Here is a 56,462-nt window from a genome sequence, read left to right as displayed (position 1 = left end):
GGCTGACCATCGTCCCCGGTCACCACGCCCGAGATCGTGCCGGGAAGGCCGAACTGGTGGTCGATGCCGACCGCCGCGCCGTCCGCGACCTCGACCGGAGTCGCCGCGGCCAACGTCGTGGCGGCCTCGTGGTACTCGTACACGTAGGCACCGCCGACGTCGCCGGAGAAGCCGACGCGGTAGGTGCCGGGAAGCACGTTCACGGAGTAGCTGCCGTCGTCGCCGACCGACGCACCCGCGACCTGGGCGCCGCTCTCGTCGTAGACCGCGACCCAGACGTCGGTGGCCGGGTCGCCCTCGCCGTCGGTGACCGTGCCGAAGATCCTTCCGCCCGTGCCCAGCACGGCATCGGCGGTGAGCGACGCCCCCGAGGTCACGGTGAGCGTGGCGGCGTCGGCGTAGGACTGGACGTTGTCGTAGTACTCCCGCAGGTACTCCGTGCCGTAGGGCGGCGTGAACTCGAGCGTGTAGTCGCTCGGGGCGAGTCCGCCGATCGAGTAGCGGCCCTCGGCGTCGGTGCTGGTGCCCCTCGACGTGCCGGACGCGATCGGATACGCGTACACGTCCACGCCACCCAGGGGCGTGCCCTCGTCGTCGGTGACCGTGCCGGAGATGGATCCGCCGAGTGCCAGCTGCTGGTCGGCGGCGGTGGCCTCTCCGACGACCACGGCCAGCGTCGTCGACTGGTAGAGGTCGGTCGTGCCGCCGAAGTAGGCGGCGTAGTGGACGCCGTCGACCGGCTGGAACTCGAGACGGTAGGTGCCTGCCCGCAGTCCACTCACCGTGTACTCACCGGAGTCGTCGCTCACGGTCCACCGCTCGGTGGTCCACGACTGGTTCGAGCCGAGCCGGTAGGCGGTGACGCCGACACCGCTGAGCGCCTGCCCGTCCGCACCGGTGACGGTGCCGGTGATCGATCCACCGGTGCCGAGCACGGCGTCGGCGGTCGAGACCTCGTCTTGCACCGGGACGATCGTGGTGGCCGTATCCAGGCTCGCCGCGTCGTCGTAGTACTCGGAGACGGCGTTGCCGGCCTGCGGCTGGTACTGGACCCGGTAGGGGGTGCCGGGGGTGAGGTTGGCGAAGGCGTAGCTGCCGTCGGTGCCCGTGGTCCGCGAGTCGGCGAAGGACCAGTAGGAGTACGACCCGCTGGTGTACAGGTCGTAGAGGTTGACGCTCACGCCGCTCAACGGGGATCCGTCAGAGCCCGTGACGGCGCCCGCGATCCCGGTTCCCAGCGTGAAGGCCTCATCGGCCGTGAACGTCTCCCCCGCCTCCAGCACGATGTCGGTGGCGCTCTCCAGGGTCGCGGCGTCCTCGAACCAACGGATCAGCGTCGGGTAGGTGGAGTAGTCGGAGAACCGCACGCGATAGGTGCCCGGCGAGAGGCCGCCGACCGAGTAGGAGCCAGTCGCGTCGGTGGAGTCGTAGGAGTCGACGGCCCGCCAGGCGCCGTCCGTTCCCAGCTGGTAGACGTCGACCTCGGCCCAGCGCGCCGGTGACCCGGCGTAGTCGGTGACCGTGCCGGTGATCCGAGCCGCCGGCCCCAGCACGGCATCGATGCCGGCGACCGTGGCCGCATCGGCGACGGGGATGTCGGTGCCCAGCTCGACGAGCGCCGCGTCGTCGAAGAACTCCCTGGCGTAGCTGCCGCTGAAGTCGGAGAACCCCACCCGCCAGGTGCCGTCGTCGACCGGGAGCCGGTAGTGACCGTCGCCGTCGGTGTAGGTGGAGAAGGAGGCATCCCACTCCGAGTAGCTCTCGTCGGCGTATTCCTCGTAGGCGCCCACCCAGATGTCCTCGGCCGGTCGGCCCTGGGCATCGGTGACGGTTCCCTCGATCACGCCCCGCTCCGCGAGGACGGCGTCGATCCCGGAGGTCGCGACACCGTCCGCGACGCTCAGGGCCTGGCCGTCCTCCACCGTGGCGGCGTCGTCGTAGTACTCGGGCCGCCAGTCGTCGCCGAAGAAGCCGACCCGCCACTGCCCCGCATCCACGCCGAGGACGTAGTCCCCCTGCTCGTCGGTGAAGGTGCTGAAGGGGTCGTCCCAGTAGGAGTAGGTCTCCCCGTCGTACTCCTCCACATACTCCTGGTAGGCGCGCACGGCGACGCCTTCGAGGGGTGATCCGGCCGAGTCCTGCACGTGGCCGCGGATCGAGCCCCGGGGGCTGAGCGTGGCGTCGATCCCGGTGACGCTGCCGCCGGCGGCGAGGGTGAGGGTCTGCGCCTCCTGCACCGTGTCCGCGCCGTCGTAGAACAGGCTCTTCCACATGGGATGCGAGAAGCGGACCCGGACCTCACCGTCACCGGCATAGAGGTGGTACTCCCCGGCGGGCCCCGTGAACGCGGACTCGTCGCACTCCCAGTAGTGCTCGCCGTAGGAGCGGTAGGCGCAGACCTCGACGCCGCCGAGGGACTGCCCGCCCGCCGCGCGGACCGTTCCCGAGATGGCGCCTCGTCGGGTCAGCGCCGCGTCGATCCCGGCGGTCGTGCCCCCGGCCGTGACGGCGAAGGTGTCGCTCTCGTCGCTGTCATAGGGCCCGTTGCTGACATTGCCCTCCGCGTCGCGCCGGCTCGAGTCGAACCACACCCGGTAGGTCCCCGGCGCAACCGTCAGGGAGTAGCTGCCGTCGGAGCCGGTCGTGGTCCGGCCGGCGGCCTCGTCCGAGTCGTCGTCGCACCAGTCCCAGTAGGAGTACTCGTACTCGGTGCCCGCGTCCTCGACGTACTCGCACTCCAGGATCACCTGGATGCCAGCCACCGGGGCGCCCGTCCCGGCGTCGGTCACCGTGCCGGTGACGACGCCGACCGGGTCCGCAGCGACCGCCTCGGCGGTGGGCGCGACGACCAGCAGGCCCGCGGCCAGCGCGAGCGCGACGACCGCCTTGAGAGGCCGCAGGCTCCGGGCCGGCCCGATCACCCCGCCCGCCCCTCGGACGTCCCCTCGACCCGCACGCCCGCGCAGGCGCCGTCCTTCCCGTTGCTCATGCCGTCGACCAGCCAGGCACCGCCCTTCCTCTTCAGGCCGAGCTTGACCGGTGCGATCTCGCGCTCCTCGCGCTGCCGGTCGGTCTGGGACGCCTGGGACCACCCGCGCATCCACGCGCAGGCGTGGACCCAGGTCACGCCGTCACTCGACGGCTTGCTGATCTTGATGACCGTGATCGGGAGCGGGCCCGGGAAGTAGCGCCCCCAGTCCTGCCGGGTGTAGAAGCTCATCCGGTCCAACCCGTCACGCGTCATGACCTTCGCGGCCGCCGACTGCGTCTCGTCGCCCGCATTGACGATCTCCGCGTACGCCGCCGCCCACTCCTGGACGACGCGGGACTGGGGACGGGCACGAAGGCGCACCTCGTCAGGGACGGTGTCCGCGGAGCCGGGAGCGCCCCCGTCCGCCGCACTCGGCGTCGGCTCCCCCTCGTCCGGGGATCCCACGTCAGGTCCGTCCGAGGTAGGCACCGCAGTCGGCCGGCCGGGGTCAGGCTCCGCCTGACCGCAACCAGAGAACACGCCAAAGACCAGGCCGATCGAAAGGGCAGCGACAAGCCTCTGTACCCGCATGTCTGTATCCCCCATGTGTCTGCCCACGTGCGGGAGAGAGGCTTCCAGACGCGTCTCGACGACGGCAATAGTCACTTCGGAGCATATTCGCTGCATCCTCGGGCCCAAACCCGCTCCGCGCCCACCCCGCTCTGCCACGGAGGCGATGCCCTAGAATCCATCGCAGCAGGCCCGAGGAAGCCGGTGAAAGTCCGGCACAGTCGCGCTACTGTGACATCGCCTCCGACCAGGTGAGCGGTGGAGTCAGACCCGACGACCTGCCCCTCATCACTACGAACAGGGACGCAGAATCCCTCAGGAGGACACATGTCGCAGTCGCCTGCCGCTCCCCTCGCCCCGGCCGTCCCGCTCCCGACGGTCCCTCTCCTCCAGCTCGGCACCTGGGTCGTCTTCTACGGCCTGCTCGCGATGATCGTGATCTTCTTCGTGAGCGCCGACCAGGGCGCCATCTCGATCCCGGCCGGCAACGCCGTGCACGAGTGGGTCCACGACGCCCGGCACCTGCTCGGCTACCCCTGCCACTGAGCGGAGCGACCTGATGAGCACCGCCGCCCCCGGGGAGAAGTCCGTCCTGACCCCTGCCGCGTTCCTGATCCGCGGCCTGATCGCCGGCCTGATCGCGGGCCTGTTCACCTTCGGCGTGGCGTTCACCCTCGGTGAGCCCCACGTCGACGACGCCATCGCCCTCGAGGAGGCCAACGCCGCCGCCGAGCCGGCGCCGGCGGAGCCCGAGGAGGACGAGGCCGGCATGGTCGAGATCTCCCGCGACAACCAGAAGAGCTTCGGCCTGCTGACCGGCACGCTCGCCGTCGGCACGGCGCTCGGCGGGCTGACCGCGCTCGCCGCGGCCGCGGTTGCCGGACGCCTCGGCCGCCTGTCCCCCCGCGGCTCGACGGCGCTGGTGGCGCTGATCGGGTTCGTGGCCGTGGCCCTCGTGCCCTTCCTGAAGTACCCCGCGACGCCGCCGGCCGTCGGCGACCCGGACACGATCGGCAGCCGCACGACCGAGTACTTCGGCCTGCTGCTGATCTCCGTGCTCGCCGCCATCGCCGCCGTCGTGATCGCCCGGCGCCTGCTGGAGCGGTACGACGGCTTCACCGCCGTCGTGGCCGTGGGACTCGGCTATCTGGTCGTCGTCGTGGTCGCCGCCGCGCTGCTGCCGACGGTCGACGAGCTGGGCGACTTCCCGGCCGACACGCTGTGGTACTTCCGCCGCTCCTCGGTGCTCACCCTCGCCACCCTGTGGGGCGTGATCGGGGTCGTGCTGACCGGCCTCGTCGGCCGGCTCTACGACCGGGTCGCCGCCGACGACGAGCGGCGGGCGCTGGCCGCCAGCCTGTGACCACGCGGTGAGCAGGCCGCTCGGCCTCCTGCTCGGGTACGCCGCGGACCGGCTCCTCGCCGATCCGCGGCGTGGTCATCCGGTCGCCGGGTTCGGCCGGGTCGCGGGCGCGCTGGAGCGGCCGATGTGGCGCGACGCCCGACCCGCGGGGACGGCGTACGTCGTCGTGCTGGTCGGCGGCGCCGTGGCCCTCGGCATCGCGGCGGACCGCGTCGTCGCGGACCGGCCGCTCCCCCGCACCCTCGTCACGGCCGCCGCCACGTGGGCGGTGCTCGGCGGCACCTCGCTCGACCGCGAGGCCGCGGCGGTGGCCGGCCTGCTCGCCGCGGATCGCCTGCCCGAGGCGCGAGTCCGGCTGACCCACCTGGTCGGCCGGGACACCTCGCGGCTCGACGAGGCGGAGGTGGTCCGGGCGACCCTGGAGTCGCTGGCCGAGAACACCAGCGACGCGGTCGTCGCGCCGCTCGTGTGGGGCGCCGTCGCCGGCGTACCCGGGCTGCTCGGCTATCGCGCCGCCAACACCCTCGACGCGATGGTCGGGCACCGCAGCGCCCGCTACGAGCGGTTCGGCTGGGCGGCCGCACGGCTCGACGACCTGCTCAACCTGCCCGGCTCCCGGCTGACGGCGCTGCTCGCCGCCGCCCTCGGGCCGGCCCCCGGCCGGGCCTGGCGGACCTGGCGCCGCGACGCGGCCGGCCACCCGAGCCCGAACGCCGGCCCGGTCGAGGCGGCGTTCGCCGGCGCGCTGGGCATCCGGCTCGGCGGCACCAACGACTACGCCGGCCGCGTCGAGCACCGCGCGGTCCTGGGCGCCGGCCCCGCACCCGGCCGGGCCGACCTCGACCGCGCCCGGGTCCTCGCCCGGCGGATCGGCGCCGGCACCGTGCTCACGACGGCCGCGGTCGCCGCGCTCCCGAGGCTCAGCAGGCGGGCGCGCCGATGATGTCGTCGGCGTGGCGGCCCACCCAGCGCAGCAGGGGCACCATCACCTCGGCCAGCTCCTCCCCGAGCGGGGTCAGGCTGTAGTCGACGCGCGGCGGCATGACCGGCTTCTGGTCCCGGTGCACCAGGCCGTCGGCCTCCAGGGTGCGCAGCGTCTGGGCGAGCATCTTCTCGCTGACGCCCTCCGCGCGGCGGCGCAGGTCGCTCCAGCGCTGCGGTCCGTCGGTGAGGGACACCAGCACCAGCACGCCCCACTTGCTCGTGACGTGATCGAGCAGCACCCGGCTCGGGCAGCCCGCCGGGAACACGCCGCCGGGGAACACGCTCTCCATGCTTTCTCTCACGGAAGTACCTTACTTCAAAGTGCGTACTAACTCTGGGGAAGCAACTCCCCGGAGGACCGGTTGACGAGGACGACAGGCACCACCCCTCGAAAGGAACCACCATGTCCCTCGTCGTCACCGGCGCCACCGGCCAGCTCGGCCGCCTCGTCGTCAGCTCCCTGCTCGCGAAGGGCGTACCGGCCGACCAGATCGTCGCGCTGGGCCGCGACGAGGAGCGCCTCGCCGCGCTCGCGGCCCTCGGCGTCACCACCCGCCGGGTCGACTACGCCGACGCCGCCGGCCTGGCCGACGCGCTCGCCGGCGCGGACCGCGTCCTGCTCATCTCGGGCAGCGAGGTCGGCCGGCGCCTGGTCCAGCACCAGAATGTCGTCGACGCGGCGAAGGCCGCCGGCGTGGGCCTGCTCGCCTACACCAGCATCGCCAACGCCGACACCAGCGGGCTCGCCCTCGCCGCCGAGCACAGGGCCACCGAGGAGGCGATCGTCGCCTCCGGCCTACGCCACGCCTTCCTGCGCAACAGCTGGTACACCGACCTCTACACCGGCCAGGTCCCCACCTACGTCGAGCACGGCGCCGTCCTCGGCGCCGCGGGCGACGGGCGGGTCAGCGCCGCGACCCGCGCCGACCTCGCGGAGGCGGCGGCCGCCGTCCTCCTGCTCGAGGAGCCGAGGGCGGTCTACGAGCTCGGCGGCGCCGCGTTCACGCTGGCCGAGCTGGCCGCCGCCGTCGGCGAGGCGACGGGCACGGAGGTCGCCTACAGCGACCTCCCCGCCGAGGAGCTGACGACGGTGCTCGTGGGCGCCGGCCTGCCGGAGCAGTACGCCGCCGTCCTCGCCGACGCGGACCTCGGCCTGGGCCGCGGCGAGCTGTACGTCGACCCCGCCGACCTGCAGGTCCTGCTCGGCCGTCCCGCCACCACCCTCGCCGAGGCGCTGTCTGCCACGATCGGGGCATGACGATCGATGACGAGCACGTCCGGCCCGAGGGCGTCGACGACCTGACCGTCGAGGCGCTCGGCGAGATCTCCGAGGCGCTGGAGGCGGTCGAGGTGGCCCGCGGCCACCTCTACGCGTTCCACCGGCTCAGCGGCACCGCCGACCTCACCCTCGGCAAGGGCGTCGACCGCCTCCGCGAGGCCGGCCACCACGAGCTGGCCGACCGGATCGAGACCGAGCTCGTCGGCCGCAACGTGGTCCAGGGGCGGTGGACCTTCCAGATCGTCGAGGAGTACGACGACGGCTACTACGCCGACTTCAGGCGGCTCGAGCGCGCGGCCCGCGACGAGCTGGTCGCGGGCCGGCGGCACCTCTACGAGGCCGAGATGAAGGAGGACCGCCGTACCCACGGGCGACCCGGCCACGAGCGCGCGCCCGCGGCCGGGTCCTGAGCCTCGATCCGTGGATGGGCGCCGTAGCGAGCGGCACCGGAGGGGTGTGCTGGCAAAGGCCACTTCGTTCAGACCTGGCCGCGAGGGCGGTCTGGTTGCACCGTCGAGCGTCCGCAACGCCGCCAGCGCGCCGCTCCGGGGCCGCGCAGTAGGTGGCTATCCACGGATCGAGGCTGAGGGTCAGCCGACCACCAGCACGAGGTCGCCTCCCTCGACCGCCTGCGGCCCGGCGAGCGCGACGCGCTGGACGGTGCCGTCGACGGGCGAGGTGATGGCGGCCTCCATCTTCATCGCCTCGATGGTGGCGACGGTGTCGCCGGCGGCCACCTGGTCCCCCTCGGCGACCGCGACCGACACGACGCCCTGGAAGGGCGCGGCGACGTGGCCGGGCTGGGCGGGATCGGCCTTCTCGGCGGCGGCGACCTCGGCGGACACGGAGCGGTCGCGCACCGACACGGGACGGATCTGGCCGTTGAGGGTGCACATCACGGTGCGGTAGCCGCGCTCGTCGGGCTCGCTGACGGCCTGGACGCCGAGCAGCAGCTGCTTGCCCTCGGCGAGCTCCACGGCGTGCTCCTCACCCGACTGGAGTCCGTAGAGGAACTCCCGGGTCGGTACGACGGACAGGTCGCCCCACTGCGAGCGCGCCTCCTCGTACTCGCGGGTCGGGCCGGGGAACAGCAGCCGGTTGAGGGTGGCCTGCGGGTCGTCGGCCAGGCCGGCCTCGTCCTCGGCCGACAGCACCTCGGCGGCCGGCGTCCAGGACCGCCCGGCGATCGCCTTGCTCCGGAACGGCTCGGGCCAGCCGCCCGGCGGGTCGCCGAGCTCGCCGTGGAGGAACCCGATCACCGACGCCGGGATGTCGTACGACGCCGGGTCGTCGGCGAACGCCACGGGATCCGCGCCCGCCGCGACCAGCGCGAGCGCGAGGTCGCCGATCACCTTGCTCGACGGGGTGACCTTGGGGACCCGGCCGAGGATGTCGTTGGCCGCGGCGTACATGTCCTCGACCTGCTCGAACTTCTCCCCCAGTCCCAGCGCGATCGCCTGCTGGCGCAGGTTGGAGAGCTGGCCGCCCGGGATCTCGTGGCGGTAGACCCGGCCGGTCGGCGCGGGCAGTCCCGACTCGAAGGGGGCGTAGAGCCGGCGTACCGCCTCCCAGTAGGGCTCCAGCGCGTTCACCGCGGCCAGGTCCAGCCCGGTCTCGCGGGGACCGTGGTCGGTGGCCGCCACCAGGGACGACAGCGGCGGCTGGGAGGTGGTGCCGGCCATGGCCGCGGTGGCGGCGTCCACGGCGTCGACCCCGGCCGCGATCGCCGCGGTGAGGGTGGCGAGCTGGCCGCCGGCGGTGTCGTGGGTGTGCAGGTGGACCGGCAGGTCGAACCGCTCCCGCAGCGCCGTGACCAGGGTCGTCGCGGCCGGCGCCCGCAGCAGTCCGGCCATGTCCTTGATCGCCAGCACGTGCGCCCCCGCGTCGGCGATCCGCTCGGCCAGGCGCAGGTAGTAGTCGAGCGTGTAGAGGCTCTCCTCCGGCGAGGACAGGTCGCCGGTGTAGCACAGCGCCACCTCGGCCACGCTGGTGCCGGTGGCCCGCACCGCCTCGATCGCGGGCCGCATCTGCTCGACGTCGTTGAGGGCGTCGAAGATCCGGAACACGTCGATGCCGGTGCCGGCGGCCTCGGCCACGAAGGCGTTCGTCACGGAGGTCGGGTACGGCGTGTAGCCGACCGTGTTGCGCCCGCGCAGCAGCATCTGCAGGCAGATGTTCGGCACCGCCTCCCGCAGCCGGGCCAGCCGGTCCCACGGGTCCTCGGAGAGGAAGCGCAGGGCGACGTCGTAGGTCGCCCCGCCCCAGCACTCCAGCGACCACAGCTGCGGCGTGAGCCGGGCGACGTGGCCGGCGACGCCGAGCAGGTCGTGGGTGCGGACCCGGGTGGCGAGCAGCGACTGGTGGGCGTCGCGGAAGGTCGTGTCCGTGACGGCCACGCCGGAGCGGGCCCGCAGCTCGGCCGCGAACGCCTCCGGCCCGAGGGCGAGCAGCCGCTGGCGGGACCCGTCGGGCGGCGCGGCCGCGAGATCGGCGGCGGGCAGCTTGGCGACGGGCGCGATGCTCACCGGGACCGCGCCGTGCGGCTGGTTGACCGTCACATCGGCCAGATAGGTGAGCAGCCGGGTCCCGCGGTCGCCCGACGCGCGGGCGGTCAGCAGCTCGGGGTGGGTCTCGATGAAGCTCGTCGTGACCCGCCCGGCCGCGAAGTCCGGGTCGTCGAGGAGCGCCTGCAGGAAGGGGACGTTCGTCGCCACTCCCCGGATCCGGAACTCCGCGACCGCGCGCCGCGACCGGGCGACCGCGTCGGCGAAGGTGCGGCCGCGACAGGTCAGCTTGGCCAGCATCGAGTCGAAGTGCGGGCTGATCTCGGCGCCGGTGAAGGTCGTACCGCCGTCGATCCGGACGCCGGCGCCACCCGGCGAGCGGTACGCCGTGATGGTGCCCGTGTCGGGCCGGAACCCGTTCGCGGGGTCCTCGGTGGTGATCCGGCACTGCAGCGCCGCCCCGCGCAGCCGCACGGTGTCCTGCGAGAGACCGAGGTCGGCCAGCGTCTCGCCGGAGGCGATCCGCATCTGGGACTGGACCAGGTCGACGTCGGTGACCTCCTCGGTCACCGTGTGCTCGACCTGGATCCGCGGGTTCATCTCGATGAACACGTAGTTCCCGTCGGGATCGAGCAGGAACTCCACCGTGCCGGCGTTCTTGTAGCCGATCTCGCGGGCGAACCGCACGGCGTCCGCGCAGATGCGCTCGCGCAGCGCGGGGTCGAGGTTGGGCGCGGGCGCGATCTCGACCACCTTCTGGTGGCGGCGCTGGACCGAGCAGTCGCGCTCGAAGAGGTGGATGACATCGCCCTCCCCGTCGGCGAGGACCTGCACCTCGATGTGCCGCGGGTCGACGACCGCCTGCTCGATGAAGACGGTCGGGTCGCCGAAGGCGGCCTCGCCCTCGCGCATGCAGGTCTCGATCGCCTCCCGCAGCTGGGCGCGGTCGTCGACCCGCCGCATGCCGCGCCCCCCGCCGCCGGCGACGGCCTTGACGAACAGCGGCGCCGGGATCGCCTCGGCCTCGGCCAGCAGCGCGTCGACGTCGGTGGACGGGTCGACGCTCTGCAGGGTCGGCACGCCGGCGGCCTTGGCGGCCGCGATCGCGCGGGCCTTGTTGCCGGTCAGGGTGAGGACCTCGGCCGTGGGACCGATGAACGTGATGCCGGCCGCGGCGCACGCCTCGGCGAGGGCGGGGTTCTCCGAGAGGAACCCGTAGCCCGGATAGATCGCGTCGGCGCCGCACTGCACGGCGGCCGCGACGATCGCGTCCGGATCGAGGTAACTGCGGACCGGGTGCCCCCGCTCACCGATCTCGTAGGCCTCGTCGGCCTTGAGACGGTGCTCGGAACCCCGGTCCTCGTACGGGAAGACGGCCACGGTGGTGGCGCCCAGCTCGTACGCCGCGCGGAACGCTCGGATGGCGATCTCCCCGCGGTTGGCGACCAGAACCTTCGAGAACAACTGACGACTCCTCGCTCTGCTGATGGATGGTGGGTCCATCCCATCAGTCGTGAGGCAGGTCACGTCAGTGTGACCACGTGGTGGAGCGTGAGGCTACGCGAGTTCGTCGAGCCAGGCCATCGCGTCCGCGACGTCGTGGACCGTGGCGACGCCGGGCGGGGCGGGCGGGCGTCGTACGACGACGACGGGGAGGCCGAGCTCGGCGGCGGCCGCCAGCTTGGGCCAGGTGTGCTCGCCGCCGGAGTCCTTGGTGACGAGGACGTCCCGGCCGGCCAGCAGGTCCCGCTCGCCCTCGAGGGTGTAGGGCCCACGGGAGGTGAGCAGCTCCCAGTCGGGCGGGAGCGCGATGTCCGGCGGATCGACGACCCGCGCCAGCACCCGGCGCTCGGCCAGCGCCGGGACGAACCGGGCCAGCTCCTGCCGGCCGACGGTGAGGAACGGGCGGCTGCCGAGCTCGCCGGCGACGGTCGCGGCCTGCTCGTGGGTGTCGACCCAGATCCAGCTCTGCCGGGCGCGGTCGGCCCAGCCCGGGCGCTCCAGCCGCAGCAGCGGGATCTCCTCGGCGGCGCAGGCCGCGGCGGCGTTGCGGCTGATGCCCTGGGCGAACGGGTGGGTGGCGTCGACGACCGCGTCGAAGCCGGCGAGCGCCGCGCGGAAGCCGTCGACACCGCCGAAGCCGCCGATCCGCACCTCGCCCTCCGGGAGCCGGGGCGGGCGACCCGGCCGGCGAGGGAGGAGACCACCGGGATGCCCTCGGCGACGAGCCGGGCGGCGAGGTCGCGGGCCTCGCCGGTGCCGCCGAGCAGCAGCACCCTCGGCCCCGTCATCGGGTGAGCTCCAGCAGCGCGTCGAGGTCGAGGTGCTCCTCGACGAGGTCGCCGAGCAGGTCGAGCCGGGCGGCGCGGGCGGCGGGGAAGGACGCTGCGCTGGGGATGCCGAGGTGGTCCGCGAGGTAGGCCGCGCGGGTGCCGTCGTCCTCCAGGCTGCCGTGCACCATCGTCCCGGTGACCGTGCCCCGGGTGGTGGGGCCGGTGATCCGGCCGTGGTGGATCTCGTACCCGGCCGGCTCGTGGAGGACGAGCCGCTTCTCCGGGCCGAACGTCGTGGTGAGGTCGAGCAGGCCGAGCCCGTCGACCGCCGCGCCCGCCGTGCCCTCGACGCCCTCGGGGTCCTCGATCCGCGCGCCGAGCATCTGGCAGCCGCCGCAGATGCCGAGCACCGGCCGTCCGGCGCGCGCATGGCGGACGATGGCCGCGTCGAGGCCGCGCTCCCGCAGCCAGGCCAGGTCGGCGAGGGTCGCGCGGCTGCCGGGGAGCACGACCAGGTCCGCGTCGGCCAACCGCGCCGGGTCGGAGACGAACTCCACGTCCAGGCCCGGCTCCAGCCCGAGCGCGTCGACGTCGGTGAAGTTGCTGATCCGGGGCAGCCGGACCACGGCGACCCTCCGCGCCGCCCGCCCTGCGTCGGGCGCGGCGCGGCGGCCGGCGAGGTCGAGCGCGTCCTCGGAGTCCAGCCACAGGTCGGGGTGCCACGGCAGCACGCCGTAGGTCGGCCGGCCGGTGCGCTGCTGCAGGTCGGCGAGCCCCGGCCGCAGCAGCTCGACGTCGCCGCGGAACCTGTTGACGACGTACCCCTTGATCAGCGCCCGGTCCTCGGGCTCGAGCAGCATCAGGGTGCCGTACGCCGAGGCGAACCAGCCGCCGCGGTCGATGTCGCCGACCACGATCGTCGGCACGTCGCCGTGCCGGGCGAGACCCATGTTGACGTAGTCGCTCGCCCGCAGGTTGATCTCCGCCGGGCTCCCCGCCCCCTCGGCGACCACCAGGTCGAAGCGCGCGCGGAGGTCGTCGAACGCCTCGAACGCGGTCTCGGCCAGACGCTGCCGGCCGTCGTGCCAGTCGCGGGAGGAGACCTCCCCGTCCGGCCGCCCCATCCGCACCACATGGCTGCGGCGGTCGCTGCCGGGCTTGAGCAGGACGGGGTTCATCGCCACCTCGGGCTCGGCGTCGGCGGCGAGGGCCTGCACCCACTGCGCCCGGCCGATCTCGCCGGGCTCGCCACCGGGGCCGCGGACGACCATCGAGTTGTTGGACATGTTCTGCGCCTTGTACGGCGCCACCCGGATCCCCCGCCGCGCGAACGCCCGGCACAGCCCGGTCGTCACCACGCTCTTCCCCGCGTCCGACGTCATCCCGGCCACCAGGAGTGCTCCGGCGCGGCTCATCCGCGGCTCCGGCGGGCCGGCTGCATGAATCCCCGGACATCCGGGGATTCATGCGCTTGTCGGGGGTTGCAACACCTGACAAGCGCATGAACTGCCCGCCCGCTGTGACGCGTGAGGCTCAAGGGACTCATCCGCGCTTCCCCCGGAACACGTGCCGCTCCAGGACGGCCGGCACCGGGCCGCCGGCGCGCACCCACGCGACGACCGCCTCCGTGGCACCCGAGGAGAGCACTCCACCGAGCCAGAAGTCCTTCGGTCGCCGGCCGCCGGGGAACCACGTGAAGTCCCGGACCAGTACGACGTTCGACCGGTCGCACTCGTCGAGGCAGTCGACCACGCGCACCCTGACCCGCGGTCCGCGCCGTCCGGCCGGGTCGTCGAGCGCCTCGATCTCGTCGCGCTGGGCCCGGTGGTCGACGCCCGGGTGCTTCCCGGAGGTACCGCAGCAGCAGTCGCGGCACAGCAGCACGTCCCGCTCAGGCAGCGCCATCGACCGGTCCCCCGTCGACCGGTCCCCCGTCGACCGGTCCCCGCAGCAGGAACAGGTCCATCATCCAGCCGGCCTCGTCCCTGGCCGACTCCCGCTCCGCCGCGATCGCGCCGACCACGTCGCCGACCCGCCCGGAGACCAGCCGCTCCCCCACACCGCCGAGGTTCGCGCCCCACCAGACCCGCCAGTCCTCGAACCCGTCCAGGTCGACGCCCGAGGTCAGCATCACCACGACATTCCGCTGGCCTGTCGCCACGTCCGCCCGCAGCCGCCGCGCCGTCGTCACGTGCACCGGCGCGCCGACCTCGTGCAGCACGATCCCGTGCCGCGCGGCCAGCACCTGCGGAGCGCTGATGCCGGGCAGCACGTCGAAGGGCACGCCCAGCTCGCGCACGATCCGGATCGTCCCGTCGTACAGCGACGGGTCGCCCCAGACGAGGAAGGCGCACACGCCGCCCCGCGCCGAGAGCACCGACCGGTAGGCGGCCAGCCGGGCGGCGTACCAGTCGGCGACGGCGCCCTCGTAGCCCGCGCGGTCGAGGCCGGGCGAGCGGTCCCGCTCCGGATCGGGTACGACGACCAGCTCGACGCCGTGCGCCGCGCACACCGCGCGCCGCACCTCGAGCAGCGGGTCCGGCGAGCCCTTCTGCACGGCGAGGGCGTAGTCGCACTCCCCCAGCGCCGACGCCACCTCCGGCGTGACGTGCTGCGGCCCCATCCCGAAGCCGAGGACCCGGACCCGCTCAGCCACCAGCGCCCTCCTCCAGGTCTCCCTCGACCTCCAGGTACGCCGCCTGCAGCGCCGCCAGCACCTCGGGATCCGGCGACTCCCACAGCCCGCGGTCCTTCGCCTCGTGCAGCCGCTCGACGATGCTGCGCAGCGCCCACGGGTTCGACTTGCGGAGGAACTCCTGGTTGGTCTCGTCCAGCACGTAGGACTGGGCGAGCGACTCGTACATCCAGTCGTGCACCACACCGGCGGTGGCGTCGAACCCGAAGAGGTAGTCGACGGTCGCGGCCAGCTCGAAGGCGCCCTTGTAGCCGTGCCGCTGCATCGCGCCGATCCAGCGCGGGTTCACCACGCGCGCGCGGAAGACCCGGTTGGTCTCCTCCTGCAGGGTCCGGGTGCGCACCGCGTCCGGCGTGGTCGAGTCGCCGACATACGCCTTGGGCGAGGAGCCGGTCAGCGCGCGGATCGTCGCGACCATGCCGCCGTGGTACTGGAAGTAGTCGTCGCTGTCGGCGATGTCGTGCTCGCGGGTGTCGATGTTCTTCGCCGCGACCTTGATCCGCTTGTAGTTGGCGCGCATGTCGTCGGCGGCAGGTACGCCGTCGAGGTCGCGGCCGTACGCGAAGCCGCCCCACGCGGTGTAGACCTCGGCGAGGTCGGCGTCGTCGCGCCACGTGCCGGACTCGACCGCCTGCAGGATGCCGGCGCCGTAGGAGCCGGGCTTGGAGCCGAAGATCCGGGTGGTCGCCCGCCGCTGGTCACCGTGCGAGGCGAGATCGGCGGCGGCGTGGGCGCGGACGAAGTTCTGGTCCTCCGGCTCGTCCAGCTCGGCGACCAGCTGCACCGCGTCGTCCAGCATCGCCACGACGTGCGGGAAGGCGTCGCGGAAGAACCCGGAGATCCGCACGGTGACATCGATGCGCGGCCGCCCGAGCTCCTCCAGCGGCACCACCGTCAGCGCGTGCACGCGACGCGACGCCTCGTCCCACTCCGGCCGGACGCCGAGCAGTGCCAGCACCTCGGCGATGTCGTCGCCGGAGGTGCGCATGGCCGACGTACCCCACACCGACAAGCCGACGGACTCGGGGTACGCCCCCTCCTCCGAGAGGTAGCGCTGCACCAGCGAGTCCGCCATCGCCTGGCCGGTCTGCCACGCCAGCCGCGACGGGACCGCGCGCGGGTCGACGGTGTAGAAGTTGCGGCCGGTCGGCAGCACGTTGACCAGCCCGCGCAGCGGCGAGCCCGACGGCCCGGCCGGCACGAACCCACCGGACAGGGCGTGCAGGGTGTGGTCGAGCTCGTCGGTGGTGCGGGCCAGCCGCGGCACGACCTCCGTGGCCGCGAAGGCCAGCACCCGGCGCACCTCCTCCGACGCATGCAGGTCCGCGACCCGCGCGGGGTCCCACGCGGCCTTCTCCATCGCCTCGACCAGCTCGCGGGCCTCGGCCTCGACCCGGTCGACCTCGGTCGTCGGCGCGTCGGGAGCCAGCCCGAGCGCGGCTCGCAGCCCCGGGACCGCCTGCGCCTGGCCGCCCCAGACCTGGGCCGCGCGCAGGATCGCGAGCACCAGGTTGACCCGGGCCTCCCCCTCGGGCGCCTGGCCGAGGACGTGCAGCCCGTCGCGGATCTGGACGTCCTTGATCTCGCACAGCCAGCCGTCGACATGGAGCAGGAAGTCGTCGAAGTCGTCGTCCTCGGGCGCCTCCTCGAGGCCGAGGTCGCGATGCAGCTCGGCGGCGTGCATCAGCTGCCAGATCTCGCCGCGGATGGCGGCCAGCTTGCCCGGGTCCATCGCGGAGATCTTGTCGTACTCCTCCAGCAGGCCCTCGAGCCGCGCGATGTCGCCGTAGCTCTCGGCGCGCGCCATCGGCGGCACCAGGTGGTCGATGATCGTCGCCCGCGCCCGGCGCTTGGCCTGCGCGCCCTCACCCGGGTCGTTGACGAGGAAGGGGTAGATCAGCGGCATGCTGCCGATCGCCGCGTCGGTCGCGCAGGACGCGGACAGCGCTGCGTTCTTTCCGGGCAGCCACTCCATCGAGCCGTGCTTGCCGAGATGCACGACGGCATCCGCCCCCAGCCCCCATTTCCGGCAGGTGCTCCGACCCAGCGGTACGCCGCCAGGTAGTGGTGCGACGGCGCGAGCTCGGGGTCGTGGTAGATCGCGACCGGATTCTCGCCGAAGCCCCGGGGCGGCTGGATGAGCAGCACGACGTTGCCGGCCTGCAGGGTCGCGAGCACGATCTCGTCGCTGTCGTTGACGAACAGCCGACCCGGGGCCGGTCCCCATGCCTCGACCATCGCCTCGCGCAGGTCGTTGGGGAGGTCGGCGGTCCACGCCGCGTAGTCCGCGGCGGAGATCCGCACGTGCGCGTCCGTGAGCTGCGCCGAGGTCAGCCACTCCTCGTCCTGCCCGCCGGCCGCGATCAGCGCGTGGATCAGCGCGTCGCCCGCCTCGGTGTCGTCGGACATCGCGAGGATCCGGGTCACCTCGTTCTCGCCGCCCAGGTCGTAGCCCTGCTCCGCGAGCCGGCGCAGCAGCCGGACCGCGGACACCGGGGTGTCGAGGCCGACGGCGTTGCCGACCCGGGAGTGCTTGGTCGGGTACGCCGAGAGCATCAGCGCGAGTCGCTTCTCGCCGTTCGGCACCCGGCGAAGTCGTGCGTAGTTGGCCGCCAGCCCGGCGACGCGCGCGCACCGCTCCGGGTCCGCGACGTACGACGGCAGCCCCTCGTCGTCCAGCTCCTTGAACGAGAACGGCGCCGTGCTGATCCGCCCGTCGAACTCGGGGATCGCGACCTGGTTGGCGTAGTCGAGCGGGGTGACGCCGTCGTCGGAGGCCTCCCACTCCGCGCGGCTGCTGGTCAGGCACAGGCCCTGCAGGACGGGGATGTCGAGGGCGGCGATCCGCTCGACGTCCCAGGTCTCGTCGTCCCCGCCCGCGCTCGCGGCGGCGGGCGTCGAGCCGCCCGCGGCGAGCACGGTGACGACCAGGGCGTCGAGGTCGCCCAGGGCGTCGAACAGCTCGTCCGGCGCCGCCCGCAGCGAGCCCGCGAAGATCGGCACCCCGACCGCGGTGCCGGTGGCGTCCATCGCGTCGCACAGGGCGTGCACGAAGGCGGTGTTCCCGCTGGCCTGGTGGGCGCGGTAGAACAGCACGCCGACCCGCGCCCGGTCGCCGGCCGCAGCGTCCCGCTCGACCAGGCCCCAGGCGGGGATGACCTCCGGCGGCTCGAAGCCCTCACCGGTGAGCAGCACGGTGTCGGAGAGGAAGCGGTGCAGCTGTGCGAGATTCCGCGGCCCGCCCTCGGCGAGGTAGCGGTGCGCCTCGGCGGCGATCCCGACCGGGACGGTCGAGGCCTCCATCAGCTCCGCGCTGGGCGTGAGCTCGCCGCCCAGCACCACGAGCGGGCGGCCCGCACCGCGCAGCGCGGCCAGCTCGGCGTCGTACTGCTGGGGGGAGCCGAGCAGCCGTACGACGACCAGGTCGGCGCCCTCGGCCGAAGCGACGAGGGCGGCGAGGTCGCTGCGCGAGGGGTTCGCCCAGCCGTAGTCGGCACCGCTCGCGCGCGCCGAGAGCAGGTCGGTGTCGGACGTGGACAGCAGTGCGATCCGCACGATGCCTCCTCGGGGTTCGCGCCCCTCATCGGTAGGTGTCGTCCGCGACCAGTGTCTGGCTCTCCCTGCCATGGCGCATGGCCGGGATCACAGTGGCGGAACCGCCCCGGTCTCACACCGAGTTCCTGCACCGCGGACCTGTGAGTGCTCAGCCTACGGTGGTCCCATGCGGGATCAGCAGGCAGCCGGGCTCCAGGTGGCGGTGCACGGGCACCCGAACGCCGACACCCTCCTCCTGTGGCACCCGGCGGTCGCCTCGGACCCCGAGGCGGTGAGTGCCCTGGCGAGCCGGATCGCGACCCGCAGCGGGCTCCGCGTCGTCGTACCCACCTGGACGGACGGGCACGACCTGCTCCGCTCCGTGCGCTACGCACGGGAGTCGGCGGTGCACCCGCCGGACCAGGTCTCGGTCGTCGGGTACGGCGCCGCCGGGATCGCCGCGCTGAGCCTGGCCCAGCACCAGCGACGCCTCGGCATCGGGCTGTCCCGGGTGACCTGCGTCGACGGCGCGGCCGGCCTCGACGACCCGATCAGCGGCCGGCCCCTGGCCGAGCCGGGACCCGCGCCGGTGGCGACGGAGGTCGACGTGGTCGACACGGCGGGCGCCGACTGGGCGCGGGCCACGGTCGAGGCGTGGCGGGCCGCCGGCTGGGCGGCCTCCCTCGTCCCGGCGGATCAGTTCACCTGGCGGGTGAGCCCCTCCCAGTAGGGAGCCCGGAGCTTGAACTTCTGCAGCTTGCCGGTCGCGGTCCGGGCCAGCTCGGAGCGGAACTCCACCGACGTCGGCGCCTTGTACCCGGCGAGCCGGTCCTTGCACCAGCGGATCAGCTCGGCCTCCATCTCCTCGCCCGGCGCAGCGTCGGCGCTCAGCACGACGAGCGCCTTGATGGTCTCGCCCCACTTCTCGCTCGGCACGCCGATGACCGCGACCTCGGCGACCGCCGGATGGGAGAAGAGGGTGTCCTCGACCTCGATCGAGGTGACGTTCTCGCCGCCGGTGATGATGACGTCCTTCTTGCGGTCGGCGATGGTGAGGTAGCCGTCGTCGCCGAGGTAGCCGCCGTCGCCGGTGTGGAACCAGCCGTCCCGCAGCGCCGTGGCCGACTCCTCGGGCTGCTCCCAGTAGCCCTCCAGGATCACGTTGGACCGGGCGAGCACCTCGCCGGCGCCCTCCTCGGACTCGTCGATCGCCAGCCGTACGCCGATCGCCGGGGCGCCCGCGCGGGTCAGCCGGGTCGCGCGCTCCTCGGCCGAGAGATCGTCCCACTCGGCGCGGGTACGGTTGATGGTGAGCAGCGGGGAGGTCTCGGTGAGGCCGTAGATCTGGATGAACTCCCAGCCCAGCTCCTCCTGGACCCGGATCACCGTCTTCGTCGGCGGCGGGGCGCCGGCCATGATGATCCGCACCCGGTCGCGCCCCGGGATCTCGCCCTCCCACGTCTGCGCGGCCTCCAGCACCGCGGCCGCCACCGCCGGGGCGGCGCACATCACGGTCACGCCGTGGTCGCGCACCCGGCGCAGGATCTCGGCGCCGTCGACCTTGCGCAGCACGATGTGCCGCGCGCCCACGCCGGTCATCGCGAACGGCATCCCCCAGCCGTTGGCGTGGAACATCGGCAACGTGTGCAGGTAGACGTCGCGGTCGCCGATCCCCGCGTGGAGCCCGAAGGTGAGGGCGTTGACCCAGATGTTGCGATGCGTGATCTGCACACCCTTGGGCCGGGCGGTCGTGCCGGAGGTGTAGTTGATCGTGGCGGTCGCGCCCTCGTCGTACTCCCACGGCTTCGGCTCCGCGCCCACCGGGGCGTAGAGCGCGTCGTCGTCGCCCAACAGGTACTTCTGCTCGCACCGCACGCCCGCCAGCGACTCCTCCAGCTCCGGGTCGACGTAGAGCACCCGCGCGCCGGAGTGCTCGACGATGTACTGCACCTCGTCGGGACTGAGCCGGAAGTTCACCGGCACCAGCACCCGGCCCCACCCGCTGACCCCGAAGAACGACGTGAGCAGCCGGCTGCTGTTGTGGCTGACCACCGCGACCCGCTCGCCCACGCCGATGCCGAGCTCGTCGAGCCTCGCGGCCTGGCGCCGCGCCAGCTCGCCGAGCTGCGCATAGGTGAGCTCGCCCTGGCTGGGCGCGGGCTGGGTCGGCTCGTCGACCACGCCCACCCGCTCGCCGTACACCTGCACGGCACGGTCGAGGAAGTCGTTGACGCTGAACGGGACGAACACGCGGGGCCTCCCTGGGCTCGGTCATCGGGGACGGGCGTACGGATGTGACACACACCACCCTAGGTCCCCCGGCCCCGCCTGCACCCCCTCGAAAGGAGGGGGAGGCGACGGCACGCTCGGCCCAGACAAGCATGAGAGGACTCTCATCGGCGTCTCACCGCGTGCCCACGATCGGGCAGGATGATCGCGTCATGAGTCGTGCGTGGAAGGTGCTGGTGCCGGTCGCGGCGCTGGTCGTGCTGTGCGGGTTCGCCGCGGGCGCGATGGCGCGCGCCGGCTCCGACGAGCCGCCGGCCCGGGTGCCGCTCGACCTCGGCCCGGTGCCGTCGAGCGATCCGGCCACGACCCCGCCCACGGCACCCGCGACGCCCACGAGTCCCGAGAGCGAGCCCACGACCCCGCGCGCCACGGTCATCACACCGCAGCCGTACCACGACGATGATGACGACGACGACGATGACGACGACGATGATGACGACCGGGGCGGGCGTCGGGACCGCGACGACGACCGCCGTGACCGGGACGACGACCACGATGACGACGGGGACGACGATCGCCACGATGACGACTGAGCGGCGACCGGTCCGGGCCGGACTGTCCGTGCGGACCCGGATCACCGCGGCCGTCGCCCTGCTCGTCACGATCGCCCTCGCCGGAGCCGGCCTGATCGTCTACTGGGTCGAGAGCCGTGCCGTCACCGACAGCGTGCAGCGCGAGGTCGAGCAGGAGCTGGACGAGTTCGTCCGCCTCCAGGGCAGCGGCGACTTCACGACCATCCGCGACCTGCTCGACGGCTTCCTCAAGCGCAACGTGCCCGACGACGACGAGCTCCTCGTGGGCTGGGTCGGCGACGGCACCACCGTGCAGTTCCCCCGGGATGCCCTCGTCGACGACCCCCGCTTCCTGGCGGCCGTGGCGCCACTGGTGGTCGACGGCGGCACGACCTACCTCGACACCGACCGCGGCGAGGTGCGGATCACCGCGCAGCCGGTCGTGCAGGGCAGCCAGCGGGGCGCCCTGCTCGTCGTGACCTACCTCGCCGAGGACCGGGGCGAGCTGCTCCAGACCATGCGCACCTACACGCTGGTCGCGCTGCTGTCCGCCGTCCTGGTCACCGCCACCGCCGCGTGGGTGTCCGGGCGGCTGCTGCGCCCGCTGCGCACCCTGCACGTCGCCGCCGAGACGATCGGCGCCACCGACCTGTCCCGGCGCCTGCCCGAGCGCGGCAACGACGACATCACCGCCCTGACCCGGACCGTCAACGGGATGCTGGACCGGCTCGAGCACGCCTTCGCCGGCCAGCGGCAGTTCCTCGACGACGCCGGCCACGAGCTGCGGACGCCGCTCACGGTGCTCCGCGGCCACCTCGAGCTCCTCGACGCCGGCAGCCCCCAGGAGGTCGCCGAGACCCGTGACCTACTGCTCGACGAGGTCGACCGGATGGCGCGCCTGGTGAACGACCTGATCATGCTCGCCAAGAGCGACCGGCCCGACTTCCTCTCCCCCGGGCCGACCGACCCGTCCGCGCTGCTCGCCGCCGTGCTCACCAAGGCCAGCGCGCTCGGCGAGCGGGACTGGGCGCTCGAGGCCTCGCCCGGCCTGCCCGCTGAGCTGGTCCTCGACGGCCAGCGGATCACCCAGGCGCTGCTCGCCCTCGCCGACAACGCCGTCAAGCACACCGCGGCCGGCGGCCGGATCGCGATCGGCGCGGCCGTGGTCGGTCCCACGCTGCGCTGCTGGGTCCACGACGACGGCGCCGGCGTCGACCCCGAGGACCGGGAGCGGATCTTCGGCCGGTTCGGGCGCGCCGCCGTCCCGGAGGGCGACGAGGGCTTCGGCCTCGGGCTGTCCATCGTCGGCGCGATCGCGCAGGCCCACGGCGGCCGGGCGTACGTCGACCCGCATGGCGGCGGTTCGGGTCACGGGGCGCGGTTCGTCGTCGACGTACCCGCTGTCGTGCCGGCGCCCCTGCCCGACCGGCCCGACGAGACCCGAGGAGCGCCGTGGCCCACATCCTGATCGTCGAGGACGAGGAGCGGATCGCCTCCTTCGTCGCCAAGGGCCTGCGGGCCGAGGGGCACCGCACGACCGTCGCGACCGACGGCCCGGCCGGTCTCGACCACGCGCTCGCCGGGGACGTCGACCTGGTCGTGCTCGACATCGGCCTGCCCGGCATGGACGGCTTCGAGCTGCTCGACCAGCTCCGCTCCCAGGGCTCGCGGATCCCCGTCATCGTGCTGACCGCGCGCGACTCGGTCACCGACACCGTCACCGCTCTCGAGGGCGGTGCGGACGACTACATGCCCAAGCCGTTCCGGTTCGCCGAGCTCAGCGCCCGGGTCCGCCTGCGGCTGCGCCAGCCCGCCACCGCGGCCGCCGGCGCGGCCGACAGCATCGAGGCCGGCGGCGTCGCGCTGGACCTGCGCACCCGCCGCGCCACCGTCGCCGGACGCGAGGTGGAGCTGTCGGCCCGGGAGTTCGCGCTCGCCGAGATCTTCCTCCGCAACGCCGGCCAGGTGCTCTCCCGCGAGCAGCTGCTCGACCACGTCTGGGGCCTCGACTTCGATCCCGGCTCCAATGTCGTCGACGTGTACGTCGGCTACCTCCGCCGCAAGCTCGGCGCCCGCTCGATCACCACCGTCCGCGGCATGGGCTACCGCTTCGACCGGTAGGACCTCAGCCCTTCCAGTGCAGGCGCGGCGCGGGCAGTGCGGCGATCTCGGGCTCGAGGGCCTCGGCGACCTCGCGCGGGAGCGGCCGTCCGGCCGGGTCGGGCTCGAGGAGCGCGTGGACGACCTTCGCCACGGCAGCAGGTACGTCGGCCGGCAGCTCCGCCGGGGCGTCCAGGAGCTGCGGGAACCGGGCGGCGGGCTCGGCGGCGTCCGGATCGCCGTCGCGGAACGGGCGGTACCCGGCGATCGCGTGGAACAGGGTCGTGCCCAGCCCCCACAGGTCGCTCGCGTGGCCCGGGACGCCGTACCCGCTGCCGGGCGCGGCCTGCTCGGGGGCCATGTAGGCGTCGGTGCCGATGCTGCCGGTGAGCTCGGCGGCGTGGGCGGCCTGGCGGGCGACCGAGAAGTCGATCAGCCGCGCCGGGGAGCCCATGATCACGTTGCTCGGCTTGAGGTCGAGGTGACACACGTCCGCATGGCGGAAGAAGTGCAGCGCGGAGGCCAGGTCGACCGCCAGCGGCAGGTACTGCTGCGGCGAGAGCCGCCGGTGGCGGCGGATCAGCCGGGACAGGCTGGGACCCTCCACGTGCTCGAGCACCAGGTGCGGGCGCGGCCCGTCGACGTCGTACCGCAGGCCGCGGACGACGACCGGGTGGTGCGCGACGTCGAGGGCCGTGGCCTCGCGGACCAGGCTGCGCAGCGTGTGCTCGTCGCCGGCCTCGCCGGGGCGGACGACCTTCACGACGACGGCGCCGTAGGTGATCTCGTCGAAGGCGAGATGGGCCTCGTACGCCGACCCACCCCGAGCGGCCGCAGTGCGGTCAGCTCGGGGGTGATGGCGTCACCCTCGGCGAAGGCCCAGGACGACAGCGGCGTGCTCATCGTCCGCGGGTGTTGTGGCGGCTGCGGTCGTCGGTGTGGTTGCGCGACCAGTCGCGGGTCAGGCCGGTGCCGCCGTCGCGGGTCCAGTCGGCCTTGGCGCGGCCGGTGCGGCTGTCGTCGCGGCCGCTGCGGGTGCCGGTCCGGGTGCGGTCGCTGCGCGTGTCGCCGGTGTTCGTCGCCCGGGTGTGGGTGGCACGGGTGTGGGTGGCACGGGTGTGGGTGACCCGGGTGTGGGTGTTCGTGGCGTTGGTGTGGGTGTCGCGGTCGCCCGCCGCCCGGGCGGCGAGGTCGTCGTCGTCCGGGTCGTCGTCATCGGCGACCAGGACGATGTCCGGCGTGTCCTGCTCCCGCTTGAACGCCGGCTGCCCGTCCCCGGCGTCGGCCGGCCACGCCAGCAGTCCCACGGCCACGCCCGCGGCCGTCGCCCCGGCGAGCCCGGTCACCGCAGCGATCAACGGCTTCTTCATGGTTCCTCCTCGATCGTCGGTGTCGACGTCCCCGTCGACACCGACACTCTCCCGAGCGGGAGTGAGGCAGGCATGAGTCGTCGATGAGAGGGCTCTCATGACCGCGATCGCCCGTACAGTGCGGCCATGTACGTCGAGCTGGTCAGCGACCGTCGCCGCCGCGCCCTGCGCCACGTGCTGCTCAGCTGGTGCGCCGCCCTGCTGACCTGCGGCTACCTGTTCCCCTGGGCGGTCGCCACCACCCGCGGCAAGGCGAACGCCGACGCCATCGGCGTCCTCAACCTCGCTCTCGGCTGGACCATCGTGGGCTGGGTGGTCGCCCTCGCGATGGCGTGCCGGGGCCACGGCCTCGCCGGGCTGAGGATCACGGAGTGAGCCGGCGACGCCGGTGGACGGCCGCCCGGCGGCTGGCGATCGCCGCGATCGTCCTGCTCGTCGCGGGCTTCCTGCTCACCGTCGACAACCCCACCGTGCACGACGGGGACGGCCCGGAGAGCTCCTCCACCTGCGCGGCGCCGTACGACACCGTGGTCCACGACGCCGTCAACTACCCCGATGTCGGTCCGCCGCCCGCCCATGCGGACGCCATCGCCGCGCAGTGCCGCGAGGCGGGCCGGACCCGCTACGCGCAGGGCATCGCGCTGATGGGGCTCGGCGGCCTGTTCGGCGCCGCCGCGGCGCTCGCGCGTCTGGGCGCCCGGCTCCGGGCCCGGAGGCCTCGGGTCAGCGCTTGACCTTCGGCGACATCACGGGGAGGCCGAACAGCGTCATCGCCGTCGCCAGCCCGTCGTCGTCGTAGCTGTCACCGGTGAACGGATTGAAGGTGGAGAGCCCGACGCTGAACCGGAACCACCGCGGGTTGCCCAGGCAGGAGCGCGGGATCGAGATCCGGATCACCGTGCGGTCCCCGTTGAGCGTGCGCTTGAGGCCACGGCAGCGCACCGTCGGGTCCTCTGACTTGCTCTTGAAGTCCATCATCTCCGTGCCGCCCATCCCCGGGATCCGGGTCGACATGAGCAGGAACCGACCACCGGGCGTCCGGATCGCCGAGGAGAGCGCGAACGGCCCGGTGAGCCGCGTCCGGACGCGCACCGCGATCGTCACCTTCCGCGCCTTGTGCTTGGCCACGACCCGCACGATGTCGCCGTTCTCCTGCTCCGGCACCACCGACGTCGAGATCGACGTCTCGGTCACGATCGTCGTGGCGACGTCGCCGGCCTCGTCGTCGTACGTCCACCCGCCGGCGTGCGCCGGACCGGCCAGCGCGACCGTGCCCGTGAGCAGGAGGAGAGAGGACAGCATGGCCACGACGGGCGCCCGGAACGACATGGGCGTCACCTTGGCACAGCCACCGCGAGGTCCGTGGCGAAACCTCTCGAAAGAGTGGGCGCAGAGGGGATCGAACCCCCGACCACCTCGTTGTAAGCGAGGTGCTCTACCGCTGAGCTATACGCCCTCGAAGCCGGGACAGCGTACCGAAGCCCACAGCGCACTCCGAACCGGCGCGCACCGCCGAGAGCCCGAGACCTCCACAGCGCGGCCGGCAGCCCAGAAAACGAGTCGAACCGCTGGCGTCTCGGGTCACCAGCGGTTCGACGAGAGGAACAGTACCGGCCAGACCCGGTCCGTCCAACCACTGACGGCCAATTAGTTGAAAAATGACCCAAACGGACTAGGCGGACCAGCCGATGTGCCTAGGGCGTGTCTCCCTATTCGGCGGCGGCGCGGAGCGCGGCGAGCAGGTCGTCGGCGCTGCGGGCGGCGGGCTTGGGGTGGTGCACGGCCCAGGTCAGCCGGCCCGCCTTGTCGATGACGTACGACGACCGCTCCGGGCTGCCGCCGCACTCGTCGAAGACGCCGTAGGCGCGGGCGACCTCGCCGTGCGGCCAGAAGTCGCTGAGCAGCTCGAAGTTGAGCCCGTCGGCGTCGCTGAACGCCCGCAGCGCGTAGACCGGGTCGCAGGAGATCGCGAGCACCTCGGTGTCGAAGGTGAGGAACTCGTCGAGCCGGGTGCGCAGGCCGTGCATCTCGCCGCTGCACACGCCGCTGAACGCGAAGGGGTAGAACACGAGCGCCACCGCCTTCTCCCCCGGTACGACGACAGCGTGATGTCCTGCCCGAACTGGTCGCGCAGCGTGAAGTCGGGAGCGAGCCCACCGAGCTCGATGCCGAGTGCCGCGCTGGCGGGTCCCGCCACGTCGGGCCTCACTCGGCCGGCTCGGTCGGATCGGCTGGGTCGGCGGGCTCGATCGACGCGAGCTCGCGCTTGAGCACCTTGCCGGTGGCGTTGCGGGGCAGCTCGTCGAGGAACACGATCTCGCGCGGCACCTTGAACCGGGCGAGGCTCTGCTTGACGAGGTCCTTGATCTCGTCGGCGCTGACCGGGTCGCCCTCGGGGACCCGGACCACGAAGGCGCGCAGCCGCTTGCCGAAGTCGGGGTCGTCGACGCCGATGGCAGCGACCTCGGCGACCCGGTCGTGGGCGGCGATGCAGTCCTCGACCTCCTTGGGGAAGACGTTCTCGCCGCCGGAGACGATCATCTCGTCGTCGCGGCCCTCGACGTACAGGCGGCCCTCGGCGTCGAAGCGGCCGACGTCGCCGGACGACATCAGCCCGTCGACCACCTCCTTGCCGCCCCGCCGGTGTAGCCCTCGATCTGCAGGCTGTTGCCGACGAAGATCCGCCCCGACTCCCCCGCCGGCACCTCGCGGCCGTCGGCGTCGAGGATCTTCACGACGGTCTGGTGCGGGAGCCGGCCGGCGCAGCCGGGGGCCTCGCGGAGGTCCTGCGGGGAGGCGATGGACGCCCAGGCGACCTCGGTGGAGCCGTAGATCGAGTAGAGGTTGTCGCCGTACCGGTCCATCCACTGCGTCGGCAGGTCGCCGGGCAGCGCGGAGCCGGAGGACGCGACGGCCTTGAGGTGCGGCAGCGGGTACCGGTCGAGCACGTCGGCGGGCAGCGCCAGGATCCGCTGCAGCATGACGGGGATGACGGCGAAGGAGTCGCACTCCTCGTCGTGCAGGATCCGCAGCGCGTCCTCGGGGTCGAACCGGCGGGTGAGCACGAGGGTGGTGCCGAGCATCATCGCGAGCTGGTAGTGGGCGAAGCCCCAGGTGTGGAACAGCGGCGCGGCGACGTGGCACTTCCAGCCGCTGCGCAGCGGCATCCGCGAGAGCAGGGAGATCGCCGCCGGGAGACCGCCCTGCGGGCGGGGCGCGCCCTTCGGCGTACCGGTGGTGCCCGAGGTCAGGATGATCGTGCGGCCCCTGGCGGCCGGCGGTGCGAGGTCGTCGGTCCGCCCCGCGGCGAGCCCGGCGGAGATCAGCCCCTCCAGGCTGTCCTCGCCCGGCGCGCCGTCGGTCCAGCCCAGCACCCGGTCGGCGATGTCGGCGCCGGCGAGGAGCCCGGTGAACTCCTCGTCGTGGACGACGACGCGCGGCGTCTCCCGCGCGATCACGTCGGCGAGCTGGGGGCCGGCGAAGGCGGTGTTGAGGTAGAGGACGTCGGCGCCGAGCTTGCTGACCGCGATCGACGCCTCGATGAAGCCGCGGTGGTTGCGGCACATCACGGCGACGCCGTCACCCGGCCTGACGCCACGCTCGCGCAGCCCGTGGGCGAGGGCGTTGGTCCGCGCTTGGAGCTCGCCGAAGGTGAGCGAGCCGCGCTCGTCGACGATCGCGGTCTGCTCGGGCATCCGCAGGGCGATCGTCTTGAACCCGCCCGCGGGCGTGGTGCTCCACTGCCGCAGCGCGTTCGCCATCCCCGCCAGCACCAGCGGCGAGTAGGGCCGCACGATGCCCGACTCGGTCAGGATCTTCAGGCTGGTCCCGGTGTCCCGGACCCGGCTGGTGACGCGGTTGGCGAGGTTCCCCATGCGCCTATTCTCAGGCGATCGACTTCGGCGCGACCAGTCGGGTCGCCGCCCAGTCCTTGCTGACGGCCGCGGCGGTGGTCTGCGAGAGGCCGGCGATGGGCGCCGCCTCCGCGATGTCCGCGGCGTCGACCGCCCCGGGCCGCCCGATCTTGGGCGTCAGCAGCCAGATCACGCCGCCTCCGACGAGGTCGGTGAGGGCGTCCACGAGACCGTCGACGAGGTCGCCGTCGTCGTCGCGCCACCACAGCACGACCGCGTCCACGACGTTCCCGTAGTCGCCGTCGACCATGTCGCCGTCGATGGCGTCCTCGATCGCGACGCGCAGCTCGTCGTCGGTGTCGTTGTCCCAGCCGAGCTCCTGGACCACCAGCCCCTGCTTGAGGCCCATCCGCTCGGCGGGACCGGTCGGGCCGGATGAGCTGGTGCCGCCGGTGGCGGTCGAAGTCACGGTGAGTCCTCCAGGGGTTTCGGGTACGACGAGCGGCCCGCTCGGTGTGCGGGTTGAGGAGTAGTCCAGCGGAGTCGGGGTGCGCGGCGCAACCCTCCGAGCCGGAGAACGACCCCGTTCACGTACTCGCGGGTAGATTTTCTGCCCAACCGAGAGGTGCAACGATGGGGCAGTGACCTCCGACACCAACACCGACGGCACCACCCCCGCCGTACGCGCGGCGTCGACTCCCTCGGTCATCCACGAGGGCCTGCCGACCCAGCTTCCCGACATCGACCCCGACGAGACCCAGGACTGGATCGACTCGTTCAACGCCCTGGTCGACGAGCGCGGCCGCGAGCGCGCCCGCTACGTCATGCTGCGCCTCCTCGAGCGGGCCCGCGAGGCCCAGGTCGGGGTGCCGGCGCTGCGGAGCACCGACTACATCAACACGATCCCGCCCGAGCGGGAGCCGTGGTTCCCCGGCGACGAGGACGTCGAGCGCCGGATCCGGGCGTTCATCCGCTGGAACGCCGCCGTGATGGTCTCCAGCGCCAACCGCAAGGGCCTCGAGGTCGGCGGCCACATCGCCACCTACCAGTCCAGCGCCAGCCTCTACGAGGTCGGCTTCAACCACTTCTTCCGCGGCAAGGACCACCCCGGCGGCGGGGACCAGATCTTCATCCAGGGCCACGCCTCCCCCGGCATCTACGCCCGGGCGTTCCTCGAGGGCCGGCTGAGCGAGGAGCAGCTGTTCCGGTTCCGCCAGGAGGTCCAGCACGGCAAGGGCGCCGGCCTGTCGTCGTACCCCCACCCCCGGCTGATGCCGGACTTCTGGGAGTTCCCGACGGTCTCGATGGGCCTGACCGGCATCAACTCGATCTACCAGGCGCGGTTCAACCGCTACCTGCAGAACCGCGGCATCAAGGACACCAGCCAGCAGCACGTGTGGGCGTTCCTGGGCGACGGCGAGATGGCCGAGCCCGAGTCGCTGGGCGCGATCCGGATCGCCGCCCGCGAGGAGCTCGACAACCTCACCTGGGTGATCAACTGCAACCTGCAGCAGCTCGACGGCCCGGTCACCGGCAACGGCAAGATCATCCAGGAGCTCGAGGCCAACTTCCGCGGCGCGGGCTGGAACGTCATCAAGGTCATCTGGGGCCGCGAGTGGGACGCCCTGCTCGCCCGCGACGTCGACGGCGTGCTCGTCAACCAGATGAACTCCACGCCCGACGGCGCCTTCCAGACCTTCTCGGTCGAGTCCGGCGCCTACAACCGCGAGCACTTCTTCGGTCCCGACCCGCGGCTGCGGGCGATGGTCGAGCACATGACCGACCGCCAGATCGAGAAGCTGCCGCGCGGCGGCCACGACTACCGCAAGGTGTACGCCGCGTTCGACGCCGCGACCAAGCACGTCGGCCAGCCGACCGTGATCCTCGCGCACACCGTCAAGGGCTGGACGATCGACGCCCTCGAGGGCAAGAACGCCACCCACCAGATGAAGAAGCTGACCCAGGACGACCTCAAGAAGTTCCGCGACCGGCTCTACCTGCCGATCAGCGACCGGGACCTCGAGACGGCGTACGACGCCACCGGCGCGGCGCCGTTCTTCCACCCGGGCGCGGACTCCCCGAGATGGAGTACATGATGGAGCGCCGTCGCCAGCTGGGCGGCTCGCTCCCCCAGCGCGTCGACCGCTCCACCCTGCTCACCCTGCCGGGCGACAGCGTGTACGCCGAGCTGAAGAAGGGCGCCGGCAACCACAAGGTCGCCACGACCATGGCCGCCGTCCGGCTGCTCAAGGACTGGATGAAGGACCCGGGCATCGGGCAGCGGATCGTCCCGATCGCGCCCGACGAGTACCGCACCTTCGGCATGGACGCGATGTTCCCCTCGGCGAAGGTCTACGACCCGCACGGCCAGCAGTTCGAGTCCGTCGACCGCAACATGCTGCTGCAGTACAAGATGTCGGCGCAGGGCCAGATGCTCCACGAGGGCATCTCCGAGGCCGGCGCGATGGCGTCGGCGATCGCCGCCGGGTCGTCGTACGCCACCCACGGCGAGCCGATGATCCCGTTCTACATCTTCTACTCGATGTTCGGCTTCCAGCGCACCGGCGACTCGATCTGGGCGATGGCCGACCAGCTGGCGCGCGGCTTCCTGATCGGCGCCACCGCCGGCCGCACGACGCTCACCGGCGAGGGCCTGCAGCACGCCGACGGCCACTCCCCGCTGATCGCGGCGACGAACCCGGCGGTCGTGCACTACGACCCCGCGTTCGGCTACGAGGTCGGCCACATCATGCGCAACGGCCTGGAGCGGATGTACGGCGCAGGCGAGGGGCACCCCGCGGCGAGGACGTCATCTACTACCTGACCGTCTACAACGAGCCGGTCGCCCAGCCCGCCGAGCCGGAGGGCCTCGACGTCGCCGGCCTGCTCAAGGGCATGTACCGCGTGACCGACGCGGGCGACGGCGAAGGGCCGCGGGTGCGCCTGCTCGCCTCCGGCGTCGGCTTCCCGTGGATCGACGAGGCCCGGCGCATCCTCGCCGAGGAGTGGGGCGTCCGGGCGGAGACCTGGTCGGTCACCTCCTGGAACGAGCTGGCCCGCGACGGCATCGCGGCCGAGAAGTGGAACCTCCTCCACCCGGACGAGGCCCACCGGACGCCGTACGTCACCCAGACGCTGGGCGACGGCCCGACCGCCAACGCGCCCGTCGTCGCCGTGTCGGACTACATGACCGCCGTCCCGCTGCAGATCGCGCAGTGGGTGCCCGCGGACTACCACGTCCTCGGCGCCGACGGCTTCGGCTTCGCCGACACCCGCCCCGCCGCCCGCCGGTTCTTCCAGGTCGACGCGCAGTCGGTCGTCGTCCAGGCGCTGGCCGCGCTCGCCGACGCCGGCGAGATCGACCCGGGCCGGGTCAAGGAGGCCGTGGAGCGCTACCGCATCGACGACCCGACCGCCGTCGCCGGCGTCAAGCAGGAGGGCGGCGACGCCTGAGGGCAGAGCCGTCCGCAGCCGTGCGGGATCTCCTCCGGGAGGTCCCGCACGGCTGTTCTCCGTCCGGGCTCAGCTGCTCCCGATGGCGTCGAAGTGCTCGTCGACCGCCCGCATCGCCGCGTCCGGGTCGCCGGCGAGGATCGCGTCGTAGATCCGGGTGTGGTGGTCGACCAGCAGTGCCTGCCGTGACGTGCTCAGGGTCTCGCTCTCCAGCCGCTCGCTGCGATCGGCGAGGTCCTTGGTGAGCACGCTCGACAGCGCCTCGGCGAAGAAGGTCAGCGACGGGTTCCCGGCCGCACGGAGCAGCGACTGGTGGAAGGCCCGATCCGCGTCCAGCACGTCGGTACGACGCTCGGTGGCCGCCATGGTGTCGATGGCCCGCTTCATGTAGGCGATGAGCACCGGGTCGGCGCGGCGCGCCGCCTCCGCCGCGGCCTGCCGCTCCAGCGCGATCCGTACGGACTCCAGCGACGGCAGCGGCAGGTGCGAGCTGCTGATCGCGAGGTTCAGCGCGAGGGCGAGCGCATCGGGTCGCAGGGTCTCGACGAACGTCCCCGCGCCGGTACGACGCCGCAGCACGCCCAGCCCCTCGAGCATGCCGAGCCGGTCGCGCAGCGCGGTCCGGCTGACGTCGAGCTGCGCCGCGAGGTCCCGCTCGCTGGGCAGCCGGTCCCCGGCCGCATCTGCTGGATCAGCGCGGCCAGCGACTCCGACAGCGGGTCGTCGGTGAAGAGCTCGCTGAGCGAGGAGCCGGTGTCGTGCTCGATCGACATGCGTGGGCCTTTCCTGCGTGGGCGCAGCGACTGTAGCCGGGCCCCGGTCGTCCGGCGGCCGGTCGCCGGACGTTTCGGGCTTTCGGCCCGAACCCCTTGACAGCCGCCTGTGGGTCAGATCACTATTCACTCGATTGGTAGTACCACTTGATGAATCGGTAGCACCATTCTAACCACCTCTCTTTCCCGACCGAAAGGACTTCGGTGAGCACTTCCGTCTCGATCACAGAGCTGGGCGACGGCGTCGAGGAGGCCGTCCTCGCGACCTGGCTGTGCGCCGTCGGTGACACCGTCGCGGCCGGAGAGCCGATCGCCGAGGTGATGACCGACAAGGTCAACCTCGAGATCGAGGCTCCGGTCGCCGGTGTCGTGGCCGCTCTCCACTGCGAGCCCGAGGACACGGTGCGGATCGGCCAGGTCATCGCCGAGATCGGCGCACCGGCATGACCACCGTGACCGAGCGCGCGCTGTGGGAGGCGATGGTCGAGGCCCGCGCGTTCGACCAGGCGATGTGCCGGCACAACGGCCACTGGCACGAGGCCCGCGGCGAGGAGGCCGTCTTCGTCGGGGCGTACGCCGACCTGGGCCCGGGCGACGTCGTGGCGCCGCACTTCCGCGGGACCTGCGCGGTCGCCCTCCAGCGCGGGGCCTCGCCCGACGTCCTCGCCGCCGGGGTCTTCGGCACCGGCGGCAGCCGGTCGGGCGGCCACTGGCGCGGCGACATCTGCCCCGCGCCGGGTCCCCGGTCGATCGGGATGTTCTCGGGCTCGCTCGGAACGTCGGTCGCCTACGCCACCGGCGCCGCGCTGCACCTGTCCCGCACCACGCCCGGCGCGGCCGCCGTCTGCGGGTTCGGCGACGGCACGGCCAACAGCGGCATCGTCGCCGAGTCGCTCAATCTCGCCGCGATGCTCGCGCTGCCGATCGTCTACGTCTGCCAGGACAACCAGTACGCCACCTCGCTCCCGTCGGCGGTCGCGCTCGCCGGCGAGCGGGTCTCCGACCGGGCCCGCGCGCTCAGCATCACCGCCCATGACATCGACGGCAACGACGTCCTGGCCGTCCGCGCCGCCGTCGGCACCGCGGTCGAGCGGGCTCGGGCCGGCGGCGGCCCGTCGTTCGTGCACGCCCTCACCTACCGGATGGGCGGTCACTACATGAACGATCCCGAGACCTATCGCACGCCCGAGGAGGTCGCCGCCTGGGCCGAGCGGGATCCGATCGCCCGACTCCAGGAGGTCCTCGTCGCCCGCGGCGAGCTCGACGCCACCGACGCCGACGCCCGGATCGCGCAGGCCCACGCCCGGATGGACGCCGTCGTCGCGCAGGCCAAGGCGCGCGGGGAGGACCCGCCCGCCCCACCCCTCGCGCGTACGCCGAGGACCAGACCCCGATGAGGAGCGCGTCGTGACCAGGATGACCATGAGCGAGGCGATCGTCGCCGCGATCTCCGACGCGATGACCGAGGACGACACCGTCTACCTGATGGGTCAGGACATCGGCGTCTTCGGCGGACCGATGCAGTCGGCCAAGGGCCTGTGGGACACGTTCGGCGGCCAGGGCCGGGTCATCGACGCCCCCATCTCCGAGGCGGCCATGGTCGGCACGGCGGTCGGCGCCGCGATGGCGGGCAGCCGCCCGGTCGTCGACCTGATGTTCGCGGAGTTCCTCGCGCTCACCATGACCCCGCTCGGCCTGGAGGGCGCGTCGATCGCCTTCCGCACGCGAGGCGCGGTGACCGCACCGCTCGTCGTCCGTGCCAAGTGCGGCATCGGCCCGCACCGCGGCCACGCCGAGAGCTGCGCCGGGATGCTCCTGTCGTTCCCGGGGCTCAAGGTCGCGATGCCGACCACGCCGCAGGACGCCTACTCCCTCACCCGGGCGGCGATCCGCGACGACAACCCGGTCGTGCTGCTCGAGCACATGAGCCTGCTCCACGGCGCCCGGGCGGAGGTGGACCGCACCGTCGAGGTGCCGCTCGGCGCGGCCGTCGTACGACGCGAGGGCGCCGACCTGACCATCGCCGGCTCCGGGCTGATGGTCCAGCGTGCGCTGCGGGCCGCGGCGGAGCTGGCTCGCGACGGCCTCGAGGCCGAGGTCGTCGACCTGCGCTCCCTCGCCCCGCTGGACGCCGGGCTGGTCCGCCGCAGCGCAGAGCGAACCGGCGCCCTGCTCGTGGTGGAGGAGTCCTGGCCCGGCTCCGGTCCCGCGGCCGCCCTGTGCGCCGCCCTGCTCCAGGACGCCACCGTCCCGCTCGGCTTCGCGGTCCGGCTGCTGCAGCCGCCGCCCACGCCGGTGCCCTTCGCCGCCTCCCTCGAGGCCGCCTTCGTCCCCTCCGTCGCCGACATCGCCGGCGCGGCGCGCGCGCTGCGCCTCCCCGTGAAAGGAGCCGTGACCGCATGAGCACCCCCACGGCCAGCCAGGTCTTCCACCGCGACCTGACCCACCCCGCCCCGCGGTCAGCCACGCCTCCGGCGTCCACGTCTGGGACGTCGAGGGCAACCGCTACCTCGACGCCTCCTCCGGCGGCAACATCGTGATCAGCGTCGGCTACGGCGTGCAGGAGATCATCGACGCGATGACCGAGCAGGCCCGGCGGGTCAGCTTCTGCGGTCAGTTCACCAGCGAGCCCCAGGAGCAGTTGGCCCGCGAGCTCGCCGACTTCGCGCCGGACGGCATGGACTACGTCCGCTTCACCTCCGGCGGCTCGGAGGCCAACGAGACGGCGATCAAGCTGGCCCGGCACTACTTCGTGGAGTCCGGGAAGCCGTCGAAGCACAAGATCGTCGGCCGCTGGCGCAGCTACCACGGCAACACCCTCGGCGCACTGTCCGCGACCGGCCACGTCATGCGGCGGGTCGGGTACGCCCCGATGCTGCTGCCGTTCGCGCACGCGGCACCGCCGTACCGCTACCGCTGCACCTTCTGCGCCCGCAGCGACGCGTGCACGCTCTCGTGCGCCGACGACGTCGAGCGGGTGATCCTCAACGAGGGCCCCGAGCACGTCGCGGCGTTCATCGCCGAGCCGGTCGTCGGCGCGGCGGCGATGGGCATGCTGCCGCCCGAGGGCTACTTCGAGCGGGTCCGCGAGATCTGCGACCGGTACGACGTCCTGCTGATCGTCGACGAGGTGCTCAGCGGCATGGGCCGGACCGGGCGCAACTTCGCGATCGAGCACTTCGGCGTCGTACCGGACCTGATCACCTGCGGCAAGGGCATCAGCAGCGGCTACTCGCCGCTCGGCGCGGTCATCGCGCGCAACGAGATCTACGACGCCGTGGCCCGGGGCAGCGGCATGTTCGAGCACGGCTTCACCTACGGCGGCAACCCGCTCTCGTGCGCGGTCGGGCTGGCCGTGCTCCGCCACATCCAGAAGCACGACCTGGTCAGCCGGGCCGGGGAGGTGGGCGCCTACCTCCTCGCCGAGGTCGAGAGCGCGATCGGCGACCACCCGCTGGTCGGCGAGATCAGCGGCCTCGGCATGCTCACCGGCATCGAGATCGTGGCCGACCGCGCCACCAAGGAGCCCTTCCCCTACGAGAGGGGCGTCAGCAAGCGGATCGCACGGGCGTGCCAGGAGCGCGGCGTCCTGATCAACCCGTCGTTCAGCGGCAACGCCGACGGCTACCGCGGCGACCGGTTCGGCATCTGCCCGCCCTACATCTTCGAGCGCGAGCACGTCGACCGGACCGTCGCCGCTCTCGCCGCGGCCGTCGACGAGGTCGCCGCGGAGCTCGCATGACCACCCGCCCGGCACGCGCCGGCCGTCTCTCGGGTTCCACCCACCACCAAGGAGTCCCAGTGAAGCGCAGTCACCTCGCCCTCGCCGCGTCCGTCCTCGCCTGCACGGCCCTCGCCGGCTGCGGCGAGGACGGGGCGGCTCCGCCACCGACGCCGCCGACGCCAAGGTGTGCGTCGACCAGTACGCCACCGCGACCGTGATCGACGACCTCCTGTCCGGCCTGAAGGACGGTCTGAAGGAGGCGATGGACGACGGGTTGAGGCTGGACGTCCAGAACCCCAACGCCGACGCCGCGACCGAGCAGACCCTCGCCCAGAAGTTCATCTCCGGCGACTGCGACGTCATCGTCCCGGTCGGCACCTCGGCCGCGCAGCTCATGGCGACGGCGACCAGGGACATCCCGATCGTCTTCGCCGCGTCGTCGACGCCGGTCGAGGCCAAGCTGGTCGCGTCCCTGGAGAAGCCCGGCGGCAACGTCACCGGCGTCGCCGACGTGATCGACCCGGTCCCCGACATCGACGCCATGACGAAGCTGGTCCCCGGCCTCGACAAGGTCGGCCTGATCTGGAAGCTCGGCGACCCGGCCGGCGACGCCCAGGCCGACAAGGCCCGCGCCCATCTCGACGAGCTCGGCATCGAGTACGTCGAGGCGACGATCAGCAACGGCTCGGACATCACCCAGGCGGCGCAGAGCCTGGTCGGCAAGGTCGACGCGATCGAGATCCCCGGCGACACCACCACCATCAGCGCCGTCGAGGGCCTGATGAAGGTCGCCGACGACGCGAAGCTCCCCGTCTACGGCGGCACCAGCGAGGCCGTCGCAGCGGGTGCGGTCATCTCCTCCTCCTACGACTACACCGTCGTCGGCCAGGAGGTCGCCAAGGTGGTGCTCGCGATCCTCGACGGCGCCGACCCGGCGACCACCGCGGTCGTCGTACCGGAGACCGGGGGCTTCGACCTCAACCTGACCAAGCTCGAGGAGCTCGGCATCGAGGTGCCCGCCGAGCTCCGCGACGCCGCGCTCACGACGCAGTGACGAAGGGGCCCCGATGATCTGGAACCTCGTCGAGATCGCCGTCCAGGTGGGACTGCTCTACGTCCCGCTGGTGCTCGGCATCTACCTCGCGATGGGGGTGATGAGCCTCCCCGACCTGACCCTGCAGGGCTCCTTCGGCGTCGGCGGGTCGACGGCCGCCGTGCTCGCCATCGACGGCCATCATCCCGTGCTCTCCCTGGGCGCGGCCATGCTCGCCGGCGCGGCGACCGGACTGGTGACCGCCGTCCTGCACATGAAGCTGCGGCTCAACGTGCTGCTCGCCAGCATCCTGGTCGCCACCGCCGCGTACTCCATGTGCCTGGTGATCATGAGCTCCGGCAACCTGTCCCTCTTCGGTACGACGACCGCGTTCTCGTGGGCCGCCGACGCCGGCCTCACCTATCGCCAGGGCACGATCGTGACCGGCGCGGTGGTCGCGGCCCTGCTGTGCGCCGTGCTGCTGTGGTTCCTGCACACCGACTACGGCCTGTCCCTGGTCGCCACCGGCCAGAACATCCAGACCGCGCGCGGTCTCGGTGTCCGCACCGAGCTGCGCCAGGCGGTCGGCCTCGCCGTCGCCAACGCGCTCGCGGCGCTCTCCGGCGGCCTGGTCGTGCACAACCAGGGCTTCATGGACGTCACGATCCAGAACGGGGTGATCGTCATCGGGCTGGCGGGGATGATGCTCGGCCTGAGCTTCACGCGCTCCAGCCGGATCCTGCCGATCGTGCTGGCGCTCGTCGCCGGCGTCGTCGTGTACCGGTTCGCGGTGGCGACGTCCCTGCAGATCGGGCTCGATCCCAACCTGCTCCAGCTGCTCACCGCCGCGGTCGTGGTCGTCGTGATCGCCGTCCGCAGCCAGGGACGCAGCTGGCTGAGCGCCCTGACCACGAGCGGCCGCCGCCAGCGCCGCATCTCCCGCACCAGGTTCTACGAGGAGGACCGCGTTGCCAGCTTCATCTGATCTCGTCCCCGACCTGCGACTGAGCGGGTGCACGAAGCGGTTCGTCGCCCCCGGCCGCGAGCTGGTCACCGCCGTCGACGACCTGAGCCTGGAGGTGGCGGGCGGCACCTTCGTGTCGATCATCGGCTCCAACGGGGCCGGCAAGTCGACCATGCTCTCGATGATCGCGGGCAACCTGCTCGCGGACGAGGGCCGGGTGGTCGTGCGCGGCCAGGACGTCACGACGCTGCCGTCGTGGCGCCGGATCGGCCTGGTCTCGCGGGTTCGCCAGAACCCGCAGGACAACATGGTCTCCAACCTCACCATCGAGGAGAACTTCGCGCTCGCGCTCGCCGGGAGGCGCGGGAGGTTCCCGCTGCGTCGTACCTCCCCGGGGAAGGTGCGGGCCGCCGCCCAGGAGCTGCTCGAGCCGCTCGGCATGGGCCTGGAGAACCGGCTCGGCGCCGTGTCCGGCTCGCTGTCCGGCGGGCAGCGGCAGGCGATCGCGGTGGCCATGGCCTGCCTCGGCTCACCGGCGCTGATGCTGCTCGACGAGCACGTCGCGGCCCTGGATCCCAACAGCGCGGCACGCGTCAACGCCGCCACCGAGCGGCTGGTCCGGGAGCGCAGGATCACGACGCTGATGGTCACCCACGACATGAAGCACGCCCTCGACCACGCCGACCGGCTGCTGATGATGCACCAGGGCAGGGTCGTCGTCGACGTCTGCGGCGAGCAGCTGACCGACCTCACCCCGCGCGACCTGCAGCAGCGCTTCGCCGCGCTCTCCGGCGGCAGTCTCTCCGACTCCACGCTGCTCACCGAGAGCAGCCCGGCGTGACCACGGCTGCGGTGACCCGCACTCCCCTGACCGGAATCCGCAAGGCGATCGCCGAGCGGATGGCCCAGTCCCACGCGCAGATCCCGGGCGTGCACGTCGTCGAGGAGTGCGATGTCACCCGGGTCGACCTGCGGCTGCTGCTCGCTCACGTGTGCCGGGCGGTCGCCGAGCTGGCGTCCGCGCACCCGCTGTTCAACGCGCATGTCGTCGGCGACGAGATCCTCGCCTACGACGACGTGGCGGTGGGATTCGCCGTGGACACCCCGCGCGGACTCGTCGTACCGGTGCTGCGGGACCCGCTCGCGCACTCCCCGGAGGAGCTGACCACGCAGATCGCGGGCCTCGCGGAGCGGGCGCGTGCCGGGCGGATCGCCGCACGCGACATCAGCGGCGCGACGGTCACCGTGACCAGTCCGGGCAGGAGCGGCGGCATCCTGGCGACGCCGCTGATCAACCCGCCGCAGACCGCGATCATCGGCGTGCACCGCGCGACCGAGCGGGTGGTCGCGGTCGCGGGGGCGGTCGCCGTACGACGGATGCTCAACCTCACCGTCACCTTCGACCACCGGGTGATCGACGGCGCCGAGGCGGGCCGGTACGCCCGTGGGCTGCGTGCCGTCCTCGAGCGGGAGGCCTGATGGGGGCCGCCGCGCCGGAGGGGCGCAAGCTCCTGCGTCTGGAGGTCCGCAACGCGCAGACCCCGATCGAGCGCAAACCCTCCTGGATCAAGACCCGAGCGAAGATGGGGCCGGAATACACCGCCCTGCAGAAACTGGTGAAGTCCGAAGGACTCCACACCGTGTGCCAAGAAGCCGGCTGTCCCAACATCTTCGAATGCTGGGAAGACCGCGAGGCCACCTTCCTCATCGGCGGCGACCAATGCACCCGACGCTGCGACTTCTGCCAGATCGACACCGGCAAACCCCAGCCCCTCGACAAGGACGAGCCCCGCCGCGTCGCCGAGTCCGTGGCCGCGATGGAGTTGAAGTACGCCACCATCACCGGCGTCGCCCGCGACGACCTGCCCGACGGCGGCGCCTGGCTCTACGCCGAGACCGTGCGCGCGATCCACGCGTTGAACCCCGACACCGGGGTGGAGAACCTGATCCCCGACTTCAACGGGCGGCCCGACCTGTTGGCCGAGGTCTTCGACTCCCGCCCCGAGGTGCTGGCCCACAACGTGGAGACCGTGCCGCGGATCTTCAAGCGGATCCGCCCGGCGTTCCGCTACGAACGCTCCCTGGACGTGCTCACCCAGGCACGGGCGTTCGGACTGGTCACGAAGTCGAACCTGATCCTGGGCATGGGCGAGACCCGCGAGGAGGTCTCCCAAGCCCTGCAGGACCTGTACGAGGCCGGGTGTGAGCTGGTCACCATCACCCAGTACCTGCGACCCTCGGTGCGCCACCACCCCGTAGAACGGTGGGTCAAGCCCCAGGAGTTCGTCGAGCTCGCCACCGAGGCCGAACAGATCGGCTTCGCCGGAGTGCTGTCCGGACCCCTCGTCCGTTCGTCGTACCGCGCGCGCCGGCTCCACGAGACCGCCCGCCGGTCACGCCTCGAGCAGGCCGGATGACCGAGCTGACCGCCCGCCCGTGGCTGGCCGGCCTCGCGCCGTACTCCCCCGGCGCCAAGGCAGCCTCCGCCGCCGGCTCGCTCTCCTCGAACGAGTGCGCCCTCGGCGCCAGCCCCCACGTCGTCGACGCGGTGCTGCGCGAGGTCCGCGACGCGCACCGCTATCCCGACGCGCTCGCCACCGACCTCCGGGCCGCGCTGGCCGAGCGGCACGCCGTACCGGTCGACCAGGTGCTGGTCGGCAACGGCTCCGACGAGCTGATCTTCCTGCTCGCGCTCGCCTTCCTCGCCGACGGCGGCACGGCCGTGTGCGCCGAGCCCGCCTACCGGGTCGACGAGATCAGCACCCAGGTGGTCGGCGGCGCGGTCGTCCCGGTCCCGCTCGCCGGTGACCGCCACGACCTGCGCGCGATGGCCGGCGTCGACGCCGACATCGCCTACGTCGTCAACCCGCACAACCCGACCGGCACCCTGGTCAGGCGCGAGGAGATCCGCCGCTTCCGGGACCGCTCACCCGCCGGGCTGGTCGTCGTCGACGAGGCGTACGTCGACTTCGCCCCCGACCCCGCGGCGGCGAGCGCCGTACCTCTGGTGGCGGGCGGTGGGCTGGCGGTCCTCCGCACCTTCTCCAAGGCCCACGGCCTCGCCGGGCTGCGCGTCGGCTACCTCGTCGCACCCGCCGACGTGATCGCGACCCTGGCCGGCGTCCGCGCGCCGTTCTCGGTCAACCGGCTGGCCCAGGCCGCCGCCCTCGCGGCGTTGCGCGACCGCACCCACCACGACGCGGTCCGCGTCCACACGATCGACATGCGGCACCGGGTCACGGAGCTCTTCGCCCTCCGCGGCTACGACGTCGTGCCGTCCCACGCCAACTTCGTGCTGGTCCGCGTCCCCGACGAGCGCGGGCTGGTCCGGAGGCTGTCGGCCGCGGGCATCGCGATCCGGCCCGGATCCGCCCTGGGCGTGCCCGGAGCGGTGCGGGTCTCGGTCCCCGGCGACGACGGGTGGCGGCGGCTGGAGCGGGCGCTGCCCGCGGCCGGCTGACTCTAGGGCATGTCCTAGAGCCAGCCGGCTGCGACCGCCCCGCGCGTCGCCGCGAGCAGCACGACCAGGAACGCCACGTTGACGACCGTGAACACCCGCAGGAACGCCGCGGTCTCCCCCGGCCGCACGACGGCGTACTGCCGCAGCGTGATCAGGCTCGCCAGCGACGCGATCACCGTGCCGACCCCGCCGACGTTCACGCCGACGAGCAGCTGCGCGTGCTCGGAGGTGAACGGCGCGGCCAGGATCGCGGTGGGCACATTGGACAGCACCTGGCTGCCGAGCGCGCTGACCACGAGCGGGTCGACGGCGAGCAGGTCGCGCAGGGCCGACGCGACGCTCGGGACCCGGGCCAGGCCCTCGGCGGCGACGAAGAAGACCGCCAGGATCCCGATCAGCAGGTAGTCCACCCTCAGCAGCGCCGAGCGGTCGGCGACGAGCAGCACGGCCACGACGCCGAGGCCGGCCCAGGGCGGCAGCAGCCGGAGCACGATCGCGACCGTCACGGCGAAGAGCGCCAGGTAGAGCAGCGTCCGCCCGACCGCGACGCGGTGGGGGAAGGCGACCGGCTCGTGCGGGGTACGCCGTACCGGCAGGCAGGCGAGCACGACCAGCACCGCCGACAGCGCGAACGGCAGCGCCATGATCCGCAGGAAGTCGTCGATCCCGAGCGCGTAGTGCTGGTAGAGGTACAGGTTCTGCGGGCTGCCGAAGGGCGTGATCATCCCGCCCAGGTTGGCCGCGACCGTCTCCATCACGAACACGAACGCCAGCAGGTCGTCGTTGCCGGTCGCGCGCAGCGTGACCGCGGTGAGCGGGAGCATGGTGAGCAGCGCCATGTCGTTGGTGATCAGCATCGACGCGACCAGCGTCGTGCCGACCAGTCCCAGCACCAGCGAGCGGCGCGTGCGCAGCAGCCCGATGATCCGCTCGGCCACCGCGCCGAAGAAGTGCACGCCGTCCAGCGCGCGCACGACCGCGAGCAGGCAGAAGACGCTCGTCAGCGTGATCAGCACGGGCGCGCGCCCCCGGACTCGGGCTCAGGCAGGGGTGACCGCCTCGTCGCGCGCCTCGGCCGCGGCGACGGCGGCCAGCGGGCCGAGGGGCGCGGTCGCGCCGGCCTTGAGCATCCGGCGGAACCGCGCCCGGTTGTACGACGCCGGCTCGGTCGTGGAGATGAAGTCGTCGAGGAGGCGCACGAACTCCTCCGGGTGGTCCTTGTGCGGGAAATGGCCGGCGTCGGCCAGCACGTCCACCCGGACGTCCGGCGCCAGCGCCCCCGCGTTGCGGGCGTGCAGGACCGGGATCACCTGGTCCTCGGCGCCCCACAGCACCGCCATCGGCATCGCCTCGCTGAGGTAGGCGCGGTCGGACATGGTCACGATCTGGCCCCGCCAGTCGATCACCGCGCGCACCAGGTGGCGGATCGCGAACCGGGTGCGCCGGTCCTTCCAGGAGTCGACGATGTCGGCGATCTCGTCGAGGTCGCGGGTGTACTTGCGCAGCGGCCCCACGTCGCCGTACTCCGCCGCGGCACGGAGCGCGAAGGTCTCGGCGTGCCGGATCCCCGGGAGCGTCAGCAGCCCGACGACACGGAACCAGCCGGGCACCTGGATCAGCTTGATCAGCGGCGTCACCTCCGGACCGAGGCCGCCGGTCGAGACGAGCATCACCCGCTGGGTGCGCTCGGGGAACTGGTAGGCGAACTGCATGGCGACGCCGCCGCCGAAGCTGTGGCCGACCACCGTGACCTTGTCGATGCCGAGCACGGTGAGCAGGTCGCGCATCCCGTTGGCGTAGCCGCCGAGCGTGTAGTCGGCCCGCGGCTTGTCCGACAGCCCGTGCCCGAGGAGGTCGGGCGCGATGACCGTGTACTTCTCGGCCAGCTCGTCGATGACCTGCGCCCACGTGGTGTGGTCGCAGGCCAGCCCGTGCAGCAGCAGGACGGCCGGCCCGGTGCCCTTCTTGACGTACGCACGGCGCTTGCCGTGCAGCGTGACGTACTCGACGTCGTCGATCCCCACCGACATCACGCACCCCCTTCGCCGTCGGCTAGCAGAATGCTCACTCCTGCTAGCAATGGTGCACGATTCAACCACGGCCGGCGACGCGCCCGACACCCAGGAGCCGCTTCGGGCGCCGCGCAATAGGCTTGCGCCATGTCCCCCACCGGTACGGCGCAGCGGGCCGAGGCCACCCGTCAGCTCCGCGCCGCCACAGGGTCGCTGAGCACGGCCGCGACGGCCCGGATGGACGCCGACCTGCCCTGGTTCCGCGAGCTCAGCGCCGAGGAGCGCTCGTACGTCGGGATGATCGTGCAGGCCGGCGTCAAGGGCTTCGTGGACTGGTTCGCCGACAGCGGCGGGGCCGACCCGCAGGACGACGCCGTCGTCGGCCAGGTCTTCGGCGCCGCGCCGCGGGCCATGGCCGGCACCGTCGACCTGCACCAGACGGTCGACCTGATCCGGCTCACCATCGACGAGGTCGAGGCCAACATCGAGCGGCTGCTCGACCCCGAGGTGCTGCCCGACGTCCACGCCGCCGTCCTCCGCTACGGCCGCGAGGTCGCCTTCGCGACCGCCGAGGTCTACGCCCGCGCCGCCGAGGTCCGGGGCCGCTGGGACGCCCGGCTCGAGGCGCTCGCGGTCGACGCCGTGCTCCGGGCCGAGACCGACGAGTCGGTCCTGTCCCGGGCCAGCGCCGTCGGCTGGTCCTCCCGCGGCGAGGTCGCGGTCGTCGTCGGCACCGCCCCGCCCGAGGCGTCCGGCGCCCCCACCGGCGTCTTCGAGGACGTGCGCCACGCCGCGAAGGAGCACGGCCTCGACGCGCTCAGCGCCGTCCAGGGCCACCTCCTCGTCGTGATCCTCGGCGGCGTCCACGAGCTCGAGAAGGACGCCAGCACGGTCGTCCACCTCTTCGGCGAGGGCGCCGTCGTCGTCGGCCCGGTGGCCGCCGACCTGGCCCACGCCCACCTGTCCGCCCGGGTCGCGCTCGATGCCCTCCGCGCCGCCGTGGGCTGGCCCGACGCCCCCCGGCCGGTCTCCGCCCACGACCTGCTGCCCGAGCGGATCCTCGCCGGCGACGACCTCGCCCGCCTCGAGGCGGTGGACCACCTCTACCGCCCCCTCGCCGAGTCCCGCGGCGAGCTGGTCGAGACCCTGGTGGCCTACTTCGCCAACGGCGCCGGCATCGAGGCCACCGCCCGCGCGCTGTTCGTGCACGCCAACACGGTCCGCTACCGGCTCGGCCAGATCGCCGACCTCACCGGCCTCACCCCTCGATCCCCGCGACGCGCTCACCCTCCAGCTCGCGCTGGTCCTCGGGCGCCAGGCCGCCTGACGGCCACGGTGCGCGACGCCGCCGACAGCCTCCTGGCCGCCAAGCAGCCCCACACTCAGCGAGGACCGTGCGGTGTCACCCGATAGGCGACACGCTCGGCCCATCCAAGTGGCCGGAAGCGTGTAGCCCGCGCGCAGCGCATCGGGTGGCACCCGCGGTCCGAGCGCAGCGAGGACCGTGCGGTGTCACCCGATAGGCGACACGCTCGGCCCATCCAACTTGTAGGACCCCTACAAGGTCCGGGCACCAAGTTCGTGGAGGGTGCAGGCGCGGTCGCAACCACCCGGACGGCAGGCTGGAGGCGTGCTCGTGATCGTGGCCCCCGGACAAGGCGCGCAGACCCCCGGCTTCCTCACGCCCTGGCTGGAGGACCCGGACGTCGCGGCGTACGTCGACTGGCTCTCCGCCGTCGCGGGCCTCGACCTGGCCCACTACGGCACCGAGGCCGACGAGGACACCATCCGCGACACCAAGATCGCGCAGCCGCTGCTGGTCGCCGCCGGCCTGGTCGCGGCCCGGCAGCTCGCGGCCGTCCCCGACGCGGTGACCGGCCACAGTGTCGGTGAGATCACCGCCGCCGTCGGCGCCGGCGTCCTCACCGCCGAGCAGGCGATGGTCCTGGTCCGCGAGCGCGGCAACGCCATGGCCGACGCCGCCGCCGTCACCCCGACCGGCATGACCGCCGTCCTCGGCGGCGACCGCGACGAGGTGCTCGCGGCGATCGAGGCGCAGGGCCTCACCGCCGCCAACGACAACGGTCCCGGCCAGATCGTCGCCGCCGGTACGACGGACCAGCTGGCCGCCTTCGCCGACGCCGCCCCCAGGGAGCGCGGCTGCGCTCGCTCTCGGTCGCCGGGGCGTTCCACTCCCCCACATGGCGCCCGCCGTCGACCACGTCACGCGCCTGGCCCGGTCGGTCTCGGCCCAGGACGCGCGGACTCCGTTCCTCTCCAACGCCGACGGCGCCGTCGTCCGCGACGGCGGCGACGTGCTGAGCCGGATCGTGGGCCAGATCGCCCGCCCGGTCCGCTGGGACCTGTGCCTGGAGGCCATGACCCGCCTCGGCGTCACCGGCATCCTCGAGCTGCCGCCGGCCGGCACCCTGACCGGCATCGCCAAGCGCTACTTCCGCGGTGGGGACACGACCGTCGAGACCCTCTCGCTCAACACCCCCGACCAGCTCGACGAGGCCCACGCCTTCTGCGAGCGCCACCGCGCCGCCGTCGCTGCCGAGGCGGTGTCGGCATGACGGGCCTGCGGACGGAGAGCGGCCCGTCGTACGCCGCCGTGCTCGGGGTCGGCGCCTACCGGCCGTCGCGGCTGGTGCCCAACTCCGAGATCGTCGACGCGATCGACTCCAGCGACGAGTGGATCCAGCAGCGCTCGGGCATCCGGACCCGCCGCTTCGCGACCGACGACGAGACCGTCGTCTCGATGAGCGTCGCGGCCTCGCAGCAGGCGCTCGAGGCGGCCGGCATCGACGTACAGCAGGTCGACTGCGTCATCGTCGCGACGGTGAGCCACCTCATGCAGACCCCCTCGGCGGCGACCGCGATCGCCCACGAGCTGGGCGCGGACCAGCCGGCCGCCTTCGACATCTCCGCCGCCTGCGCCGGCTTCTGCCACGGCGTCGCCCTCGCCAACGACATGGTCCGCGCCGGCAGTGCCCGCTACGCCCTGGTCATCGGCGTCGAGCGGCTCTCCGACATCACCGACCCGACCGACCGCGGCACCGCGTTCATCTTCGCCGACGGCGCCGGCGCGGTCGTGGTGGGCCCGTCCGAGACGCCCGGCATCGGGCCGGTCGTGTGGGGCTCCGACGGCGAGCACTACGACCACATCCGCTCCCGCCAGGACTGGCGCGACGTGCTCGCCTCCGACGAGCCCCAGATGCCGCACCTGACCATGAAGGGCAACGAGGTCTTCCGCTGGGCCTCCTTCTCCATGGCCAAGGTCGCCCAGCAGGCCCTCGACCGTGCCGGGGTCACCGTCGACCAGCTCGACTGCTTCATCCCGCACCAGGCCAACAACCGGATCACCGACGCGATGGCCCGCTCGCTCCGCCTGCCCGACTCCGTCCGCATCGCCCGCGACATCGTCGACGCGGGCAACACCTCCGCCGCCTCGGTCCCGATGGCGCTGCGGCGGATGATCGACGACGGAGACGCGAGGTCGGGCGACGTGGCCCTCCTCATCGCCTTCGGCGCCGGCCTGGCGTACGCCGCCCAGGTCGTCGTCGTCCCCTGACGGGTCGCCACGGCGGCCCCCACGTATCTGCACCAACCGGCAGCACCCATCAACCACGGGAGAACACGAAGAATGAGCACCGAAGAGATCCGCGCCGCCCTCGCCGAGATCGTCAACGAGGTCGCCGGCATCCCGGCCGACAGCGTGCAGCTGGACAAGTCGTTCAGCGACGACCTGGACGTCGACTCGCTCTCGATGGTCGAGGTCGTCGTCGAGGCCGAGGAGAAGTTCGGCGTCACCATCCCCGACGACGAGGTCAAGAACCTCAAGACCGTCGGCGACGCCGTCGCGTACATCGAGCGCAACCAGGCCGCCTGACCCGCCTGACCCGCCTGACCCGCCTGATCCACCCGACTCACCAGGGAGAACCGTCAGCCATGTCCCGTACTCGTGTCGTCGTCACCGGCCTGGGCACCACCAGCCCGCTCGGCGGCGATGTCGCCAGCACCTGGGAGGGCCTGCTCGCCGGTCGTTCGGGGGTCCGTCCCCTCGGCGACCTGGCTGACGGTCTCCCCGTGACCATCGGCGCCACCGCCGCCGTCGAGCCCACCGAGGTCCTCGACCGGGTCGTCGCCCGCCGGCTCGACCGCTCCTCGCAGTTCGCCCTCGTGGCGGCGCTCGAGGCGTGGGCCGACTCCGGCCTCGACGCCCTCAAGGAGGCCGGGGACCTCGACGGCGACCGCTTCGGCGTCGCCTTCGCCTCGGGCATCGGCGGCGTGCAGACGCTGCTGTCCAACCACGAGGTCCTGCTCGAGAAGGGACCGCGCCGGGTCTCCCCGATCGCCGTCCCCATGCTGATGGCCAACGCCCCGGCCGCGAGCATCAGCCTCCGGCTCGGCGCGCGCGGCCCGGTGAACACGCCGGTGTCAGCGTGCGCGTCGGGCAACGAGGCGGTCTCGCTGGCCGCCGACCAGATCCGGCTCGGCCGCGTCGACGTCGCGGTCGCGGGCGGCACGGAGGCCGCCATCCACCCGCTGCCCATCGCGGCGTTCGCGAACATGATGGCGCTGTCGAAGAACGACGGCGACCCCACCACCGTCTCGCGCCCCTTCGACACCGGCCGCGACGGCTTCGTGCTCGGCGAGGGCGCCGGCGCCCTCGTGCTCGAGTCGCTCGAGCACGCCCAGGCCCGGGGTGCGCGGATCTACGCCGAGGTCCTCGGCACCGGCATCACCGCCGACGCCCACGACATCGCCCAGCCCGACCCGGCCGGTCGCGGCGGCGCCCGCGCCATCCGTGCGGCCGTGCAGGACGCCGGCGTCGCGCCCGCCGACATCGCCCACGTCAACGCCCACGCGACCTCGACCCCCAGGGCGACGTCGCCGAGTCGCTGATGCTGCACGCCGTGCTGGGCTCGGCCGCCGACGACCTGGTCGTCTCGGCGACCAAGTCGATGACCGGTCACCTGCTCGGCGGCGCCGGCGCGCTCGAGGCGGTGGCCACCGTGCTGGCGCTCCACCACCGCACCGCACCGCCGACCATCAACCTCGACGAGCAGGACCCCGCCGTCGAGCTCGACGTCGCGACCAAGCCGCGGGACCTCCCGCTCGGCGACATCGCGGCGATCAACAACTCCTTCGGCTTCGGCGGCGCCAACGTCGCCGTGGTCTTCGGCTCGGTGAGCTGACCCTCCGCAGGGTCGCCCCGACCGCCGCAGCGCGGCCAGCCCGCGCTCCCCGATCCGAGGGCGCTGGACTCCTCCCGGTCCAGCGCCCTCGACTGGGTCCGGGTCCGGCGACTGGGTCCGGCGATGACGTCCGACCGCGGCTCGGTGCCCTCAGGCGAGCTCCCGCACGCCGGACGGCGCGTCCGGGTCGATGGCGAAGGTCGGCCTCGGCGCACGCTTCTCGCCCACCCGCAGGACCCCCGCCTTGCGGCCCAGCCGCATGGCGGCGACCTTGGCCGCGGGCAGCGCTCCGCGCTCGCGGGTCGAGCGCGGCGCCCGCCCCAGCCGGGTCCGGACGTAGTGGTTGGCGGTCCACAGGTGCTCACGGCGCACGGAGTCCGCGGTCCAGTGCTCGGTGGAGAGCGAGACGTTCATGCCGTCGACGTTCTCGACGCGGTGCGGGCTGTTCTGCGGCCACCACGCGACCTGGCCCGGCTCCAGCTCCAGCACGTCGGCCTGCTCGTCGTACCCCCGCTCGTAGGGGAGCTCCTCGTCGGTCGCGCCGGCGACCAGCCGCTCGAGGTCCTCCCGGCTGACGAACCGCTCGGAGCGCGGGTAGACGTAGGCGCGCTTGCACCCGCGGACGTGCCAGAGCAGGTTCGGCTGGTTGTCGGCGTGGTAGTAGACCATCGCGGTCGGCGAGGAGATGAGCAGGGTGGCCTTCACCTCGAGCGGGTCGAAGCCGGACACGAGCTCACGCAGCTCGCCGTAGAGGTCCTCGACCAGGCGGGCGACCTCGGCGTCGTGCCGGTTGATCCCGACCAGGTTGAGCCACAGCCGGCCCCGGGCGACGACCTCGAGCAGCTCCTTGCCCGGCAGGTCGGTCTCCGCCCCGCGCCGCCACTCGTCGCTGCGCTCGGGGTCCTCGCCCATGGTGTAGGGGTGCACGACCGAGCGGGGCAGACGGTCCAGCAGCTCGGCGAGGGAGTCGTCGGTGAACAGGGGCTGCTCGTGCAGCCGGTGGGCGGCACGATGTGGCGCGGAGCCGAAGGCCGCGATGTCGTGGAAGGTCCACGGAAGCAGGTGCGCGTCGGTCACCGGCCGAGGCTAGGCACACCCGATCCGCCGGTCGGACGCTCAGGGCGAGGGATCATCAGGATTGATGATGGTCCCTTCCCCGCGGCGCCTCAGACCACCTGGTGCAGCCAGCGGACGGGCGCACCCTCGCCGGCGTGCCGGAAGGTCTCCAGCTCGTCGTCCCAGGGCTTGCCGAGGAGCTTGTCGATCTCGTTCTCGAGCGTGACCTCGCCGAGCGCGGCCCGGACCACGGAGGCCTTGAGCCGGTCCTCGGGGATCATGATGTCGCCGTGCAGGCCCATCACGGCGTGGAAGACGCCGAGGTCGGGCGTGTAGGAGAACCGGGCGCCCTCGGTCGAGGAGGTCGGCTCCTCGGTCACCTCGAAGCGCAGGTGGTTCCACCCGCGCAGCGCGGAGGCCATCTCGGCCGCCGATCCGACATTGCCGGTCCACGAGAACTCGCAGCGGTAGGTCCCCGACTGCGCCGGCTGCGGCGTCCAGTCCGGGTTGACGGGTACGCCGAGCACGCCGCCCACGGCCCACTCGATGTGCGGGCACAGCGCGGACGGCGCGGAGTGGACGTAGAACACGCCCCTGGTTGCACTCATGCTTCCGGTCACCACGAACCCTCGCTTCCTCCTACCTCCGGCGTGAGATACGCCTTCCCCAGCGGTCTCAACGGAGGTGTCGAGGTGGCGAACGAGTGCGAGCACCGGTCGGCTGCGTGACACCTGTGATGTTGTGTTCCCATTGTGGCCCATGGGACGGCTGGACACCAGTGCAACCCCCGCGTGTCTGGGTCACACCCTGCCGCATTCAGGCGCCGAGCGCGAGCAGCTCGTCCATCACCAGCCTCGCGATGCCGAGGCCGCCGAGGTGGCTCTCGCCGTCGATGGTGGTCATCGTGGCGTCCGGGAGCCGGTCGACGCAGTGCTGCCCGTGCCGGAACGGCACGATGTGGTCGTCGTCGCCGTGCCACCAGCGCACCGGGACGGCGACGTCGGCGAGGCGGAAGCCCCACTCGCGGGTGAAGAGCAGCAGGTCGGCCAGCGGCGCGGAGGTCTGGAAGCGGCTGCCGTTGAGCAGGTCGTCGAGGAACATCGCCTTGAACTCCGGGCGTCCCAGCAGGTTCTTGTCGCCCGGCGGCTGCACGGCGGCGTACAGGTCGAGCGCGGGGCCCGCCAGCGGCTTCACCGTGCGGATCGCCCCGGTCAGGGCCACGCCCAGGGGGACCCGGGTCGCCGCCAGCAGCGGCGCCGCGTGGACCGCGAGCCGGATGACGCCGCCCTCGGCCGCGTCGAGGCCGCGCGTCGGCGCGACACCCCCGAGGACGCCGACCCCGTGGACCCGCTCGGGCAGTGCGGCGCCGGCGGCCAGCGCGTACGGACCGCCGCCGGACAGCCCGATCACCCGCAGGGTGTCCACGGCGAGGGCGTCGAGGAGCAGCGTGAGGTCCGCGGTCCAGTCGAGCACGTCGGGGTAGAGGTGAGGCGTCGACGACCCGATCCCGGGCCGGTCGATGCCGATGATCCGGACCCCGGCCTCCTCGGCGTACGCGCGGGCGTCGACCGGGATCTGCCGCCGGGCACCCGGGGTGCCGTGCATCCACACGATCGCGGGTCCGCGGGGCGAGCCGTACTCCGCGAAGCTGAGCCGGCGCCCGTCCCGTACGGCGACGCTTCCCTCGAGCGTCGGCCGCTTGGGCTGCTCCGGGATGCGGGGTGCCGGGAACGTCATGCGCAGGAGTGTGGCAGGTCCGACACGCCCGGGCGCGGGTGTCCTACGCTTCGGCCATGACCGACGGAGGATCCGTGCCCAGCGCCGCGTCTGCACCGGGCCGCCGCCGGGCCGAGCGCCCCGAGCGCCGGCGTCCGGGCGGGCTCGGCGCCCCCGGATCCCCCGCCCCTCGTTCCAGTCGCGCGGCTGGCGGATCACCGGACTCGTCGTCGCGCTCGCCCTCGTGCTGACCTGGCTGGTCTGGTACGCCCGGACGCCGGACCATCTGCCCGTCTCGGCGAAGGTCGTCAACGCCAACGGCGTCGTGGGAACCCCGCTGTACGTCGGCATGTTCGCCGCGCCCGCGGACCTCGGCCGCACCATCCGGATCTCCGGGGTCAAGGTGCACACCACCAGCGACGTGAAGCTGGAGGTCACCCCGCTCCTGTGCCGCCGTGGCACCATCGGCGTCACCACCCAGCCTGGCCAGTTCTGCGCCGATCTCGTCAACCCGGAGGGTGAGCGTCTGGTCGGCGGCGACTCGATCGTGGTGCGGATCGAGTCGGCGCAGGCCGCGCTGGCGGTCGTCGACCGGGTCCGGATCGCCTACCGCGAGGACATCCGCTGGGGCACCCAGCCGGCCGGCAACCAGCAGGCGATCGTCACGATCGCCGGGCGCCCCTGAGCACGCAGCCGACCGTGGTCCCGCTCAGTCGCGCTCGACCCGCTTCTCCAGCGCCTCGGCCCGCGCCGCGGCATCGGTGATCTCGTCGGCGTCGATCGCGTTCGTCTTGTGGAACCAGGTCAGCGCGTCGTTGAGACGCCCGCCCTCCTCGAGCGTGTCGGCGTAGGCGTACCGCAGCCGCACCACCCAGGACTCCCGGCTCTTGCTGTTGAGCGGCGCGACCTCGAGCGTGCGCAGCGCGGCGTCGAGCTGCCCGAGGTCACGACGGGCGCCCGCCTCGACCAGCGTCATCTCCGCCTTCGCCGCGGGCACGAATCGCGCCACCGACGGGCTCTTGGCGAGCTCGAGCGCGCGCGTCGGGTTCCCCAGCGCCCGGTGGCAGTCCGCCATGATCGGCAGGTACGCCGTGGCGCCGTTCATCCGCTTGGCCGCCCGCAGCTCGGAGAGCGCCTCCGCATAGTGGCCGGCCGCGTAGGCCGCCTCCCCCACGGCCTCCCGCACGACCGCGATCCGAGGCGCCCGCGCCTTGGCGGCCAGGGTGTGCTGATAAGCGGTCTCCGGGTCGTCGTCGACCAGCTGGCCCGCAGCGGCCAGGTGCCGGGCGACGCGGGCCGCGAGCTTCTCCGGCAGGCCCTTGAGGTGGGCCCGCACCGAGGCGCTCAGCTCGGCACCGCTGACGTCCTCGGGGAGCGGCGGGCCGTCGTACACGGCCTGCTGCTCGGTGCGCTCCCGGTCCGTCCGCGGCTTGCGCTCCGCCTCCGTGCGGGGCGCGCGACGCTTGTCCGTCGGCGGCTTCCCCCCGCGCCCGGCCGGCTTGCGGTCGTAGAGCTTGCGAGCGTCGCCGCTCCGGGCGCTCGTACCCTTCCGCGGGGCTCCTCCCTGCCGGGGGCCGCCCTTCCGGGGAGCGCCCGCGCCGTCACGACGGCCACGCTGGTCTGCCACGTCAGTCTCCTGGGACTCGAGATCGCTATTGAGGAATCTAGGTGCGAAACAGGTCGGCAGCGCGCCGAGAGAGCTACGCGACGGCAGCTTGCTGCTGCCCTCATCATCGCACCGGAGGCGCGCTCGACAAAAACAGAGGTAGGGGCCACCTCTGAGGTGGCCCCTACCTGAATGTTTGTCCGGCGGCGTCCTACTCTCCCACAGCCTCTCGGTTGCAGTACCATCGGCGCTGGCAGGCTTAACTTCCGGGTTCGGGATGGGACCGGGTGTTTCCCTGCCGCTATGGCCGCCGTAACTCTATGAACCCTCACCACCGTGTCACCGGATCACTTCACCGGATCACTGTGCGTGGTCACGGTGGTGGTGGGGTTGGTCTTCATGTGGACGCGCAGCACCAAAATTTCATAGTGTGTTTGGTGTTGTGGTGTGTGTTGGGGGTTTGTTGTGGCAAGTCTTCGGCCTATTAGTACCAGTCAGCTTGACCTTACGGTTGTACACTTCTGGCCTATCAACCCCATCATCTCTGGGGGCCTTAACCCAACAAGTGGGTGGGAAACCTCATCTTGAAACGTGCTTCCCGCTTAGATGCGTTCAGCGGTTATCACTTCCGAACGTAGCCAACCAGCCATGCACCTGGCGGTACAACTGGCACACCAGAGGTTCGTCCATCCCGGTCCTCTCGTACTAGGGACAGCCTTTCTCAAGTTTCCTACGCGCGCGGCGGATAGGGACCGAACTGTCTCACGACGTTCTAAACCCAGCTCGCGTGCCGCTTTAATGGGCGAACAGCCCAACCCTTGGGACCTACTCCAGCCCCAGGATGCGACGAGCCGACATCGAGGTGCCAAACCATCCCGTCGATATGGACTCTTGGGGAAGATCAGCCTGTTATCCCCGGGGTACCTTTTATCCGTTGAGCGACCACGCTTCCACTCGCAGTGGCCGGATCACTAGTTCCGACTTTCGTCCCTGCTCGACATGTCTGTCTCACAGTCAAGCTCCCTTGTGCACTTACACTCAACACCTGATTGCCAACCAGGCTGAGGGAACCTTTGAGCGCCTCCGTTACTCTTTAGGAGGCAACCGCCCCAGTTAAACTACCCATCAGGCACTGTCCCTGAACCAGATCATGGCCCAAGGTTAGACATCTAGTACGACCAGAGTGGTATTTCAACGATGACTCCACAACCACTGGCGTGGCCACTTCACAGTCTCCCACCTATCCTACACAAGCCGAACCAAACACCAATGCCAAACTATAGTAAAGGTCCCGGGGTCTTTCCGTCCTGCCGCGCGTAACGAGCATCTTTACTCGTAGTGCAATTTCGCCGAGTCCATGGTTGAGACAGTAGGAAAGTCGTTACTCCATTCGTGCAGGTCGGAACTTACCCGACAAGGAATTTCGCTACCTTAGGATGGTTATAGTTACCACCGCCGTTTACTGGGGCTTAAATTCTCAGCTTCGACAAGACAAGCCTGTCTAACCGGTCCTCTTAACCTTCCAGCACCGGGCAGGAGTCAGTCCGTATACATCGTCTTACAACTTCGCACGGACCTGTGTTTTTAGTAAACAGTCGCTTTCCCCTGGTCTCTGCGGCCCTTCCCGCTTCACCAGCAAGTGGCTACACGTTCCGGGCCCCCTTATCCCTAAGTTACGGGGGCATTTTGCCGAGTTCCTTAACCATGGTTGTCTCGATCGCCTCGGTATTCTCTACCTGATCACCTGAGTCGGTTTCGGGTACGGGCGGCTCATGGCTCGCTAGAGGTTTTTCTCGACAGCATAGGATCACCCACTTCCCCCTACGGGGTCGGCATCACATCTCAGAGACACCACCAAAGGGCGCAGGACCCGGATTTGCCTAGGCCCCCTCCTACATGCTTACCGCCGTCTACCATCGCGGCGGCTGGGCTACCTTCCTGCGTCACCCCATCGCTTGACTACTACCGGATCGGATCCCACGCTCCACACCCACCCCCTCAGTCCGAAGACTTCGGTAGGTGAGGTTTCGGGTGGTTAGCATCACCGAGCTCGTCATGGGCGCCACTTCGCCGGTACGGGAATATCAACCCGTTGTCCATCGACTACGCCTGTCGGCCTCGCCTTAGGTCCCGACTTACCCAGGGCAGATTAGCTTGACCCTGGAACCCTTGATCAATCGGCGCACGGGTTTCTCACCCGTGATTCGCTACTCATGCCTGCATTCTCACTCGTGTCACATCCACACCTACATCACTGTGGCGCTTCACCCGTGACACGACGCTCCCCTACCCAACCCCACCCCTGGACGCACAAGTGCGCCTGGGTCCTGCACTCAAACAGATGGAGTTGCCATGGCTTCGGCGGATGGCTTGAGCCCCGCTACATTGTCGGCGCGGAATCACTTGACCAGTGAGCTATTACGCACTCTTTCAAGGATGGCTGCTTCCAAGCCAACCTCCTGGTTGTCACTGCGACTCCACATCCTTTCCACTTAGCCACCTCTTAGGGGCCTTAGCCGATGGTCTGGGCTGTTTCCCTCTCGACTACGAACCTTATCGCCCGCAGTCTCACTGCCACGCTCTCACTTACCGGCATTCGGAGTTTGGCTAACGTCAGTAACCTGGTAGGGCCCATCGGCTATCCAGTGCTCTACCTCCGGCAAGAAACACGCAACGCTGCACCTAAATGCATTTCGGGGAGAACCAGCTATCACGGAGTTTGATTGGCCTTTCACCCCTATCCACAGGTCATCCCCTCCATTTTCAACTGAAGTGGGTTCGGTCCTCCACGCCGTCTTACCGGCGCTTCAACCTGCCCATGGATAGATCACTCCGCTTCGGGTCTAGAACACGCGACTACCCAATAAATTGGTACGCCCTATTCGGACTCGCTTCGCTACGGCTACCCCACACGGGTTAACCTCGCCACATGCCGCTAACTCGCAGGCTCATTCTTCAAAAGGCACGCCATCACCCACACAACCCCAAAGGGCCACACAAGCTCTGACGGATTGTAGGCACATGGTTTCAGGTACTATTTCACTCCCCGCCAGGGGTACTTTTCACCTTTCCCTCACGGTACTGGTCCGCTATCGGTCATCGAGAAGTATTTAGGCTTAACGGGTGTCCCGCCAGATTCACACACCATTCCAGGAGTAGCGTGTTA

Annotated in this window: 50 protein-coding genes, 1 tRNA gene, 2 rRNA genes, 5 pseudogenes and 1 riboswitch (2 of these 59 only partly in view); of the genes and pseudogenes, 29 read left to right on the top strand and 29 right to left on the bottom strand. The window is 72.0% G+C overall.

Translation table 11 applies throughout. The annotated features are described in order from the left end of the window. Positions 1-2,921 carry the start of a carboxypeptidase regulatory-like domain-containing protein gene (locus FIV44_RS26920; RefSeq protein WP_141007124.1) on the bottom strand. It extends 3,277 nt beyond the left edge of the window, so only the first 2,921 of its 6,198 coding nucleotides appear in the window; the start codon lies at positions 2,919-2,921; its stop codon lies off the left edge, out of view. Further along, complete coding sequence (locus FIV44_RS26915) at positions 2,918-3,436, bottom strand: hypothetical protein (protein ID WP_141007123.1); 519 nt, start codon at positions 3,434-3,436, stop codon at positions 2,918-2,920. The genes FIV44_RS26920 and FIV44_RS26915 overlap by 4 nt, the downstream gene beginning before the upstream one ends. A 432-nt stretch (positions 3,437-3,868) precedes the next feature. Here FIV44_RS26915 and FIV44_RS26910 point away from each other — a divergent pair, with 432 nt between their 5' ends. From FIV44_RS26910 to FIV44_RS26900, 3 genes are read left to right on the top strand one after another with little or no spacing between them, the layout of a single operon-like run. Further along, entirely contained in the window at positions 3,869-4,087 is a 219-nt protein-coding gene (locus FIV44_RS26910; protein ID WP_141007122.1) for a CbtB domain-containing protein, read from the top strand. A 13-nt stretch (positions 4,088-4,100) separates the two neighbouring features. Then, positions 4,101-4,904, top strand: a complete 804-nt coding sequence (locus FIV44_RS26905; protein WP_219996193.1) for a CbtA family protein — start codon at positions 4,101-4,103, stop codon at positions 4,902-4,904. A 7-nt stretch (positions 4,905-4,911) separates the two neighbouring features. Then, the gene (locus FIV44_RS26900; RefSeq protein WP_141007121.1) at positions 4,912-5,847 is read left to right on the top strand and encodes a cobalamin biosynthesis protein; all 936 of its coding nucleotides are present in this window, start codon (positions 4,912-4,914) and stop codon (positions 5,845-5,847) included. Here the strand turns inward: FIV44_RS26900 and FIV44_RS26895 are convergent. After that, on the bottom strand, positions 5,825-6,190 hold the full coding sequence (locus FIV44_RS26895; RefSeq protein ID WP_281285774.1) for a winged helix-turn-helix transcriptional regulator: 366 nt from the start codon (positions 6,188-6,190) through the stop codon (positions 5,825-5,827). The genes FIV44_RS26900 and FIV44_RS26895 overlap by 23 nt on opposite strands. A 101-nt stretch (positions 6,191-6,291) precedes the next feature. Between FIV44_RS26895 and FIV44_RS26890 the strand changes: the two genes are divergently transcribed. Both FIV44_RS26890 and FIV44_RS26885 read left to right on the top strand, forming a co-directional pair. Next, a complete protein-coding gene (locus FIV44_RS26890; RefSeq protein ID WP_141007120.1) occupies positions 6,292-7,146 on the top strand; it encodes an NAD(P)H-binding protein in 855 nt (284 codons plus the stop codon). Continuing rightward, on the top strand, positions 7,143-7,577 hold the full coding sequence (locus tag FIV44_RS26885; RefSeq protein ID WP_141007119.1) for a hypothetical protein: 435 nt from the start codon (positions 7,143-7,145) through the stop codon (positions 7,575-7,577). The genes FIV44_RS26890 and FIV44_RS26885 overlap by 4 nt, the downstream gene beginning before the upstream one ends. Positions 7,578-7,757: 180 nt before the next feature. On the opposite strand, the gene FIV44_RS26880 is transcribed toward FIV44_RS26885, so the two are convergent. The 7 genes and pseudogenes from FIV44_RS26880 to FIV44_RS33405 all read right to left on the bottom strand — a co-directional run bounded on the left by FIV44_RS26880 (position 7,758) and on the right by FIV44_RS33405 (position 18,194). Beyond that, positions 7,758-11,135: a pyruvate carboxylase gene (locus FIV44_RS26880; RefSeq protein WP_141007118.1), complete on the bottom strand. Its 3,378-nt coding sequence runs from the start codon at positions 11,133-11,135 to the stop codon at positions 7,758-7,760. A gap of 93 nt (positions 11,136-11,228) precedes the next feature. Further along, positions 11,229-11,962 (bottom strand): annotated as a pseudogene (locus tag FIV44_RS26875) (cobalt-precorrin-6A reductase). Continuing rightward, positions 11,959-13,359, bottom strand: coding sequence for a cobyric acid synthase (locus tag FIV44_RS26870; protein ID WP_141007117.1), 1,401 nt, complete (start codon positions 13,357-13,359; stop codon positions 11,959-11,961). The pseudogene FIV44_RS26875 and the gene FIV44_RS26870 overlap by 4 nt, the downstream one beginning before the upstream one ends. Positions 13,360-13,486: 127 nt before the next feature. Beyond that, complete coding sequence (locus tag FIV44_RS26865; protein ID WP_141007116.1) at positions 13,487-13,849, bottom strand: (2Fe-2S) ferredoxin domain-containing protein; 363 nt, start codon at positions 13,847-13,849, stop codon at positions 13,487-13,489. Next, a complete protein-coding gene (locus FIV44_RS26860) occupies positions 13,836-14,600 on the bottom strand; it encodes a precorrin 6A synthase (RefSeq protein ID WP_141007115.1) in 765 nt (254 codons plus the stop codon). Before FIV44_RS26860 ends, FIV44_RS26865 begins: the two co-directional genes overlap by 14 nt. Further along, complete coding sequence (locus FIV44_RS33410) at positions 14,593-16,638, bottom strand: cobaltochelatase subunit CobN (protein WP_281285773.1); 2,046 nt, start codon at positions 16,636-16,638, stop codon at positions 14,593-14,595. The genes FIV44_RS26860 and FIV44_RS33410 overlap by 8 nt, the downstream gene beginning before the upstream one ends. Beyond that, on the bottom strand, positions 16,536-18,194 hold the full coding sequence (locus FIV44_RS33405) for a cobaltochelatase subunit CobN (RefSeq protein ID WP_281285772.1): 1,659 nt from the start codon (positions 18,192-18,194) through the stop codon (positions 16,536-16,538). The genes FIV44_RS33410 and FIV44_RS33405 overlap by 103 nt, the downstream gene beginning before the upstream one ends. 29 nt (positions 18,195-18,223) lie before the next feature. Further along, positions 18,224-18,344: riboswitch (cobalamin riboswitch) on the bottom strand. A 16-nt stretch (positions 18,345-18,360) separates the two neighbouring features. On the opposite strand from FIV44_RS33405, the gene FIV44_RS26850 reads away from it, so the two are divergent. Next, complete coding sequence (locus FIV44_RS26850; RefSeq protein ID WP_141007114.1) at positions 18,361-18,903, top strand: hypothetical protein; 543 nt, start codon at positions 18,361-18,363, stop codon at positions 18,901-18,903. Here FIV44_RS26850 and FIV44_RS26845 read toward each other — a convergent pair. Further along, on the bottom strand, positions 18,870-20,423 hold the full coding sequence (locus FIV44_RS26845; protein WP_141007113.1) for an AMP-binding protein: 1,554 nt from the start codon (positions 20,421-20,423) through the stop codon (positions 18,870-18,872). The genes FIV44_RS26850 and FIV44_RS26845 overlap by 34 nt on opposite strands. Positions 20,424-20,614: 191 nt before the next feature. Between FIV44_RS26845 and FIV44_RS30910 the strand changes: the two genes are divergently transcribed. Genes FIV44_RS30910 through FIV44_RS26830 form a run of 3 tightly spaced genes read left to right on the top strand, consistent with a single transcriptional unit; the run spans position 20,615 to position 23,095 of the window. Then, on the top strand, positions 20,615-20,995 hold the full coding sequence (locus FIV44_RS30910; RefSeq protein WP_181410861.1) for a hypothetical protein: 381 nt from the start codon (positions 20,615-20,617) through the stop codon (positions 20,993-20,995). Beyond that, positions 20,985-22,442, top strand: a complete 1,458-nt coding sequence (locus tag FIV44_RS26835; protein ID WP_246086641.1) for an ATP-binding protein — start codon at positions 20,985-20,987, stop codon at positions 22,440-22,442. The genes FIV44_RS30910 and FIV44_RS26835 overlap by 11 nt, the downstream gene beginning before the upstream one ends. Next, the gene (locus tag FIV44_RS26830; protein ID WP_141007111.1) at positions 22,427-23,095 is read left to right on the top strand and encodes a response regulator transcription factor; all 669 of its coding nucleotides are present in this window, start codon (positions 22,427-22,429) and stop codon (positions 23,093-23,095) included. The genes FIV44_RS26835 and FIV44_RS26830 overlap by 16 nt, the downstream gene beginning before the upstream one ends. A 4-nt stretch (positions 23,096-23,099) precedes the next feature. On the opposite strand, the gene FIV44_RS26825 is transcribed toward FIV44_RS26830, so the two are convergent. From FIV44_RS26825 to FIV44_RS30905, 3 genes are read right to left on the bottom strand one after another with little or no spacing between them, the layout of a single operon-like run. Then, positions 23,100-23,837 (bottom strand): serine/threonine-protein kinase, encoded by a 738-nt coding sequence (locus tag FIV44_RS26825; RefSeq protein WP_246086640.1) that lies wholly within the window; start codon positions 23,835-23,837, stop codon positions 23,100-23,102. Next, the gene (locus tag FIV44_RS32775) at positions 23,834-23,977 is read right to left on the bottom strand and encodes a hypothetical protein (protein WP_246086639.1); all 144 of its coding nucleotides are present in this window, start codon (positions 23,975-23,977) and stop codon (positions 23,834-23,836) included. Before FIV44_RS32775 ends, FIV44_RS26825 begins: the two co-directional genes overlap by 4 nt. Next, positions 23,974-24,444 carry a hypothetical protein gene (locus tag FIV44_RS30905; protein WP_181410860.1) on the bottom strand — a complete coding sequence of 157 codons (471 nt, stop codon included), beginning with the start codon at positions 24,442-24,444 and terminating at the stop codon, positions 23,974-23,976. Before FIV44_RS30905 ends, FIV44_RS32775 begins: the two co-directional genes overlap by 4 nt. Positions 24,445-24,570: 126 nt before the next feature. Here FIV44_RS30905 and FIV44_RS26815 point away from each other — a divergent pair, with 126 nt between their 5' ends. After that, entirely contained in the window at positions 24,571-24,819 is a 249-nt protein-coding gene (locus FIV44_RS26815) for a superinfection immunity protein (RefSeq protein WP_141007110.1), read from the top strand. Next, positions 24,816-25,178 carry a hypothetical protein gene (locus FIV44_RS26810; RefSeq protein WP_141007109.1) on the top strand — a complete coding sequence of 121 codons (363 nt, stop codon included), beginning with the start codon at positions 24,816-24,818 and terminating at the stop codon, positions 25,176-25,178. Before FIV44_RS26815 ends, FIV44_RS26810 begins: the two co-directional genes overlap by 4 nt. Here FIV44_RS26810 and FIV44_RS26805 read toward each other — a convergent pair. From FIV44_RS26805 to FIV44_RS26785, 6 genes are all read right to left on the bottom strand, one after another. Continuing rightward, positions 25,168-25,773, bottom strand: a complete 606-nt coding sequence (locus FIV44_RS26805) for a hypothetical protein (RefSeq protein ID WP_141007108.1) — start codon at positions 25,771-25,773, stop codon at positions 25,168-25,170. The two genes, FIV44_RS26810 and FIV44_RS26805, sit on opposite strands and share 11 nt — an antisense overlap. A 55-nt stretch (positions 25,774-25,828) precedes the next feature. After that, positions 25,829-25,900, bottom strand: a tRNA-Val gene (locus FIV44_RS26800). Between the two features lie 253 nt (positions 25,901-26,153). Beyond that, entirely contained in the window at positions 26,154-26,522 is a 369-nt protein-coding gene (locus FIV44_RS26795; RefSeq protein WP_246086638.1) for a redoxin domain-containing protein, read from the bottom strand. A 127-nt stretch (positions 26,523-26,649) separates the two neighbouring features. Beyond that, a complete protein-coding gene (locus tag FIV44_RS32770; protein ID WP_246086637.1) occupies positions 26,650-27,069 on the bottom strand; it encodes an AMP-binding enzyme in 420 nt (139 codons plus the stop codon). Continuing rightward, positions 27,054-28,319, bottom strand: a complete 1,266-nt coding sequence (locus tag FIV44_RS26790) for an AMP-binding protein (protein ID WP_246086636.1) — start codon at positions 28,317-28,319, stop codon at positions 27,054-27,056. The genes FIV44_RS32770 and FIV44_RS26790 overlap by 16 nt, the downstream gene beginning before the upstream one ends. A gap of 10 nt (positions 28,320-28,329) precedes the next feature. Continuing rightward, complete coding sequence (locus tag FIV44_RS26785) at positions 28,330-28,707, bottom strand: DUF3052 domain-containing protein (RefSeq protein ID WP_141008090.1); 378 nt, start codon at positions 28,705-28,707, stop codon at positions 28,330-28,332. Positions 28,708-28,939: 232 nt separating this feature from the next. On the opposite strand from FIV44_RS26785, the pseudogene aceE reads away from it, so the two are divergent. After that, positions 28,940-31,751: pseudogene (gene aceE / locus FIV44_RS26780) on the top strand (pyruvate dehydrogenase (acetyl-transferring), homodimeric type). Positions 31,752-31,820: 69 nt separating this feature from the next. Here aceE and FIV44_RS33400 read toward each other — a convergent pair. Next, positions 31,821-32,654, bottom strand: a complete 834-nt coding sequence (locus tag FIV44_RS33400; RefSeq protein WP_141007107.1) for a FadR/GntR family transcriptional regulator — start codon at positions 32,652-32,654, stop codon at positions 31,821-31,823. A gap of 74 nt (positions 32,655-32,728) precedes the next feature. Between FIV44_RS33400 and FIV44_RS26770 the strand changes: the two genes are divergently transcribed. The 10 genes and pseudogenes from FIV44_RS26770 to FIV44_RS26725 all read left to right on the top strand — a co-directional run bounded on the left by FIV44_RS26770 (position 32,729) and on the right by FIV44_RS26725 (position 41,705). After that, positions 32,729-32,971: a biotin/lipoyl-containing protein gene (locus tag FIV44_RS26770; RefSeq protein WP_141007106.1), complete on the top strand. Its 243-nt coding sequence runs from the start codon at positions 32,729-32,731 to the stop codon at positions 32,969-32,971. Further along, entirely contained in the window at positions 32,968-33,921 is a 954-nt protein-coding gene (locus tag FIV44_RS26765; protein WP_141007105.1) for a thiamine pyrophosphate-dependent dehydrogenase E1 component subunit alpha, read from the top strand. The genes FIV44_RS26770 and FIV44_RS26765 overlap by 4 nt, the downstream gene beginning before the upstream one ends. A gap of 19 nt (positions 33,922-33,940) precedes the next feature. After that, positions 33,941-34,927, top strand: coding sequence for an alpha-ketoacid dehydrogenase subunit beta (locus FIV44_RS26760; protein ID WP_246087073.1), 987 nt, complete (start codon positions 33,941-33,943; stop codon positions 34,925-34,927). A 64-nt stretch (positions 34,928-34,991) separates the two neighbouring features. Beyond that, positions 34,992-36,266, top strand: a pseudogene (locus FIV44_RS26755) (aminotransferase family protein); the annotation flags it as partial. A gap of 166 nt (positions 36,267-36,432) precedes the next feature. Further along, a complete protein-coding gene (locus FIV44_RS26750) occupies positions 36,433-37,302 on the top strand; it encodes an ABC transporter substrate-binding protein (protein WP_181410859.1) in 870 nt (289 codons plus the stop codon). Positions 37,303-37,315: 13 nt separating this feature from the next. Further along, positions 37,316-38,266 (top strand): ABC transporter permease, encoded by a 951-nt coding sequence (locus tag FIV44_RS26745; RefSeq protein ID WP_141007101.1) that lies wholly within the window; start codon positions 37,316-37,318, stop codon positions 38,264-38,266. Continuing rightward, a complete protein-coding gene (locus FIV44_RS26740; RefSeq protein ID WP_219996192.1) occupies positions 38,250-39,086 on the top strand; it encodes an ABC transporter ATP-binding protein in 837 nt (278 codons plus the stop codon). Before FIV44_RS26745 ends, FIV44_RS26740 begins: the two co-directional genes overlap by 17 nt. Further along, positions 39,083-39,724 carry a 2-oxo acid dehydrogenase subunit E2 gene (locus FIV44_RS26735; protein ID WP_181410858.1) on the top strand — a complete coding sequence of 214 codons (642 nt, stop codon included), beginning with the start codon at positions 39,083-39,085 and terminating at the stop codon, positions 39,722-39,724. The genes FIV44_RS26740 and FIV44_RS26735 overlap by 4 nt, the downstream gene beginning before the upstream one ends. Further along, complete coding sequence (gene lipA, locus FIV44_RS26730) at positions 39,724-40,662, top strand: lipoyl synthase (protein ID WP_141007100.1); 939 nt, start codon at positions 39,724-39,726, stop codon at positions 40,660-40,662. The genes FIV44_RS26735 and lipA overlap by 1 nt, the downstream gene beginning before the upstream one ends. Then, the gene (locus FIV44_RS26725; protein ID WP_141007099.1) at positions 40,659-41,705 is read left to right on the top strand and encodes a pyridoxal phosphate-dependent aminotransferase; all 1,047 of its coding nucleotides are present in this window, start codon (positions 40,659-40,661) and stop codon (positions 41,703-41,705) included. The genes lipA and FIV44_RS26725 overlap by 4 nt, the downstream gene beginning before the upstream one ends. A gap of 14 nt (positions 41,706-41,719) precedes the next feature. Here the strand turns inward: FIV44_RS26725 and FIV44_RS26720 are convergent, their stop codons facing one another. Then, entirely contained in the window at positions 41,720-42,721 is a 1,002-nt protein-coding gene (locus FIV44_RS26720; protein ID WP_141007098.1) for an SLC13 family permease, read from the bottom strand. Between the two features lie 24 nt (positions 42,722-42,745). After that, positions 42,746-43,735 (bottom strand): alpha/beta fold hydrolase, encoded by a 990-nt coding sequence (locus FIV44_RS26715; protein ID WP_141007097.1) that lies wholly within the window; start codon positions 43,733-43,735, stop codon positions 42,746-42,748. A 129-nt stretch (positions 43,736-43,864) separates the two neighbouring features. Here FIV44_RS26715 and FIV44_RS26710 point away from each other — a divergent pair, with 129 nt between their 5' ends. The 6 genes and pseudogenes from FIV44_RS26710 (at position 43,865) to FIV44_RS26690 (ending at position 48,918) form a co-directional block, all read left to right on the top strand. After that, positions 43,865-45,130, top strand: a complete 1,266-nt coding sequence (locus FIV44_RS26710) for a PucR family transcriptional regulator (RefSeq protein WP_246086634.1) — start codon at positions 43,865-43,867, stop codon at positions 45,128-45,130. Between the two features lie 175 nt (positions 45,131-45,305). Continuing rightward, a pseudogene (locus tag FIV44_RS32760) lies at positions 45,306-45,800 on the top strand (ACP S-malonyltransferase); the annotation flags it as partial. Positions 45,801-45,918: 118 nt separating this feature from the next. After that, positions 45,919-46,293 carry an ACP S-malonyltransferase gene (locus FIV44_RS32755; protein ID WP_246087082.1) on the top strand — a complete coding sequence of 125 codons (375 nt, stop codon included), beginning with the start codon at positions 45,919-45,921 and terminating at the stop codon, positions 46,291-46,293. Continuing rightward, positions 46,290-47,291, top strand: a complete 1,002-nt coding sequence (locus FIV44_RS26700; protein ID WP_141007096.1) for a beta-ketoacyl-ACP synthase III — start codon at positions 46,290-46,292, stop codon at positions 47,289-47,291. The genes FIV44_RS32755 and FIV44_RS26700 overlap by 4 nt, the downstream gene beginning before the upstream one ends. 72 nt (positions 47,292-47,363) lie before the next feature. After that, positions 47,364-47,609, top strand: a complete 246-nt coding sequence (locus FIV44_RS26695) for an acyl carrier protein (RefSeq protein ID WP_141007095.1) — start codon at positions 47,364-47,366, stop codon at positions 47,607-47,609. Between the two features lie 59 nt (positions 47,610-47,668). Further along, a pseudogene (locus FIV44_RS26690) lies at positions 47,669-48,918 on the top strand (beta-ketoacyl-[acyl-carrier-protein] synthase family protein). Between the two features lie 150 nt (positions 48,919-49,068). Here FIV44_RS26690 and FIV44_RS26685 read toward each other — a convergent pair. The 3 genes from FIV44_RS26685 to FIV44_RS26675 form a co-directional block, all read right to left on the bottom strand. Beyond that, the gene (locus FIV44_RS26685) at positions 49,069-49,995 is read right to left on the bottom strand and encodes a hypothetical protein (protein WP_141007094.1); all 927 of its coding nucleotides are present in this window, start codon (positions 49,993-49,995) and stop codon (positions 49,069-49,071) included. A gap of 89 nt (positions 49,996-50,084) precedes the next feature. Further along, entirely contained in the window at positions 50,085-50,582 is a 498-nt protein-coding gene (locus FIV44_RS26680) for a DUF3145 domain-containing protein (RefSeq protein WP_141007093.1), read from the bottom strand. Positions 50,583-50,790: 208 nt separating this feature from the next. Continuing rightward, positions 50,791-51,711, bottom strand: coding sequence for an alpha/beta fold hydrolase (locus FIV44_RS26675; protein WP_141007092.1), 921 nt, complete (start codon positions 51,709-51,711; stop codon positions 50,791-50,793). A gap of 223 nt (positions 51,712-51,934) precedes the next feature. Here FIV44_RS26675 and FIV44_RS26670 point away from each other — a divergent pair, with 223 nt between their 5' ends. Next, positions 51,935-52,375 carry a hypothetical protein gene (locus tag FIV44_RS26670; RefSeq protein WP_141007091.1) on the top strand — a complete coding sequence of 147 codons (441 nt, stop codon included), beginning with the start codon at positions 51,935-51,937 and terminating at the stop codon, positions 52,373-52,375. A 24-nt stretch (positions 52,376-52,399) separates the two neighbouring features. Here the strand turns inward: FIV44_RS26670 and FIV44_RS26665 are convergent, their stop codons facing one another. The 3 genes from FIV44_RS26665 to FIV44_RS26655 form a co-directional block, all read right to left on the bottom strand. Then, positions 52,400-53,317 (bottom strand): tetratricopeptide repeat protein, encoded by a 918-nt coding sequence (locus tag FIV44_RS26665; protein WP_246086633.1) that lies wholly within the window; start codon positions 53,315-53,317, stop codon positions 52,400-52,402. Positions 53,318-53,494: 177 nt separating this feature from the next. Beyond that, positions 53,495-53,611 (bottom strand): 5S ribosomal RNA (gene rrf, locus FIV44_RS26660). A gap of 149 nt (positions 53,612-53,760) precedes the next feature. After that, positions 53,761-56,462 (bottom strand): 23S ribosomal RNA (locus FIV44_RS26655) (it continues 459 nt past the right edge of the window).

It is taken from the genome of Nocardioides humi (assembly GCF_006494775.1).
GTDB lineage: Bacteria > Actinomycetota > Actinomycetes > Propionibacteriales > Nocardioidaceae > Nocardioides > Nocardioides humi.
This window is presented reverse-complemented; position numbering and strand designations above follow the sequence as displayed.

Excerpts from the sequence above, each read along its gene's own strand:
- FIV44_RS26910 (WP_141007122.1), top strand. The coding sequence starts at position 3,869 with ATGTCGCAGTCGCCTGCCGCTCCCCTCGCCCCGGCCGTCCCGCTCCCG.
- FIV44_RS26905 (WP_219996193.1), top strand. The coding sequence starts at position 4,101 with ATGAGCACCGCCGCCCCCGGGGAGAAGTCCGTCCTGACCCCTGCCGCG.
- FIV44_RS26890 (WP_141007120.1), top strand. The coding sequence starts at position 6,292 with ATGTCCCTCGTCGTCACCGGCGCCACCGGCCAGCTCGGCCGCCTCGTC.
- FIV44_RS26885 (WP_141007119.1), top strand. The coding sequence starts at position 7,143 with ATGACGATCGATGACGAGCACGTCCGGCCCGAGGGCGTCGACGACCTG.
- FIV44_RS26870 (WP_141007117.1), bottom strand. The coding sequence starts at position 13,359 with ATGAGCCGCGCCGGAGCACTCCTGGTGGCCGGGATGACGTCGGACGCG.
- FIV44_RS26865 (WP_141007116.1), bottom strand. The coding sequence starts at position 13,849 with ATGGCGCTGCCTGAGCGGGACGTGCTGCTGTGCCGCGACTGCTGCTGC.
- FIV44_RS26850 (WP_141007114.1), top strand. The coding sequence starts at position 18,361 with ATGCGGGATCAGCAGGCAGCCGGGCTCCAGGTGGCGGTGCACGGGCAC.
- FIV44_RS30910 (WP_181410861.1), top strand. The coding sequence starts at position 20,615 with ATGAGTCGTGCGTGGAAGGTGCTGGTGCCGGTCGCGGCGCTGGTCGTG.
- FIV44_RS26835 (WP_246086641.1), top strand. The coding sequence starts at position 20,985 with ATGACGACTGAGCGGCGACCGGTCCGGGCCGGACTGTCCGTGCGGACC.
- FIV44_RS32775 (WP_246086639.1), bottom strand. The coding sequence starts at position 23,977 with ATGAGCACGCCGCTGTCGTCCTGGGCCTTCGCCGAGGGTGACGCCATC.
- FIV44_RS30905 (WP_181410860.1), bottom strand. The coding sequence starts at position 24,444 with ATGAAGAAGCCGTTGATCGCTGCGGTGACCGGGCTCGCCGGGGCGACG.
- FIV44_RS26815 (WP_141007110.1), top strand. The coding sequence starts at position 24,571 with ATGTACGTCGAGCTGGTCAGCGACCGTCGCCGCCGCGCCCTGCGCCAC.
- FIV44_RS26805 (WP_141007108.1), bottom strand. The coding sequence starts at position 25,773 with ATGTCGTTCCGGGCGCCCGTCGTGGCCATGCTGTCCTCTCTCCTCCTG.
- FIV44_RS26790 (WP_246086636.1), bottom strand. The coding sequence starts at position 28,319 with ATGGGGAACCTCGCCAACCGCGTCACCAGCCGGGTCCGGGACACCGGG.
- FIV44_RS26785 (WP_141008090.1), bottom strand. The coding sequence starts at position 28,707 with ATGGGCCTCAAGCAGGGGCTGGTGGTCCAGGAGCTCGGCTGGGACAAC.
- FIV44_RS26765 (WP_141007105.1), top strand. The coding sequence starts at position 32,968 with ATGACCACCGTGACCGAGCGCGCGCTGTGGGAGGCGATGGTCGAGGCC.
- FIV44_RS26760 (WP_246087073.1), top strand. The coding sequence starts at position 33,941 with ATGACCATGAGCGAGGCGATCGTCGCCGCGATCTCCGACGCGATGACC.
- FIV44_RS26745 (WP_141007101.1), top strand. The coding sequence starts at position 37,316 with ATGATCTGGAACCTCGTCGAGATCGCCGTCCAGGTGGGACTGCTCTAC.
- lipA (WP_141007100.1), top strand. The coding sequence starts at position 39,724 with ATGGGGGCCGCCGCGCCGGAGGGGCGCAAGCTCCTGCGTCTGGAGGTC.
- FIV44_RS26725 (WP_141007099.1), top strand. The coding sequence starts at position 40,659 with ATGACCGAGCTGACCGCCCGCCCGTGGCTGGCCGGCCTCGCGCCGTAC.
- FIV44_RS26715 (WP_141007097.1), bottom strand. The coding sequence starts at position 43,735 with ATGTCGGTGGGGATCGACGACGTCGAGTACGTCACGCTGCACGGCAAG.
- FIV44_RS26710 (WP_246086634.1), top strand. The coding sequence starts at position 43,865 with ATGTCCCCCACCGGTACGGCGCAGCGGGCCGAGGCCACCCGTCAGCTC.
- FIV44_RS32755 (WP_246087082.1), top strand. The coding sequence starts at position 45,919 with ATGGCGCCCGCCGTCGACCACGTCACGCGCCTGGCCCGGTCGGTCTCG.
- FIV44_RS26700 (WP_141007096.1), top strand. The coding sequence starts at position 46,290 with ATGACGGGCCTGCGGACGGAGAGCGGCCCGTCGTACGCCGCCGTGCTC.
- FIV44_RS26695 (WP_141007095.1), top strand. The coding sequence starts at position 47,364 with ATGAGCACCGAAGAGATCCGCGCCGCCCTCGCCGAGATCGTCAACGAG.
- FIV44_RS26680 (WP_141007093.1), bottom strand. The coding sequence starts at position 50,582 with ATGAGTGCAACCAGGGGCGTGTTCTACGTCCACTCCGCGCCGTCCGCG.
- FIV44_RS26675 (WP_141007092.1), bottom strand. The coding sequence starts at position 51,711 with ATGACGTTCCCGGCACCCCGCATCCCGGAGCAGCCCAAGCGGCCGACG.